The sequence below is a fragment of the Photobacterium sp. Hal280 genome (assembly GCF_037162255.1).
Lineage (GTDB): Bacteria > Pseudomonadota > Gammaproteobacteria > Enterobacterales > Vibrionaceae > Photobacterium.
Genome location: NZ_JARLUO010000005.1, coordinates 805,861 through 863,531, shown reverse-complemented (window position 1 = coordinate 863,531; position 57,671 = coordinate 805,861). Strand labels below are relative to the sequence as shown.

The 57,671-nt window shown below is 52.4% G+C and carries 51 protein-coding genes, 2 tRNA genes and 3 pseudogenes (2 of these 56 only partly in view); 28 read left to right on the top strand and 28 right to left on the bottom strand.

From position 1 onward, the window contains the following. The 5 genes from proB to P4S53_RS13355 all read right to left on the bottom strand — a co-directional run. Positions 1-199, bottom strand: the beginning of a protein-coding gene (gene proB / locus P4S53_RS13375) for a glutamate 5-kinase (protein ID WP_337113031.1). The gene continues 962 nt to the left of window position 1, outside the view; the window shows 199 of its 1,161 coding nt (coding positions 1-199); its start codon is at positions 197-199; its stop codon lies off the left edge, out of view. Between the two features lie 118 nt (positions 200-317). Then, a complete protein-coding gene (gene crl / locus P4S53_RS13370; RefSeq protein ID WP_027253876.1) occupies positions 318-722 on the bottom strand; it encodes a sigma factor-binding protein Crl in 405 nt (134 codons plus the stop codon). A gap of 136 nt (positions 723-858) precedes the next feature. After that, the gene (gene frsA / locus P4S53_RS13365; RefSeq protein ID WP_337113030.1) at positions 859-2,115 is read right to left on the bottom strand and encodes an esterase FrsA; all 1,257 of its coding nucleotides are present in this window, start codon (positions 2,113-2,115) and stop codon (positions 859-861) included. Between the two features lie 167 nt (positions 2,116-2,282). Continuing rightward, positions 2,283-2,741, bottom strand: a complete 459-nt coding sequence (gpt, locus tag P4S53_RS13360) for a xanthine phosphoribosyltransferase (RefSeq protein ID WP_027253874.1) — start codon at positions 2,739-2,741, stop codon at positions 2,283-2,285. Between the two features lie 51 nt (positions 2,742-2,792). Next, on the bottom strand, positions 2,793-4,082 hold the full coding sequence (locus P4S53_RS13355; protein ID WP_337113029.1) for an NCS2 family permease: 1,290 nt from the start codon (positions 4,080-4,082) through the stop codon (positions 2,793-2,795). Positions 4,083-5,113: 1,031 nt separating this feature from the next. On the opposite strand from P4S53_RS13355, the gene P4S53_RS13350 reads away from it, so the two are divergent. Beyond that, the gene (locus P4S53_RS13350; protein WP_337113028.1) at positions 5,114-6,757 is read left to right on the top strand and encodes a methyl-accepting chemotaxis protein; all 1,644 of its coding nucleotides are present in this window, start codon (positions 5,114-5,116) and stop codon (positions 6,755-6,757) included. Between the two features lie 130 nt (positions 6,758-6,887). After that, positions 6,888-8,348 (top strand): aminoacyl-histidine dipeptidase, encoded by a 1,461-nt coding sequence (locus tag P4S53_RS13345; RefSeq protein ID WP_337113027.1) that lies wholly within the window; start codon positions 6,888-6,890, stop codon positions 8,346-8,348. Between the two features lie 68 nt (positions 8,349-8,416). On the opposite strand, the gene dinB is transcribed toward P4S53_RS13345, so the two are convergent. The 10 genes and pseudogenes from dinB to bolA all read right to left on the bottom strand — a co-directional run bounded on the left by dinB (position 8,417) and on the right by bolA (position 17,933). Continuing rightward, a complete protein-coding gene (dinB, locus tag P4S53_RS13340) occupies positions 8,417-9,499 on the bottom strand; it encodes a DNA polymerase IV (RefSeq protein WP_337113026.1) in 1,083 nt (360 codons plus the stop codon). A gap of 145 nt (positions 9,500-9,644) precedes the next feature. Further along, positions 9,645-9,866, bottom strand: coding sequence for a (Na+)-NQR maturation NqrM (gene nqrM / locus P4S53_RS13335; protein WP_027253869.1), 222 nt, complete (start codon positions 9,864-9,866; stop codon positions 9,645-9,647). 14 nt (positions 9,867-9,880) lie between these two features. Next, positions 9,881-10,876 (bottom strand): FAD:protein FMN transferase, encoded by a 996-nt coding sequence (locus P4S53_RS13330; protein ID WP_337114485.1) that lies wholly within the window; start codon positions 10,874-10,876, stop codon positions 9,881-9,883. 170 nt (positions 10,877-11,046) lie between these two features. Continuing rightward, positions 11,047-12,270 (bottom strand): NADH:ubiquinone reductase (Na(+)-transporting) subunit F, encoded by a 1,224-nt coding sequence (gene nqrF / locus P4S53_RS13325; protein ID WP_337113025.1) that lies wholly within the window; start codon positions 12,268-12,270, stop codon positions 11,047-11,049. A 22-nt stretch (positions 12,271-12,292) separates the two neighbouring features. Beyond that, positions 12,293-12,889 carry an NADH:ubiquinone reductase (Na(+)-transporting) subunit E gene (gene nqrE, locus P4S53_RS13320; RefSeq protein WP_027253866.1) on the bottom strand — a complete coding sequence of 199 codons (597 nt, stop codon included), beginning with the start codon at positions 12,887-12,889 and terminating at the stop codon, positions 12,293-12,295. Between the two features lie 7 nt (positions 12,890-12,896). Then, positions 12,897-13,529, bottom strand: a complete 633-nt coding sequence (locus P4S53_RS13315; protein ID WP_337113024.1) for an NADH:ubiquinone reductase (Na(+)-transporting) subunit D — start codon at positions 13,527-13,529, stop codon at positions 12,897-12,899. Continuing rightward, on the bottom strand, positions 13,522-14,313 hold the full coding sequence (locus P4S53_RS13310) for a Na(+)-translocating NADH-quinone reductase subunit C (protein WP_337113023.1): 792 nt from the start codon (positions 14,311-14,313) through the stop codon (positions 13,522-13,524). The genes P4S53_RS13315 and P4S53_RS13310 overlap by 8 nt, the downstream gene beginning before the upstream one ends. Next, entirely contained in the window at positions 14,303-15,547 is a 1,245-nt protein-coding gene (locus tag P4S53_RS13305; protein ID WP_337113022.1) for an NADH:ubiquinone reductase (Na(+)-transporting) subunit B, read from the bottom strand. The genes P4S53_RS13310 and P4S53_RS13305 overlap by 11 nt, the downstream gene beginning before the upstream one ends. A gap of 3 nt (positions 15,548-15,550) precedes the next feature. After that, positions 15,551-16,890, bottom strand: a pseudogene (locus P4S53_RS13300) (Na(+)-translocating NADH-quinone reductase subunit A). Positions 16,891-17,621: 731 nt separating this feature from the next. Continuing rightward, positions 17,622-17,933, bottom strand: a complete 312-nt coding sequence (gene bolA, locus P4S53_RS13295) for a transcriptional regulator BolA (RefSeq protein WP_337113021.1) — start codon at positions 17,931-17,933, stop codon at positions 17,622-17,624. 182 nt (positions 17,934-18,115) lie between these two features. On the opposite strand from bolA, the gene P4S53_RS13290 reads away from it, so the two are divergent. From P4S53_RS13290 to P4S53_RS13245, 10 genes and pseudogenes are all read left to right on the top strand, one after another. Further along, positions 18,116-19,258, top strand: coding sequence for a methyltransferase (locus P4S53_RS13290; protein WP_337113020.1), 1,143 nt, complete (start codon positions 18,116-18,118; stop codon positions 19,256-19,258). Positions 19,259-19,315: 57 nt separating this feature from the next. Then, positions 19,316-19,885, top strand: coding sequence for a YajG family lipoprotein (locus P4S53_RS13285; protein ID WP_161459126.1), 570 nt, complete (start codon positions 19,316-19,318; stop codon positions 19,883-19,885). After that, on the top strand, positions 19,885-20,439 hold the full coding sequence (locus tag P4S53_RS13280) for a peptidylprolyl isomerase (RefSeq protein ID WP_337113019.1): 555 nt from the start codon (positions 19,885-19,887) through the stop codon (positions 20,437-20,439). The genes P4S53_RS13285 and P4S53_RS13280 overlap by 1 nt, the downstream gene beginning before the upstream one ends. Before the next feature lie 42 nt (positions 20,440-20,481). Then, positions 20,482-20,718: a hypothetical protein gene (locus tag P4S53_RS13275; protein WP_337113018.1), complete on the top strand. Its 237-nt coding sequence runs from the start codon at positions 20,482-20,484 to the stop codon at positions 20,716-20,718. Then, positions 20,718-20,843: a hypothetical protein gene (locus P4S53_RS13270; protein ID WP_337113017.1), complete on the top strand. Its 126-nt coding sequence runs from the start codon at positions 20,718-20,720 to the stop codon at positions 20,841-20,843. Before P4S53_RS13275 ends, P4S53_RS13270 begins: the two co-directional genes overlap by 1 nt. A gap of 126 nt (positions 20,844-20,969) precedes the next feature. After that, positions 20,970-22,332 (top strand): annotated as a pseudogene (locus tag P4S53_RS13265) (AmpG family muropeptide MFS transporter). 395 nt (positions 22,333-22,727) lie between these two features. Beyond that, a complete protein-coding gene (locus P4S53_RS13260) occupies positions 22,728-23,516 on the top strand; it encodes a nucleoside-specific channel-forming Tsx family protein (RefSeq protein ID WP_337113015.1) in 789 nt (262 codons plus the stop codon). 308 nt (positions 23,517-23,824) lie between these two features. Beyond that, positions 23,825-24,636: pseudogene (locus P4S53_RS13255) on the top strand (nucleoside-specific channel-forming Tsx family protein). Between the two features lie 105 nt (positions 24,637-24,741). Beyond that, positions 24,742-25,641, top strand: coding sequence for a 2-dehydropantoate 2-reductase (gene panE / locus P4S53_RS13250; protein WP_337113014.1), 900 nt, complete (start codon positions 24,742-24,744; stop codon positions 25,639-25,641). Next, on the top strand, positions 25,634-26,263 hold the full coding sequence (locus P4S53_RS13245) for a DJ-1 family glyoxalase III (protein WP_337113013.1): 630 nt from the start codon (positions 25,634-25,636) through the stop codon (positions 26,261-26,263). Before panE ends, P4S53_RS13245 begins: the two co-directional genes overlap by 8 nt. A 109-nt stretch (positions 26,264-26,372) precedes the next feature. On the opposite strand, the gene thiI is transcribed toward P4S53_RS13245, so the two are convergent. From thiI to pomA, 3 genes are all read right to left on the bottom strand, one after another. Next, on the bottom strand, positions 26,373-27,821 hold the full coding sequence (gene thiI, locus P4S53_RS13240) for a tRNA uracil 4-sulfurtransferase ThiI (protein WP_337113012.1): 1,449 nt from the start codon (positions 27,819-27,821) through the stop codon (positions 26,373-26,375). Positions 27,822-28,025: 204 nt separating this feature from the next. Next, positions 28,026-28,967, bottom strand: coding sequence for a flagellar motor protein MotB (locus P4S53_RS13235; protein ID WP_337113011.1), 942 nt, complete (start codon positions 28,965-28,967; stop codon positions 28,026-28,028). A gap of 11 nt (positions 28,968-28,978) precedes the next feature. Beyond that, entirely contained in the window at positions 28,979-29,740 is a 762-nt protein-coding gene (pomA, locus tag P4S53_RS13230; RefSeq protein ID WP_337113010.1) for a flagellar motor protein PomA, read from the bottom strand. Positions 29,741-30,114: 374 nt separating this feature from the next. Here pomA and xseB point away from each other — a divergent pair, with 374 nt between their 5' ends. The 3 genes from xseB to dxs are packed head-to-tail and all read left to right on the top strand — an operon-like array spanning position 30,115 to position 33,135. Next, complete coding sequence (gene xseB / locus P4S53_RS13225) at positions 30,115-30,357, top strand: exodeoxyribonuclease VII small subunit (RefSeq protein WP_027253848.1); 243 nt, start codon at positions 30,115-30,117, stop codon at positions 30,355-30,357. Next, complete coding sequence (gene ispA / locus P4S53_RS13220; protein WP_337113009.1) at positions 30,350-31,246, top strand: (2E,6E)-farnesyl diphosphate synthase; 897 nt, start codon at positions 30,350-30,352, stop codon at positions 31,244-31,246. Before xseB ends, ispA begins: the two co-directional genes overlap by 8 nt. A 23-nt stretch (positions 31,247-31,269) precedes the next feature. Next, on the top strand, positions 31,270-33,135 hold the full coding sequence (gene dxs / locus P4S53_RS13215; protein WP_337113008.1) for a 1-deoxy-D-xylulose-5-phosphate synthase: 1,866 nt from the start codon (positions 31,270-31,272) through the stop codon (positions 33,133-33,135). A gap of 129 nt (positions 33,136-33,264) precedes the next feature. Here dxs and yfbV read toward each other — a convergent pair whose 3' ends face one another. Next, positions 33,265-33,714 carry a terminus macrodomain insulation protein YfbV gene (gene yfbV / locus P4S53_RS13210; RefSeq protein ID WP_337113007.1) on the bottom strand — a complete coding sequence of 150 codons (450 nt, stop codon included), beginning with the start codon at positions 33,712-33,714 and terminating at the stop codon, positions 33,265-33,267. Positions 33,715-34,033: 319 nt separating this feature from the next. Between yfbV and P4S53_RS13205 the strand changes: the two genes are divergently transcribed. The 5 genes from P4S53_RS13205 to P4S53_RS13185 all read left to right on the top strand — a co-directional run bounded on the left by P4S53_RS13205 (position 34,034) and on the right by P4S53_RS13185 (position 39,756). Further along, entirely contained in the window at positions 34,034-35,233 is a 1,200-nt protein-coding gene (locus P4S53_RS13205) for an acetate kinase (protein ID WP_337113006.1), read from the top strand. Positions 35,234-35,352: 119 nt separating this feature from the next. Further along, positions 35,353-37,506: a phosphate acetyltransferase gene (gene pta / locus P4S53_RS13200; protein ID WP_082095812.1), complete on the top strand. Its 2,154-nt coding sequence runs from the start codon at positions 35,353-35,355 to the stop codon at positions 37,504-37,506. A 136-nt stretch (positions 37,507-37,642) separates the two neighbouring features. Further along, positions 37,643-38,404, top strand: coding sequence for a sulfite exporter TauE/SafE family protein (locus P4S53_RS13195; RefSeq protein ID WP_337113005.1), 762 nt, complete (start codon positions 37,643-37,645; stop codon positions 38,402-38,404). 29 nt (positions 38,405-38,433) lie between these two features. Next, positions 38,434-38,712, top strand: coding sequence for a SelT/SelW/SelH family protein (locus P4S53_RS13190; RefSeq protein ID WP_337114484.1), 279 nt, complete (start codon positions 38,434-38,436; stop codon positions 38,710-38,712). 120 nt (positions 38,713-38,832) lie between these two features. Further along, on the top strand, positions 38,833-39,756 hold the full coding sequence (locus tag P4S53_RS13185) for a TIGR01777 family oxidoreductase (protein ID WP_337113004.1): 924 nt from the start codon (positions 38,833-38,835) through the stop codon (positions 39,754-39,756). 15 nt (positions 39,757-39,771) lie between these two features. On the opposite strand, the gene P4S53_RS13180 is transcribed toward P4S53_RS13185, so the two are convergent. Together P4S53_RS13180 and P4S53_RS13175 are read right to left on the bottom strand one after the other, a co-directional pair. After that, on the bottom strand, positions 39,772-42,249 hold the full coding sequence (locus P4S53_RS13180) for an ABC transporter permease (protein ID WP_337113003.1): 2,478 nt from the start codon (positions 42,247-42,249) through the stop codon (positions 39,772-39,774). Continuing rightward, positions 42,246-42,920, bottom strand: coding sequence for an ABC transporter ATP-binding protein (locus P4S53_RS13175; RefSeq protein ID WP_337113002.1), 675 nt, complete (start codon positions 42,918-42,920; stop codon positions 42,246-42,248). The genes P4S53_RS13180 and P4S53_RS13175 overlap by 4 nt, the downstream gene beginning before the upstream one ends. Here P4S53_RS13175 and tesA point away from each other — a divergent pair. From tesA to P4S53_RS13160, 3 genes are all read left to right on the top strand, one after another. After that, positions 42,919-43,518 (top strand): multifunctional acyl-CoA thioesterase I/protease I/lysophospholipase L1, encoded by a 600-nt coding sequence (tesA, locus tag P4S53_RS13170; protein WP_337113001.1) that lies wholly within the window; start codon positions 42,919-42,921, stop codon positions 43,516-43,518. The two genes, P4S53_RS13175 and tesA, sit on opposite strands and share 2 nt — an antisense overlap. Positions 43,519-43,563: 45 nt before the next feature. Beyond that, a complete protein-coding gene (locus P4S53_RS13165; RefSeq protein ID WP_337113000.1) occupies positions 43,564-44,391 on the top strand; it encodes an SDR family oxidoreductase in 828 nt (275 codons plus the stop codon). Between the two features lie 403 nt (positions 44,392-44,794). Continuing rightward, positions 44,795-45,649 (top strand): co-chaperone YbbN, encoded by an 855-nt coding sequence (locus tag P4S53_RS13160; protein ID WP_337112999.1) that lies wholly within the window; start codon positions 44,795-44,797, stop codon positions 45,647-45,649. Positions 45,650-45,687: 38 nt separating this feature from the next. Here the strand turns inward: P4S53_RS13160 and cueR are convergent, their stop codons facing one another. Then, positions 45,688-46,092 (bottom strand): Cu(I)-responsive transcriptional regulator, encoded by a 405-nt coding sequence (gene cueR, locus P4S53_RS13155; protein WP_337112998.1) that lies wholly within the window; start codon positions 46,090-46,092, stop codon positions 45,688-45,690. A 171-nt stretch (positions 46,093-46,263) separates the two neighbouring features. On the opposite strand from cueR, the gene P4S53_RS13150 reads away from it, so the two are divergent. Then, the gene (locus P4S53_RS13150) at positions 46,264-48,948 is read left to right on the top strand and encodes a copper-translocating P-type ATPase (protein WP_337114483.1); all 2,685 of its coding nucleotides are present in this window, start codon (positions 46,264-46,266) and stop codon (positions 48,946-48,948) included. Between the two features lie 166 nt (positions 48,949-49,114). After that, positions 49,115-50,002, top strand: coding sequence for a TraB/GumN family protein (locus P4S53_RS13145; protein ID WP_337112997.1), 888 nt, complete (start codon positions 49,115-49,117; stop codon positions 50,000-50,002). 171 nt (positions 50,003-50,173) lie between these two features. Here P4S53_RS13145 and P4S53_RS13140 read toward each other — a convergent pair. Next, a tRNA-Pro gene (locus P4S53_RS13140) sits at positions 50,174-50,250 on the bottom strand. Positions 50,251-50,546: 296 nt separating this feature from the next. Continuing rightward, positions 50,547-50,623: transfer RNA gene (locus P4S53_RS13135), tRNA-Pro, on the bottom strand. A 548-nt stretch (positions 50,624-51,171) separates the two neighbouring features. Between P4S53_RS13135 and P4S53_RS13130 the strand changes: the two genes are divergently transcribed. After that, positions 51,172-51,312 (top strand): DUF3149 domain-containing protein, encoded by a 141-nt coding sequence (locus P4S53_RS13130; RefSeq protein ID WP_120510182.1) that lies wholly within the window; start codon positions 51,172-51,174, stop codon positions 51,310-51,312. A gap of 117 nt (positions 51,313-51,429) precedes the next feature. After that, positions 51,430-52,011: a DNA endonuclease SmrA gene (gene smrA, locus P4S53_RS13125; protein WP_027253830.1), complete on the top strand. Its 582-nt coding sequence runs from the start codon at positions 51,430-51,432 to the stop codon at positions 52,009-52,011. Positions 52,012-52,033: 22 nt separating this feature from the next. Here the strand turns inward: smrA and P4S53_RS13120 are convergent, their stop codons facing one another. The 3 genes from P4S53_RS13120 to ushA form a co-directional block, all read right to left on the bottom strand. Further along, positions 52,034-52,648 (bottom strand): LysE family translocator, encoded by a 615-nt coding sequence (locus P4S53_RS13120; protein ID WP_337112996.1) that lies wholly within the window; start codon positions 52,646-52,648, stop codon positions 52,034-52,036. A 71-nt stretch (positions 52,649-52,719) separates the two neighbouring features. Continuing rightward, positions 52,720-53,193 (bottom strand): Cys-tRNA(Pro) deacylase, encoded by a 474-nt coding sequence (ybaK, locus tag P4S53_RS13115; RefSeq protein WP_337112995.1) that lies wholly within the window; start codon positions 53,191-53,193, stop codon positions 52,720-52,722. A 143-nt stretch (positions 53,194-53,336) separates the two neighbouring features. Beyond that, positions 53,337-55,004: a bifunctional UDP-sugar hydrolase/5'-nucleotidase UshA gene (ushA, locus tag P4S53_RS13110; RefSeq protein ID WP_337112994.1), complete on the bottom strand. Its 1,668-nt coding sequence runs from the start codon at positions 55,002-55,004 to the stop codon at positions 53,337-53,339. Positions 55,005-55,607: 603 nt separating this feature from the next. Between ushA and P4S53_RS13105 the strand changes: the two genes are divergently transcribed. Next, positions 55,608-57,491 carry a methyl-accepting chemotaxis protein gene (locus tag P4S53_RS13105; protein WP_337112993.1) on the top strand — a complete coding sequence of 628 codons (1,884 nt, stop codon included), beginning with the start codon at positions 55,608-55,610 and terminating at the stop codon, positions 57,489-57,491. 70 nt (positions 57,492-57,561) lie between these two features. Here the strand turns inward: P4S53_RS13105 and P4S53_RS13100 are convergent, their stop codons facing one another. Continuing rightward, positions 57,562-57,671, bottom strand: partial view of a Na+/H+ antiporter NhaC family protein gene (locus tag P4S53_RS13100; RefSeq protein WP_337112992.1) — the 3' portion only. 1,255 nt of this gene lie beyond the right edge of the window; only the last 110 of its 1,365 coding nucleotides appear in the window; its start codon lies beyond the right edge, outside the window; it ends in the stop codon at positions 57,562-57,564.

Here is a 57,671-nt window from a genome sequence, read left to right as displayed (position 1 = left end):
TCACAATAATGACCTGATGCCCCTGCTGTCGCAAATGCGCACATTGACGAACCAGTTCAACCATATGGGCCCGGTCCAGCTTGAGGGTGCCGCCAGTCAGCACACTGGTCCCCAGTTTCACCACTATGGTCTGTATTGCAGTTTGCTCTGTATGGTGAGCAGTTTGCTCACTGCGATGTTTTTCGTGATTGTCTGCCATGAAGATTCAAAAAGGATGCGGATGAATGGCATTTGTTTTATCAACCCCGACCGTAAAGCACAAGAAAAATGCGCCGGTAACGGCGCATTTTCTGTTTTTTCAGGGTTTAGTACTGAAATCAGGCCGAAACGGATAAAGTCGGTGCTGACAGATCCGATGCCGGGCTTAGCGTGAGCGAGTATTCCTGTTCAAGCAGGGTAATCAGTTTCTGGTAAAAATCATCCAGAGTCTGCTGAACCGGCTCCAGGTGCTTGGCCGGCACTTTATCTTCCAGCCAGTCGCCATTGATGTCATAACGCCCGAAGTAATAGCGGTACTGATAGCCGGCTTCTGTTTCAACCATTTCCAGCCACCAGCCCCAGAACTCACGTTCTTCCGGTGCTTTCTTGGCATTAATACAACTGGCAAGACAATCGAAGAAAAAATGCCCTTCGGATGAGTGCTGCTGGCGAAGATACGGGCCAAGCGCAGTCAGCTTGGTCATCAGGCGGCCATGAGGAGGAAAAATGACTTGTGTTGGCATAGCATGTCCATCCTTAGTCGGAGTTCAAAAAAAGCGCAACTTTCTGAAAATATCCCTTGTTGGAATGACCATTTAACGCACAAGGCCAATAAAATGGCAACATATTATTTACATCCTCGGACCAGACAAAACAACCTTACAGTGTGTCCTTCAACCAGTCGACTACCGTGCTCATCACTCTGTGGTAACCATCGTGCAAAGGTGCGGCAGGCATTGTCACCGCTTTCCCGCCCCGGCTTGATAAGGCAATCAGCTGGTTATCCGTCTCAGGGCAAACAGGATCATCTTTTAAACTGACCCCCAGCATAGGGATCTCCACTTTACGGCGCGCAAGCAACCCCTGCTGCTTGAGCGACCAGGCGCTCATATGCGAAACCAGGCTTGCTTTGGACACCCAGTTTTTCCCCATCCGGGAAGCAAACATGTCCAGATACATTCTGGGCATGCCGTTCAGCAACTTAGGCTGGCTCAGGAATCCATGAATGATGCCACCAATGCTGATGCTGGTTTTCAGCCGGCCAGGTTCCAGGAACCCCAGCCGGATCGCAGCATTACCGCCAAAGCGTATCCCCAGCATCGCGACCCTGTTATGGTCCACCCAGGGCACATCACGCACCTGTTGCAGCAATGCCTGGTGAAGGCGACTGGTGTCTTCGGTTAATGGCCAAGCCGCACTGTGGCCGACCGATGGCATGTCCAGTGTGATCATCGCAAAACCGGCAGGGCCGAGATAATCCTGATACAAAGGCCACAGCTCAGTCTGTAAGGTATCCAGCCCCCCACTGACAATCACGGTCGGCAACAACTTATCGGTACAAGGCAAGTGAATAAAAGCCTGAAACTTTTTGCCCTGATAGGCCACATCAATGGTTTTCACCTGATGCGGCATCAGTTCAGTGGCATCTTTATAGGTCAGAGTCGCCTGTAGTTCTGCCTGCGCGGCCAGCTCATCCCCCTTCAGGTGCGGATAGGCTGCGATTCCGTAATGGGTACTCGCTTTAAGCAACAGCTTAGCGGCCTGTTCTTTGTTGCCTTTATCCAGGCACTCGCGGCTTAAACGCTGGTATTTACTGCCGAGCTGCGACCATTCATAGACCCAGTTGCCAGGTTTGTAGCCGATCACTGTATCCAGCAGATCATCATTGGTACGTTGTGCTTCGGCACTGGCAATTTTGGCAAAAACACTTTCCATTTCAATCGGATCAACGCCTTGCCAAATCCATAGCGGGCGTCGCAGAACCCGGTACCAGCCATTTTCACTGTCCCCATCGAGTGCGTTATGAACTTCTTGGGATGAAGTATGGGCCAGCTTAACCAGACTCGAGGTTTCTTTGGTCGTTTGACGAGGAGCAAACAATTTTTCAGACAAGTTTACCTTAGAAGGCTCAGACACAATTGACTCCTGCATTTGTCGGTTCAGAACCTGCTACCGCCACCCCAGCGATAACATTGAATCTGGCTATATTGTATATGTTTTCTCAGCCATTACCCCAAACGGCAGGCACAAAAAAGGAGCCTGTTCGCTCCTTTTTGAAAAAATTCAGGGGGGACTGTTTTTACTTAGCGCTTGGCAATCGGATCCACAAAGGTCACTGCCATATCCCAGGGTTGCTCAATCCAGGTATCCTGAGCAATATCGACAACATAATCATCAACCAGGTGTTTACCGGCAGGTTTGGCGCATACGGTCACGAATTTTGCTTTCGGGTACATAGCACGGATCATTTCAGCCGTACCGCCGGTATCCACCAGATCGTCCACCACGATAAAGCCGTCACCGTCACCCTCTGCTTTTTTCAGTACTTTCATATCACGCTGATGATCGTGGTCATAGCTTGAAATACAGACTGTATCAACATGACGAATACCCAGTTCACGCGCAAGAATGGCAGCCGGTACCAGACCGCCACGGCTTACCGCGATAATGCCTTTCCACTGCTCAGCCGGCAGCAGCTTCTCAGCTAACTGACGTGTGTAGCTCTGCATGTTGTCCCAGGTGATGACGAACTTATTACTCATATCCGATGAACCTCTAAATCAGCGAATAAAAACCGCTGGTCGATAAACAAATTATAAAAAGATGATTTTAGCTGCAAACAGTGCGGCAATAACCCAAACGCTGATGTTCACCTCGCGTCCTTTTCCACTGAGCAATTTCACTGCAGCATAGGTGATAAAGCCCAGCGCGATACCTTCCGCGATAGAATATGTTAGCGGCATTAGCAGGCAAACCACAACTACAGGTGCTGCTTCTGTTAAGTCACGCCAGTCAATTCCCACCAGACCTGACATCATCAGAATGGCCACGTAAAACAGCGCACCCGCCGTTGCGTACGCAGGCACCATGCCAGCCAGTGGCGAGAAGAACAGCGCCAGCAGGAAAAGAACACCAACAGTCACAGCCGTCAGGCCAGTCCGGCCACCCGCAGCAACCCCCGCCACACTTTCAACGTAAGAGGTGGTGTTGGATGTCCCCAGCAAAGCCCCCACTGAGGTCGCTGTACTGTCTGCCAGCAGCGCACGGTTCAGTCGTGGTAACTTGCCGTCTTTATCCACCATATCGGCTTTGGTTGCTACACCAACCAAAGTGCCGGCAGTGTCAAACAAGTCCACGAACAGGAAGGCAAAAACAATCGACACCAGACCCACATCCAAGGCACCACTAAAGTCCAGTTGCATGAAAGTCGGCGCGATGCTTGGCGGCGCGGAAACAATTCCGCTGTATTGGATGTCGCCAAACAGGATCCCCAGGCCCGTTACGATCAAAATCGCCAGCAGGACGGCGGCTTTCAATCCACGGTGTACCAGAGCAATGGTCAGCACGAAGCCCAATGATGCCATGACGGCAGAAAAGCTTGTCAGATCACCGACATGTACCAGAGTGGCTGGATTATCGACGACAATACCGGCACTTTGCAGTGCGATAAAGGCCAGGAATAATCCGATTCCCGCCGTGATACCAATCCGGAGAGACATAGGAATGGCATTGATCAACCATTCCCGTACTTTGAGCAGGCTCAGGGCAATGAAACACAGGCCAGAGAAGAAGACCGCCGCCAGCGCTACCTGCCAGGTATGCCCCATTCCCAACACAACGGAATAAGTAAAGAACGCATTCAAGCCCATACCTGGCGCCTGAGCAACCGGGTAATTGGCCACCAGGCCCATCACAAAGCAACCTATCATGGCTGCCAGACAGGTCGCCACAAAGACCGCACCTTTATCCATCCCAGTGGCCGACAACATCGACGGATTCACAAAGATAATATAGGCCATCGTCAGGAAGGTCGTCGCACCTGCCAGCACTTCAGTACGAACGTCCGTACCGTTTTCACTCAACTTAAACAGTTTCTCAAGCATTGCTCTCTGGTCCTTGGAGAAAAGTGTTTGCTACCTCTGAAACGCAAAAAGTATTACCGCAAATAGTAAACGATTGCGTCACAGTAATTTTGGGGGGCGATTATAGGCTTATCAGTAGTAAATTACCAGACTGGTCAGAAATATCCGCCAGTGTCAGATATATGGCTGATTTTAGTCCATCTCATTTCCAACACCCAACACAAATAAATAAAAATCAATAACTTAAACAAATGTCATCATGCGTATTATTTAAGCAATTAAATTTTTCACAGCAAAAGCAAACGCTTAATCATAGATAAAGAGTGAAATCTTTACTCTGTTTGGCTGAATGTAATCGAATACATTCCTTTTCGCAGTATTTCCGTCGGAAATGCCGGGGAAAACACATTGAGTGAAGCGGAAGATAAAAAAAACGCCACCCTTTCCCGGGTGGCGGCAAAACTAAGTTATCGGGTCTCGGTCGGCAGCAAACACTGCGGCAGAGCAACCATCTGGTTAGTCTTCAAAGTTAGGGGTGAACATCTGTTCGCAACGCTAAGGTTGCAGGCACATAGGGGGAGATGTGCCGTGAGCAATTCAATTATCAGTAACCAAAAGATCGCGGGTAGCTAAACGCACCACTGAAAACGCCTTGATTGTTCCAAAATTTTGCTGTGGATTCATATACATTCATAACAACGACTTCCTAATTTATTTCTATTGCCTGGAGGCTGCCTGAGAGCAACCTGGCCACCAATCTCGGTTCCCTGGAGTTCATGCACTGACCTTTCCCTGTGCTAACTATCGTTTTTCAACTTGGGAAAATAATAACCAATTGGTAATTTAATTACAATTTAAATTTTAACTGCGTCACACTTTTATGGATTAATCTCTCAAAAACACCCATTGTCGATAATTTATTACACCGTGGTTTATGTTAACCCGGCCGTAAATCTACACAAATGAGACTAAAGTGGCATACCTAATTCCCGAATAAGCAGACAACATCGGTTAAGATCATTTGCCTGAGTGCAAGCAAGGAAGAAAGCGCTATGACAAAACTCCCTCACTTACGTTCACTATCGATCAGCAGCCGTCTGTATCTGCTGGGCTTGATCATTACCATTCTGACCCTGCTCCCGCTGATTACCTTTATATCCGGCTATCAGGATACCCTTCTGGACCAAAAACGAGATAAAGCCAGAAATCTGGTCGAGAGCGCCCATAGTTTGCTGACCTACTACTACCAGCAGGAAACTCAGGGCAAGCTGACCCGTATTGAAGCACAACATCAGGCGAAACAGGCTATCGCCAGCTTGCGCTACGAGAAGAATGATTACTTCTGGATTAACGATAACCATCCCAAGATGGTGATGCACCCGTTCAAACCTGAGCTGGACGGTAAAGATCTCTCCCAGTTCAAAGATCCGCTCGGCCATACACTGTTTGTCAGCATGGCAAATATCGTCAGGCAGCAAAGCCAGGGCTTTGTCGATTATCAATGGGAAAAACCAGGTCACTCAGAGCCGGTTGATAAAATTTCCTATGTCAAAGGATTTGCCCCCTGGGGATGGATTCTGGGATCTGGGATTTATGTCGATGATGTCAAAGCGCTGTTTTACGCAGAATTACAACGCCTCGGGCTCATTCTGGCCGCTTCATTGATCCTGATGCTGGTGCTGGCCAAAGTGATTGGCCGCAGCATTACTGCCCCGTGTGAATCTACCTTGCAGGCCATGCAGGATATTTCCCGCGGTGAAGGTGATTTAACCCGACGCCTGCCGGTTCAGGGGAATGATGAACTGAGCCGTATTGCTGCAGCCTACAATCAGTTTGCCGATAGAATCAGTGACATGCTGCGGGCAGTCGAACCCGTCAGTGAGCATATCAGTTCGGCCGCCAGTCAGCTCAATGCCGTCGCCCATACCACGGCCGAGAGTGCCAGTCAGGCGCATCAGGGGGTAGATTCGGTAGCCTCGGCCATGACAGAGCTGCATTCCAGTAATCAGGAAGTCGCACGTTCAGCCGCGACCGCGGCCGATGCCGCAACCGCAGCACAATCTCACAGTGAACAGGGGCTGAGTGTCGTGTCTCGCTCGGGAGAGGAAATGCGCGCCCTGCTCGCCTTGCTGGATGAAACCAATAAAAGTGCACAAGCATTGGCCGAAGATTCTGAAACCATAGGGGCTGTGCTGGATGTAATCCGCAACATTGCCGAGCAGACCAACCTGCTGGCACTCAATGCTGCCATTGAAGCGGCTCGGGCCGGTGAGCAGGGACGAGGTTTCGCCGTGGTCGCCGATGAGGTGCGCACCCTGGCGACCCGCACTCAGTCCAGCACCAATGAGATAGAAACCATTATCACCCGGCTGCAGAATCGCTCCAGCAACGTCAGTAACGCCCTGATCCAGACCAGTGAGCAATCAGCCAGTACGGTGAAACATGCCCAGGATGTCGCCAATGCACTGGAAGCAATCAGTCAGCAAATTCACACGATTCGAGACCTCAATCAACATATTGCGGACGCCAGCCAGCAGCAGTCCGATGCGACAGAAGCCATTAACATCAGCCTGTCGCAGCTGAGTGAACACAGCCACAGCCATGTTTCGCAAGGACAGCAGATTGCGGCAGCCAGTGAGCAACTGCTCACTAGTGGTCGTCACCTGAATGTACAGATCTCTCAATTTAAGATTTAGCGAAAAGAAAAGTGGATTAATAGCAAGCTCTCTGTGGCTGAGGTAAGATATTCGTCTGCCTGTTCCGGAAAATCACCCTATGATAGTCCGGTTCAGGCAGCATGAATGACAGTTTATTAGGGAGAGTTCTGTGTCTGAAATCAGCCATCTTTCGCCACAAATCGTGTGGCAATTCTTTGATCAAATTTGCGCGATACCACACCCGTCCAAACATGAAGAGGCGTTGGCACAGCACATCATTCGTTTTGCTGAAAGCGAAGGGCTGGCCGTGCGCCGGGATACCACTGGCAACTTATTGATTAAGAAACCAGCCACGGCGGGAATGGAAAACCGCAAAGGCGTGGTGCTTCAGGCCCACATTGATATGGTTCCGCAAAAGAATGAAGACACAGAGCACGACTTTGCAGTTGACCCGATTCAGCCTTATATCGACGGTGAGTGGGTCACCGCCCGAGGCACAACGTTAGGTGCGGATAACGGTATCGGTATGGCGACCTGTCTGGCTGTGCTGGCCTCGAAAGACATTGAGCACGGCCCTCTGGAAGTGCTGCTGACCGTGGATGAAGAAGCCGGGATGACAGGCGCCTTTGGTCTGCAGGAAGGCTGGCTGGAAGGCGATATTCTGCTCAACACCGATTCAGAGCAGGAAGGCGAAATCTACATGGGCTGCGCCGGTGGCGTTGATGCCGAGCTTTCCCTGACGATTGAGCGTGAGGCGGTACCGGCTGATCACACAGCTGTCAAACTGACGATCAAAGGCCTGAAAGGCGGACACTCAGGCTGTGATATTCACACCGGCCGGGCCAACGCCAATAAACTGCTGGGACGTTTTCTGTTTGCCCATGCTGCAGCGCTGGGGCTGCGTGTCCACAGCCTCAAAGGCGGCACACTGCGTAACGCAATTCCCCGCGAAGCCTTTGCCATCGTCACCCTGCCAGCCAATCAAGCTGATGCGCTGCAATCGCATTTCAACCAATTCCAAAGCATACTGAATGCCGAGCTGGGTAACATAGAAACCGGCATCAAACTGTCGCTTGAAAACAGCGAATTGCCTGGTGATGTCTTGTCTGCTGACAGCCAGCAGCGTCTGCTGGCGATGATCAATGCCTGTCCGAACGGTGTGGTACGCATGAGCGATGACATTCCCGGTGTCGTCGAAACCTCACTGAATCTGGGTGTGATCACCACAGAAACTGACCGCGTGATCCTGCTGTGCCTGATCCGCTCACTGATCGACTCCGGACGCAGCAGTGTTGAACACGTACTGAGCGCCCTGGCCCAGCTGGCCGGCGCACAGTGTGAATTCTCCGGCGCCTATCCGGGCTGGAAACCCGACCAGGACTCCGAAGTCATGCATCTGTTCCGCGAAACTTATAAAGATATTTACGGTAACAGCCCGGATATCATGGTGATCCATGCAGGCCTGGAATGTGGCTTGTTTAAAGAGCCGTACCCGAATATGGATATGATTTCTTTCGGTCCGACCATTAAATTCCCGCATTCCCCCGACGAAAAGGTGAACATTAAAACCGTTGGCCTGTTCTGGGAACAAATGGTCGCCATCCTGAAACAGATCCCGGTGAAAGCCTGATAAACGCAGCGGGGAGCTTATCGCTCCCCTCTGTCTGTTCCGAAGAAGCTGAGTTTTCTGAAACACACCTACCAATCAAACGACAATTGCTGGGCTTTGACGCCCGATTCCAGCCCGACACTGATGCCGACTAAGCGAATTTCCCGCCCTTTTTGTCTGGTCAGGGCTTCGGCCAGTAAAGCGGCGAACTGCTGCTTCTGCAATACCGATTGAATATGCTCGACCGTGGTTTGCTGAAAATCGGCAAATTTTATTTTCACTCCCTGACGGGCAATGCGCAGATCCGGACGCACCTTTCTGAGCCGTGCTTCTAATTCGGGATACAGCTGCTCTATGATTTGCCAGCATTCGGCGTAGTCTGCAATGTTACGGGCGAAGGTTCTCTCGACACCAACGGATTTTCGCTCACGCGAGACCACCACCTCACGCTCATCAATACCGTGCGCCCGCGACCACAGCGATTGGCCAAATTTGCCAAACTGTTTTAACAACTCCCGCCTGTCATAAGCTTGCACATCCTTGCCGAGATACAGGCCGATATCGTGCAGCTTTTGAATGGTGACTTTGCCCACACCCGGTATTTTCTCCAATGGCAAGTCGGCCACAAAAGCAGGCACCTCGGCGGGCGTCACCACATACTGACCATCCGGCTTATTCATGTCGGAGGCGATTTTGGCAATGAATTTTACCGGTGCCACACCGGCAGAAGCTGTGAGATGCAACTCTTCACGAATAGACTGGCGGATATCCTGAGCAATCAAAGTCGCTGAGCCGCGGTGCAGAGTGCTGTCTGTAACATCCAGATAGGCTTCATCGAGTGAAAGGGGTTCAATCAGCGCAGTATAACGTTGGAAAATCGCCCTGATTTGTTGGGAGACCTCTTTATAGACGGCCATTCTGCCGGGTACCAGTACCAGATCCGGGCAAAGCTGCATTGCCTGAGCCGTCGGCATCGCAGAACGTACGCCGAATTGCCGGGCCAGATAATTACAGGTACTGAGCACTCCCCGCTGTTCAGAGCGGCCACCGATAGCAATAGGGACATGTTGCAGTTCAGGGTTGTCGCGCATCTCAACCGCAGCAAAAAAGCAGTCCATATCAACATGGATAATTTTTCGTTGATGGCTGTCGGTCACGGTTTTATCTGGCATAACATCGGGCTTTCAGCCTGTGGCTGGACAATAAGTACTGTTTTTATACACAGCATTATATGTGCTCGCCAGGCAGATAGCGAGCAACAAAAAGCCCGCGGTAGTATCCACGGGCTTTTGATTCTGCGAGAACGTCAGACTTCGATCAGATAATCTGATTTTTCTTCCACTCTTCCTGCTTAGCGGCGCGAGCTTCACGCTTCAAACGCTTATCACAGGGCTCAGGGCAGTCACATTCTTTTTCAATGCCGACCGCGCCCAGGCCACCACAGCTACCAGCGACTGTTTTGCGCTGGAAAATGTAGCCGACAGCCATTGCGACTATCACTAACAGAAAAACGCCAAAGGTTGTTACATATACCAACATAGGATGCTCTCAACTTATTTCTTCTGCATGTAAGTCGTGAAGGCATCAGAGGCATATTCCTTAAAACCTTCATCCGTACTTACAATCAACAGAACTGGCCAATTTTCTTGGTTTGCCAGTGCGATTGCTTTCTCTTCCCCCATGACAGAAAATGCCGTTGCCAGGGCGTCTGCTGTCATACATTTAGGATGCATCACAGTGACTGAAACCACACGGTTCGTAATCGGCTTGCCTGTGATGGGATTGATCAGATGTGAGTAGCGTACACCATTTTCTTCAAAATAGTTACGATAATCACCCGAAGTGGCTACCGCCATTTCACCCGGCTCAACCACTTCCTGGATAGAGCGACTGCCGTCTTCCGTTGGCTTTTCAATGGCTATCCGCCATGGCACACCTTCCAGATTTTTGCCTTTCAGGCGAATTTCACCACCGATTTCAACCAGATAGTCATTCACCCCCAAAGAGGCAATATAGTCAGCCACAACATCGACGCCGTAGCCCTTTGCAATGGATGACAGATCGACATACAGTCCGGGCAAATCTTTCACCAAAGCGTTACCTTCAACCTTCAGATGCTCTATACCGACTTCCTGACGACGGGCATCCAGCTCTTCATCTGTTGGTACCACATCCGGGCGGGCTTCCGGTCCGAAACTCCATAAGTTGACCAAAGGACCAACCGTCACATCCAATGCCCCATCAGTCAGTTTAGCCAAGCGAACCGCCTCTTGTACCACTGTCGCCGTATCGGCCGACACTTCAAACGGCTCGCTGCTTCGATGCTGATTAAATTGGCTGAGCTCGGAGTCCTCACGATAGGTCGACATCTGATCGTTAACCAGTTCAAGGCGGCGATCAATTTCTTTCTGAAGTGCCACTTCGCTCGGTAAGCCTTCCTGCTCAATCAACTTGATCGAATAATAGGTCCCCATTGTTGAGCCGGTCAGGTGAATTAACTGACGCTGCTCACTACAGCCACTGACAACCAGTGCCATCACCAGCAGCATGGCTGCCCGGGTGAATCGTTTCATCATGCGGGGATCTCCCAAATACTGACAATGTCGCTCAGCTGCCGTTCACACGGCAGTGATACGCTCTAAGGAAAATTAATACGAGGCTTGACGAAAAATGGCTGATCCAAAGGATCAGCCATTTTAGAGGAAGACCTCAGGCAGGGTTAGCCACCAAAGTCATCCAGCAGGATGTTTTCGTCTTCAACACCCAGATCTTTCAGCATACTGATAACAGCTGCGTTCATCATCGGTGGACCGCACATGTAGTATTCGCAGTCTTCCGGCGCTTCATGATCTTTCAGGTAATTTTCATAAAGCACATTGTGGATGAAACCTGTGTAACCGTCCCAGTTGTCCTCTGGCAGAGGATCCGACAGGGCACAGTACCACTTAAAGTTATCATTCTCGTTCTGCAGCATATCGAAATCTTCCACATAGAACATTTCACGCTTAGAACGTGCACCGTACCAGAAGGTCATCTTACGCTTAGACTGCAAACGCTTCAGCTGGTCAAAGATGTGTGAACGCATCGGTGCCATACCTGCACCACCGCCGATAAACACCATCTCAGCATCGGTATCTTTCGCGAAGAACTCACCAAACGGACCAGAGATCGTCACCTTGTCACCCGCTTTCAGTGACCAGATGTACGAAGACATGATACCTGGTGGCACATCCGGATTACGAGGTGGCGGCGTAGCGATACGCACGTTCAGCATGATAATGCCTTCCTCTTCCGGATAGTTCGCCATTGAGTAAGCACGAATTGTTTCTTCGTTAACCTTTGACTCGTAACGGAACAGGTTGAACTTGTCCCAGTCTTCACGGAATTTCTCAGGTACGTCGTAATCGGCATACTTCACATGGTGCGGTGGCGCTTCAATCTGAATATAACCACCAGCACGGAAAGGTACTGATTCGCCGTCCGGGATGCCCAGCTTCAGCTCTTTGATGAAGGTCGCTTTGTTATCGTTAGAGATAACAGAACATTCCCACTTTTTCACACCAAAGATTTCTTCCGGCAGTTCGATGTCCATGTCGGCTTTCACGTTCACCTGGCAAGACAGACGCTCACCTTCACGTGCTTCACCTTTAGTGATGTGATCCAGTTCCGTTGGCAGAATATCACCGCCACCAGATTTGATTTTCACGCGGCACTGACCGCATGAACCACCACCACCACAAGCAGAAGAGACAAAGATGCCGCTGCCTGCCAGTGCGCCCAGAAGTTTACCACCCGCAGGGGTTGTGATTGCTTTTTCCGGGTCGTTATTGATTGAGATAGTAATGTCACCTGATGGTACCAGCTTGGATTTAGCGAACAGAATCACTAATACCAGAGCCAGGATAATCAAGGTGAACATAACTACGCCAAGAATAATATCCATGAATTATTCCTTATTATCCTGATTACAGCTGTACACCGGAGAAGGACATGAAGCCCAACGCCATGAGACCTACAGAGATGAAAGTAATACCCAGGCCACGCAGACCGGCAGGTACGTCAGAATACTTCATCTTCTCGCGAATACCCGCCAGGGCAACGATAGCCAGCATCCAGCCCACACCTGAGCCAAAGCCGTATACCACAGACTCCGCGAAGTTGTAGTCACGCTGTACCATGAAAGATACGCCACCGAAGATTGCACAGTTCACAGTGATCAACGGCAGGAAAATACCCAGCGCGTTGTACAGCGGCGGGAAGAAACGGTCCAGAATCATTTCCAGAATCTGTACCAGCGCCGCGATAACACCGATAAAAGTGATAAAGTTCAGAAACGTCAGATCAACGCCTTCAACAATGGCGCCGTCTTTCAGCAACAGGTTATAAACCAGGTTGTTTACCGGTACTGAGATAGTCAGTACAACAGTAACTGCGACACCCAGACCAAAAGAGGTTTTGACTTTCTTCGATACCGCCAGGAACGTACACATCCCCAGGAAGAAAGACAGTGCCATGTTCTCGATGAAGATCGAACGAACCAGTAAGCTAATATAATGTTCCATGTTTCCCTTACTCCTTCGCTTCTACTTGTTCTGGACGGAATGTACGGATAGTCCAGATCATGAAGCCAATCAGGAAGAAGGCAGACGGTGCCAACAACATGATACCGTTCGGCTGATACCAGCCACCTTCAGAGATCAGCGGCAGCACTTGCATACCAAACAGTTTGCCTGAACCCAGCAGCTCACGGAAGAAACCGACTGTCAGCAATACGAAACCGTAACCCAGACCGTTACCGATACCATCCAGCAAAGATGGCAGGGGAGCAGATTTCATTGCATAAGCTTCTGCACGACCCATAACGATACAGTTAGTGATGATCAGGCCTACAAATACAGACAGCTGCTTAGAGATGTCGTAAACGAACGCTTTCAGCACCTGGTCAACCACGATAACCAGCGAGGCAATAATCGCCATCTGAGCGATAATACGCACGCTGTTCGGGATTTGGTTACGCACCAGAGAAACAAAGAAGTTGGAAAATGCAGTAACAAAGGTTACCGCCAGCGCCATAACGAACGCAGTTTCCAGCTTAGTGGTTACAGCCAGCGCTGAACACACACCCAGTACCTGCAAGGCGATCGGGTTGTTGCTTAAGATCGGCCCAAACAGGACTTTTTTCATTTCTTTCGTATCAGCCATTGTTCAGGCCTCCGTTACGCACTTTAGTCAGGAACGGACCGAAGCCGTTTTCACCTAACCAGAAGTTGAAGGTGTTCTGTACGCCGTTACTTGTCAGGGTTGCACCAGACAGGCCGTCAATACCATGAACATCACCTTCAGGCGCACCACCTTTCACGACACGGATTGCAGGGGCAAAACTATCATCAAACAGTTTCTTACCTTCCCACTGTGCACGCCATTTCGGGTTCTCAACTTCACCACCCAGTCCAGGGGTTTCACCCTGTTCATAGTAAGTGATGCCAGACACTGTGTTGCCGTCAGTTTCAACTGCAACAAATGCGTACATCATGGACCAAAGCCCTTTGCCGTTGACTGGCAGAATCAGTTTCTCAACTTGGTTGTTTGCATCTTTTACCAGATAGACTTTGGCAACATTCGCACGGCGGATCAGTTTCGCCGGATCGCTGGCCGGGTCCAGCTTAACGGACAGATCATTCGTTTTCGCTGCGTCACGCTGGTCGTACTCTGCAGGTGATTGACCATCAACAGAATCGACAAAGTTACCGGTAGCCAGATCAACCAGCTTAGGTTCGATGAACTGATTGTAAGTATCTGTAACGTTGATACCGTCTTGCAGCAGGCCCGCTACAGACAGAATGTTACGCTGAACATCCAGTTTGGCGTTGTGTTGCTGCATTGGACGCAACATGACCGCTGCCGTTGATACCACGATAGAGCACACCAGGCTCAGGACAACAACAACAATCAGCGTTTTTTTAATGCTATCGTTCTTATTTGACATGACGAGCCTGTCTCCGTTTGATGTTGGCTTGAGTAACTACATGGTCAATCAGTGGCGCGAACAGGTTCGCGAACAGAATCGCCAGCATCATGCCTTCCGGATACGCCGGGTTAACCACACGAACCAGAACAGCCATCACACCAATCAGGGCACCGTACCACCACTTACCTTTGTTGGTGAACGAAGCAGAAACCGGATCGGTCGCCATGAACATCATACCAAACGCAAAACCACCCAGTACCAGGTGCCAGTGCCAAGGCATCGCGAACATTGCGTTGGTATCAGAACCAATAATGTTGAACAGGGTTGCAGTTGCAACCATACCAATCAGGGTACCGGCAATGATGCGCCAGGACGCAATGCCCAGGTACACGATGAACGCGCCGCCAAGCAGAATGAACAGGGTTGAGACTTCACCGATTGAACCCGGAATGCGACCAATGAATGCATCCATCCAGGTCACCGCTTCGCCGGTAACCGTGTTAATCAGCGCCGACTGGCCACCGTTCGCCCATTGGCTCAGCGCAGTAGCACCGGAAAAACCATCCGCTGCTGTCCAAACCAGATCACCAGAGATCTGCGCAGGGTAAGCAAAGAACAGGAAGGCACGTCCAGCCAGTGCAGGGTTCAGGAAGTTACGACCCGTACCACCGAAAACTTCTTTCGCGACGACAACACCAAAGGTAATCCCCAGTGCGGCCTGCCACAAAGGCAATGTCGGCGGAACGATCAGCGCAAACAGAATCGAAGTGACGAAGAAACCTTCATTCACTTCATGCTTACGAACCATACAGAACAGCACTTCCCAGAAGCCACCCACGATAAATACCGTGGCATAGATAGGCAGGAAGTAAGTCGCACCCAGCAGCATTTTACTGCCCCAGCCTGCGTCAGCACCTAAGGTGCCGCCCAGAGACTCGGTCAGCCAGTAATGCCAGTCACCGCCAATAATGGCAGCCAGCTGATCACCCGCATACAGGTGGTTCAGGGCAACAACAGCCTGATGGCCGACGTTATACATGCCCCAGAACATGGCAGGGAAGACAGCAAGCCAAACCATGATCATGATGCGTTTCAGGTCGATACTGTCACGCACGTGAGAGCCTGTACGTGTCACCATACCCGGGGTGTAAAGCACGGTTGCAACTGCTTCATACAGTGCAAACCACTTCTCATGCTTACCACCTGGCTCAAAGTGGTGTTCGATCTGCTCGAGGTAATTCTTGAGGCTCATGAATTATCCTTCCTTCTCAATCTTGTCCAGGCATGCACGCAGCATTGGACCGTACTCATACTTACCTGGGCACACGAAGGTACACAGTGCCAGATCTTCTTCATCCAGCTCCAACGCACCCAACTGCTGGGCACTGTCAGTATCGCCAGCGCACAGATCACGCAATAGCAGTGTCGGTTCGATGTCCAGCGGCATGACACGCTCATAGTTACCGATTGGCACCATAGAACGCTCACTACCATTGGTCGTGGTTGTCATGTTGTACAGTTGGCCTGGGAAAAACTGGCTAAAGAAAGCACGTGTTACAGAGAATTTATTCTTACCAGGTACGATCCAGCCCATGAACTCTTTCTCACGGCCTTCACGCAGCGCAGAAACCTGCAGGTGATAACGACCAAGATAAGCATGAGGACCAATCGCCGGAATGCCATTCAGGACAGAGCCTGACAGCACACGCAGTTCACCGGTTAGCAATTCTGATTCAGTCAGCTGATCAATAGACGCACCGATCACAGTACGAACCAGACGAGGGTTGTTGACGGCAGGTCCTGCCAGAGAAACAACACGCTGAGTGTACAGCTCACCAGTCAGGAATAACTGACCGAAAGCAATCACATCCTGATAGTTCAGGTGCCAAGCAACGTTATGCGCGTCAGCACCGAACAAAGTATGGATGTGCGTACCGACCAGACCAGCAGGGTGCGGTCCGTTAAATACGTGCTCTTCCACATTGGCTTCGCTGCTGCGTGGCAGGCTTGCACCTGACTTGGACACATACACCTTACCACCAGTCAGACGAGACAGAAGCGTCAGACCAGCGACAAAGGCTTCGCCTTGCTCGTTGATGATCACTTCTGGGTTCGCTGCCAATGGATTGGTATCCATTGCATTGACAAAAATCGCCTGTGTTTCAGAATCGATCGCTGGGACCTTACTGAATGGACGGGTACGTAACGCTGTCCACATACCGGACTCAACCAGCTGCTCGACAATCACAGCACGATCCAGTTGAGCCAGCTCAGCTTTGTCATAGCGGTTAAAGGTGATTTGCTCATCGCCCTCAACATCAATGACAACAGACTGAAGCACACGCTTCGCTCCACGGTTGACTTCCAACACCTTGCCGCTGGCCGGAGCAGTAAATTTCACGCCTGGGTTCTTCTTATCTTCGAAGAGCACCTGACCTTTTTTACTACATCCCCAACGCGGACATGCATGGTTGGACGCATACCCACGTATTCTTCGCCAAGCAAGGCGACTCGAGAGATGGATTTACCATCATTTATCGCCTGGGTAGGAGTCCCTGCAATTGGGATATCCAGCCCCTTCTTTATTGTAATCATACGCACTTGCACTACATTAACGGGAAAAAGAACTTGTTATTGCGCAACTTAGACACGACTTTCCTTGGTCCGAGGCCGGCTTTCCAGCAACCAGCACCGCAACATCCTATTAACTCTTTCATCACACATTTAAGATGACGAGTTTTTTCGAGGGCCGGATTTTAGCATTAATCAACAGGTTTTTACTATGGCAAACCTCGCTAATCGAACCGAAATTCAGCGATAGCTGATGTGCTAATAATCACGAGAACAGATAAATTTGACTCAACGCACACTTGCGCTGAATCTTCTGCTTGTTGCCTCGAAAATTATATTTTTGTGCTATTTACAAATTGGTATCAAAACGTCAACACCAAAGGACAGTCGGTAAAACTAACGCATTCAATGGTCATAAAACAGTAAAATTCGACGCAAAACTGCATCGAATTTGCAACATATGTTTTCATCCGCTGGCTCAGGCATTACCGAACATTTCACCACATTCGGGACTCATTATAGTCGCCAGAGATGAGAAAAGGCTTGCTAACTCAGCGGCGCCGCCAGCACCGCAAGGCCAGTAGCAGGGCTATCACAGGCACTCTGTGACTTCACGGTGCGTATACTACGCCATCACTCAGTTATTGATGACTATCAACTTCAAACTTCGGACTGTAAAAAACCGCAACAAGATGCGGTTTTTGCTCCGAGGTGTCATTCACTACGGTTCAGTCGCTGGATGTATTCATCATATCTTAACCAAACTTACTGCCACCCAAACAAGCGGGAGAAGCCGGAGCAGACTGCTGCGCCTGCCATTCATCCGGGGTGTAAGTGTGAATCGCCAGCGCATGAATGTGATTGGCCAGCTCATCGGCCAGTACCGTATTAATGACTCTATGGCGACCAATCAGGCGCTGACCTTCAAATTCATGACTGACCACTATCACTTTAAAATGACTTTCTGCGCCTTCTGGCACATTGTGCATATAGCTTTCATTGCGCACTTCCAGATAAGTCGGTGCCAATGCGGCTTGCAGTTTCTGTTCAATACGTTCCTGGATCATAAGGCCTCCTGACGCCAGCATGTTGGGGTCTGAGCAAGAATAGCGAATAAAAATGCGGCGATATTCTGAAAATCGCGGTGTGATGCTTATCATAACAACACACTTCTCACGGATAGACTTTGCAGCTAGGTCAGCATCTGCGAAAATATTCAACCCGACAACATACCCTAAAGATAGCCTGAATGAAACCTGAGCTCACCCTGCACGGCCAGACCCTGCAACTGAACCGATACCCGATTCGTCAACATGAAACCTTGCAAGCCTGGGATGCCGCAGATGAATACCTGATCAACCAGGTTGAAGACATGAAACAGAAGCAGGCGCTCACGCTTGACGCAGATCGCCCTGTGCTGATCATGAACGACAGTTTTGGTGCCTTGGCATGCTGGTTCGCCGGTCAGGGACAAACGGTATCTGTGGGTGACTCATACATTGCAAGAACGGCCAGCCAGCACAATTTGGCCGCAAATGCGCTGCCGGACATCAGATTTGCAGACTGTCTGGCCCCGGTGCCCCCGCAGACCCAGCTGGTACTGCTGAAGCTGCCTAAAAATAACCGGCTGCTTGTCTGGCAGCTCACCCAGCTTTGTGCCGCTTTACCTGAAGACTGTGTGGTGATTGCTGCCGCTAAAGCCAGAGACATACATTCCTCGACACTCAAACTGTTCGAGAAACATCTGGGCCCGACCAGTACGTCACTGGCAGTGAAAAAAGCACGTCTGATTTTCTGTCAGCCGGATAAAAATCTGGCAGCACCGCTGCCGGAAGCCCAGCGCTGGGAGGTGCCTGAGTACAAGCTCACCTTGACCAACCATGCCAATGTGTTTTCCGGTGACAGCCTCGATATCGGTGCCAGGTTATTGCTGGAGCATATCCCTCAGGATCCGGCACTGAAGCACATTATCGACTTAGGGTGCGGAAACGGGGTCATTGGTGTGCAGGCAGCCAGACTCAACCCACAAGCGAAAGTGACCTGTGTCGATGAAAGCTACATGGCCGTGGCGTCTTGCCGGGAAAATGCTGACCTGAATCTGACTCATCCGGCTCAACTCGAGGCTAAAGTAGATAACTGTCTGGAAAGTATGGCAAATAGCGACGCAGACCTGGTGTTATGCAACCCGCCTTTCCACCAGCAAAATACCATTACCGATCATATTGCCTGGCAAATGTTCTGTGATGCAAAGCAAAGCCTAAAGCAGCACGGACGTTTGATAGTGATCGGTAACCGTCATCTTGGCTATGATGGAAAACTTAAGCGCCTGTTTGCTAAAGTGCATAAAATTGCTCAGAACCCTAAATTTGTGGTTTATCAAGCTGAAAAATAAGCCCATAATTTTGCTCATTGCGGCTGGCGACAGCCTGTTAAATAAGGAACAAACCGGATGAAACCTTTCATTTTCGCCGTCTCTCTGCTGGCGCTGACGGCCTGTACGGCACCGACTGACTCCCAGCTTTCTATCCAGCCCTCTCCTTCACTGGCCAAACAGCCAGACCTGGAAGGGCAAAGCCTGACCCTTGAAAGCCGCGACCTGCGCACCGCCCAGTTTGTTGCTGTGGTTGATAACGGCGATCAGAACGTCCATCCCTTGCACGCGAAAGAAAACCTGCGCCTGACATTACAAGACGCACTTTCTCGTCAGCTGAGCTCTCAGGGCGTACAAATCGGCCACGAAAGCCAGAACACCATGCGACTGGATATTCTGGAAGCTATCGTCAATGTCAAACAAAGCGCCTTCAGCCACACCCTGAACAGCAAGCTGCAGCTGCAGCTGGTTCTGACAACTCCTAACGGAAAATTCATCAAACGTTATGCGGGTAAATCATCCCGCGAGGGCGCGATGACAGCGTCCACAGAGTCAATGGAAGTGGCAATGACCGGCCTGATGGATGCCGTCCTGCGTGACATCCAGTCTGATACGGAACTGAACAGCTACATGGAGGAAAACCTGTAATGCGACATTTTATCACCGCCACCCTGCTGGCACTTTCGTTTTCAGCCTCGGCCGCCACTCAGGTTGCCATTGAAACCAGTCTGGGCGAATTTGTGGTTGAGCTGAATGAAGCGCAAGCGCCCGTCACCACCAAGAACTTCCTGCGCTATGTCGAAGACGGCAGCTATGTGGGCACCATTTTCCACCGGGTGATTCCGGGATTCATGGCGCAAGGCGGCGGGTTTGATGCCGATTTGCAGCAGCGCCCGAGTTACGAGCCTATCAAAAATGAGTCAGATAACGGCCTGAGCAACCAAAGAGCCACTATCGCCATGGCGCGGACACAAGTGGCCGATTCAGCCACGCGTCAGTTCTACATCAATTACCAGAACAATACCTTTCTTGACGGCAACCCGGGCAAGCCGGGTTATGCGGTGTTCGGAAAAGTTGTGAAAGGGTTCTCAGTTATTGAAAAAATGGCCGCGATTCCTACCACAACAGTCCGCTCAATAGGTATGAAAGATGTGCCTCAGCAGCCTATAGTTATTAAAGCTATTAACCTAATCAACAAGTAGATTGACGCCCCTGGCCGTTAATCTTCGGCCAGGGTGGTGCCTATGCTCAAACTTGTTTCCTCAATACCGGATGTGCCGACAGAGCAAATTGCCAATCACATTACTGATTACGCACCCGCTCTGGCGATCTCGATGCTGGGCACCATCAACGGTGATACCAGCTACGACTCCTTAAAAAAACCTGCACTGAGCATCTGCATGACTGGTGGCTGCTGTCGATCCCCAGCGGTACGCCTGACAATGCCTATGAGTCCGTGTACTGGTATCTGCTGCATTTGATGGAATCACTGGAAGAGCACCAGTTGCTGGGTAACTGCTTTATCCAGTTTCGCGTCACAGCCGGCGCTAAATTCCTGCTGGGCATCGGTGAAGCCCCCGAAAAAATGCAGGGCATTCGCCCCTAAAGCAGTACTTTGCCCCCAAACTCACCACACTTTGACTTTCCGATGGTTTTTCTTACCCGCGCTTGCTGTTACCTTATAGCGCTAAATCTGGAACCAGATAGTAATAAGTAGCAGAGGCCACTCCACATGGAGCACACCGTCGACGAACGCCCGAACACCGGGTGGCGCGTATATCTCGAAAAAAGTTCTCATCATGCTGGCACTCGGATTTTCGTCCGGTCTGCCCATTTTGCTGGTCTTTGGCACCCTGTCCTTCTGGCTGCGTGAAGCCGAAGTCAGCCGCACTGATATTGGCTATTTCAGCTGGGTCGCGCTCGCGTACGGCTTTAAATGGATCTGGTCACCGCTGATAGACCGCTTCCCCGTCCCTGTCCTGTCAAGCCTGTTGGGCCGGCGCCGTGGCTGGATGGTGTTCTCGCAGTTGCTGATCATTGCTTCACTGTGCGGTATGGCGTTAAGTAATCCGCAGATTGATTTATACCAGTTAGCGGTATTTGCGGTGATAGTGGCGTTTTCTTCTGCGTCGCAGGACATCGTGATTGATGCCTACCGGATAGAGCTGGCAACGGAACGCCTGCAAGCCGCGCTGGCTGCCGCTTATATGACAGGCTACCGGCTGGCCATGATCATGGCTGGCGCTGGCGCGCTGGCCTTTGCCGCTTTATTTGGTTCAGACACCGGCTATGATCCGATTGGCTGGAAGACGGCCTATTTCATCATGGCCGGCTTTATGGCCGTCGGCCTGATCACCGCGCTTTGCATTCATGAACCCGCACGTAACGGCAAAGAAATGGATGCGCTGGAAGCGGAGATCCGCCAAAGGCTGGCAGCCGGAAACATGCCGCACTGGCTGGCCCGGATGTGTGCCTGGTTTTACACCTCTGCGATCATGCCTTTTATCGATTTCTTCTCGCGTTATGGGAAAGCCGGCCTGCTGCTGCTGGCGCTGATCGGCTGCTACCGTATCTCAGACGTCGTCATGGGCGTGATGGCCAACGCTTTCTATGTCGACATGGGATTCAGCAAAACCGAGGTGGCTTCTGTCTCGAAAATATACGGGGTGATTATGACACTGGCCGGGGCGGGCCTGGGCGGTATATTAATTTACCGCTATAACACGCTACGGATTCTGGCCTTAGGCGCTGTGCTGGCTGCTTTCACGAACCTGCTGTTTATGGCCTTCACCTATATTGGCAACAGCCTGCCGATGCTGACTTTGGTGATCTCGATTGATAACCTGAGTGCCGGCATTGCCACCGCCGCCTTTATTGCTTTTATGTCCGGCCTGACCAACGTGGCGTTTTCTGCCACCCAATATGCCCTTTTCAGTTCCATCATGTTGCTGTTCCCGAAATTTCTCGCCGGTTTTTCAGGCCTGTTTGTGGATCACTGGGGCTATAACATCTTCTTTCTGAGTACCGCACTGATCGGCTTACCTGTGCTGATCCTCATCAAAGCGGTGGCGAAATACGCCCCGCATCAGAACTAAAATAGCCTTGTCCGGGAACTTTATCTGACCTGAGCGTTCCAATATGCCAGGTCAGATAGCTTGCCCCGCTCCCCTCTGTTTCTATATCTGTTGATAATTCTGACTCTCAAGTTGACTTTATTTGATCTCAGTTAACTTTCCCGCATACCAGACATGCGCAATAACTGACCCATTACTCATTTAGATCAGAAAAATTACATCCAATAGCGAACAAAAAGAGATCAAAATCACTTTTGATTTTTTTGCAATCCATTACACAAGATCAAACTCACAATCAAAAAACAACTGGTCATTTGTTACATTCACATTAGTGACATCAAACAATACACTTCCCGCCATTGATACGGACTGGTCAAAAAAGTCCGGTGTTTTAATTCAATTAGCGAGAGTTGACGATGCGTAAATCCCTTGTTGCACTGAGTGTACTGGCAGCTTCCCTGTCTGCTGCGACCAATGCTGCTGATTACACCGACGGTAATATCCACAAGAACGACTACAAATGGTCTCAGTTCAACCTGATGTACGCATTTGACGAGCTGCCAGGCGAATCCAGCCACGACTACCTGGAAATGGAATTCGGCGGTCGTTCAGGTATCTTCGACCTGTACGGTTATGTCGACATCTTCAATCTAACCAGCGATCCAGACAGCGATAAAGCTGGCAGACCGAAGATGTTCATGAAGTTTGCACCACGCGTTTCTCTGGATGCGCTGACCCAGACCGACCTGTCTTTTGGTCCAGTCCAAGAGCTTTATGTAGCAACTCTGTTCAACTGGGATGGCAGTGCTGATGGCGTAAACAACTCTTTCGTTGGTCTGGGCTCTGATGTGAACGTACCTTGGCTGGGTAAAGTGGGTCTGAACGTCTACGGTCTGTATGACACGAACAAAAAAGACTGGAACGGTTATCAGATTTCGACCAACTGGTTCAAGCCTTTCTATACTCTGGATAACGGCAGCTTTGTGTCTTACCAGGGTTACATTGATTACCAGTTTGGCATGAAAGAAGAGTACGCTTCTGCCAGCAACGGCGGCGCCATGTTCAATGGTATCTACTGGCACTCTGAGCGTTATGCGGTGGGTTACGGCCTGAAAGCCTACAAAGATGTGTACGGTATCAAAGACTCAGATGGCTTCAAATCGACCGGTATCAGCCACTATGTCAGCCTGACTTACAAGTTCTAAGTCTTGCCTTGAGCAACACGCTGAACTCTGCAAAGGCGCCTTCTCGGCGCCTTTGTTTTTGGTTCTAACTCCTGAGACAATTTTATTCTCCTGCCAACCCCTTTCATCTGCCTGATTTGCTGACTGATTTCTAAAGTTACGATCTGTGTCACTCTCCAGAGCACGGATTATTTTCTTACTTCTAAGGCATCCCATCTGCAATCCACTAATCTTTTAAGTTAGACACTGTCTTTCTGTTAAGAAACAAGCCTCTTGACAGAGGTGTGACTAAGCAATGGCAACGATAAACGATAAGTGAGAACGCCAACATGAAACAGACTCGTTTAGCTTTGGCTCTTGGAGCAGCACTGGTATGTCCCGGAGCCGCTTTTGCCGCTGATTATACTGACGGCGATATCCATAAGAATGACTATAAATGGTTTCAGTTCAACCTGATGTACGCACTGGAAGAGTATCCCCGTGCGCCCAGCGATCCATCCGGTCATGACTATCTGGAAATGGAGTTTGGGGGCCGCTCCGGTATTTTTGATCTATACGGTTATGTGGATTTCTTCGATCTGACAGAAAATGACGCCAGTGACAAGAAAGACAGACCCAAAATGTTCATGAAGTTTGCGCCGCGGGTTTCGCTCGATGCGTTAACTAAAACCGATCTCTCATTCGGCCCGGTGCAGGAGCTCTATTTTGCTACCCTGTTCAACTGGGAGGCGGTGCGCAGGACGTCAATAACTCCTTCTGGGGTATAGGCTCCGATATCATGGTGCCCTGGTTTGGTAAAGTCGGCCTGAATCTGTATGGTTTGTACGATGTAAATGCCAAAGACTGGAACGGCTACCAGATCTCCACCAACTGGTTTAAACCCTTTTATACCTTTGCGAATGGCTCATACATTTCCTATCAGGGCTATATTGATTACCAGTTCGGTGCCGATGATGAATTTAACGGCAATTCCCAGGCCACCCATGGCGGGAACTGGTTTAACGGGCTGTACTGGCACTCTGACCGTTTCTCGGTCGGCTACGGCCTGAAACTCTTCTATGATGTCTACCTGATTGAAGATTCTGACAGCTTTGAATCAACCGGCCCATCCCATTATTTCTCTGTCACCTATAAATTCTGAACCACATCCGGTCCGGGTACTCTGGTATCCGGACTTTTACTTTACCCCTTGATTTCCCAGCCGCTACAATAGGCCTCAGTGATTCCTTTCCCAACAGGCAATTCCGTGAAGATTACCTTAGTCGGCGCTGGCGCCATAGGCAGCCTCTGGGCCGGCGCTCTGGCCAGACAAGGCCACACCATCCACCTTTGGCGCCGCCAGACTGACAGCACCTGTACACTGAACTGGCAGGGCCTGGATGCGCCGGATGCAGACACTTTCACCTTTCGCTGTAATCAGCCCGACCAGCTTAGCCGCAGCGATATCGTTCTGATCACAGTCAAAGCCTTTCAGGTCGCTGAGGCAATCAAGAACATCGCGCCCTGGCTGCGCACCGCAACGCCTGTGATTGTGATGCACAACGGCATGGGCACTGAAAAAGAGGTGCTGCAATTGCTGCCGGATAACCCGGTACTGTATGCAACCACCTCTCAGGCGGCTTTACGACTTAGGGCCAATAGCGTACGCCACACGGGCATTGGACCGACCTGGCTGGGCGCAGTCAATAGGGCCGGCAATCAATGGCAGGCATTGGCCAGCGTGCTGAACACGGCTCTGGCTCCCTGCCAGTGGCATGACGATATACACGCTCCGCAATGGCAGAAACTGGCAGTCAATTGCGCCATCAATCCGCTGACGGCCATCCACCAATGCCGCAATGGCAATCTGGCTTTACCGGATTTCGCCGCTGAGCTGACGGACATCTGTCGCGAAGTGGCGGCTGTCATGACAGCCGTCGGCTACACCACCCGCACCGAAACGCTATTGCAACATACTCTGACGGTTATCAAGGCCACGGCGGCCAACTTTTCATCCATGCAGCAGGATGTTGCCAATCAGCGACCAACAGAAATCGACGCCATTACCGGCTTTCTGCTTGAGCAGGCACACCATTTTCAGCTTGCCGCCCCGGCGAATACCGCCGTGTGGCAACAGATCAAACACTTGGAGCAAAATTATGACTAATCCATCGACATCCTCAGTCCTGCCACTAAAAGTGGCTGTCTGTATCGCCCCCGGCAGCGAGGAAATGGAGGTCATCAACACGGTTGATATTCTGATCAGAGCCGGCATGCAAGTCACCATTGCCAGCGTAGCTGAGGATGGCGCACTGGCGGTGAAAGGCTCGCGGGGTATCACACTGACCGCAGACTGCCCGCTGGTTGAGATTGCCGATGAACCGTTCGACTGTGTGGTCCTGCCCGGCGGGCTGCCTGGCGCAGAATATCTCAGAGACAGCACGCTGACGGTTGAATTCGTCAAGCAGCATAAATACGACGGTAAGCTTGTGGCGGCGATCTGCGCCGCGCCTGCTGTGGTGCTGGAACACCACCAGCTGTATCCGGACGCGCTGATGACGGCGCACCCAGCCTTTGTTGATCGGATTCCTGAGCACCGCCGCCGTGAAGGTCGCCGCGTGATGTTTGATGTGAACAATAATCTGCTGACCAGCCAGGCGCCGGGTACATCGCAAGAGTTTGCACTGGAAATCATCACCCTGCTGCTGGGGAAAGCAACAACCGCCAAAGTGGCAGAACCTATGGTGATGTGGCCGAGTATGAGTTATGACGTGGTGGGGAAAAGCTGATATTCCTTCCCCTTCGTAAAGGGGAGGGAATCATCGTGGTTGCAGTCATCGCTGCACGATCCCTCCCCCTTTTCAAGGGGGAGGGAACGAAAAGCAAAGCAATTGAGGGTTATGGACGATAAACCTTCACATTATCGAAGCCATTTTCTTTCAGGTACAGCGCCTGTAAGCGGCTCATCACCCCGCGAGCACAATACAGCAGGTAGGTTTTATCCTGAGGTAAATCACCGAACTGAGTTGCCAGTTTGTAGAAAGGCAGATGCTTGATTTCCACCCCTTCAATGTGCAGCGGGCTTTCATCTTCTTCGTCCGGGCTGCGGATATCCAGCACTGTGCTGTTGCCGTCAATCTGATCCACCAGCTCAATCTCTGGTGCCTGCGCCTGACTTTCTTTTTCGATGTCGCGGATATCGAGGATACGGGCTTCACTCACCACACGATCCAGCACAGCAAAATCAAACTTGGCTTCTTCAGTTTCCAGTTTTTCTTTCACCGCTTTCACGGTCGGGCTTTTCGAGATCACGCCACAGAATTCAGGCATGGTCTTGGCAAAATCTTCGGTGCCGATATCACGGGCAACATTGATAATATCTTCTTTGTCCCAGTTGATCAGCGGACGAAGGATCAGGGTCTCTGTCACATTGTCGATATGACGCAGATTGGTCAGCGTCTGGCTTGACACCTGACCCAGCGCTTCGCCGGTCACCAGCGCCTGAATGCCAAAACGTTCAGCAACCTGGCCTGCCGCGCGCATAAACATACGCTTGAGCACCACGCCCATCTGGCCGTCATCCACATTTTCCAGGATTTCTGCCACAACAGGTTCAAAATCGATGGCAATGAACTTCACTTTGGCCGAAGAGCCGAATTTCTTCCACAGATAGTGAGATACCTGCTTCACGCCAATTTCGTGTGCCGGACCACCCAGATTGAAGAAACAGTAATGCACTTTACTGCCGCGCTTGATGTGCAGATAGCTGGACACACCGGAATCGAAACCACCTGAGATCAGGCTCAGTACGTCTTCCTGGGTCCCCAGCGGGAAGCCACCCAGCCCTTTATGACGGGCAAGCACCTGATTGAGTTTCTCGCCGTCCACTTCAATATTGACCGTCACCTGCGGATTTTTCAGTTGCACTTTGGCACTGTCAAAGGCCTGATTCAGACCACCGCCGACGTAACGTTCCAGCTCTATTGAGGTAAAGTCGTGTTTACCAACCCGCTTGGCGCGCACACAGAAGGTTTTGCCGTCAAGCTGGTTGCCGACATGGGCCAGAGTCTGCTCGAAGATATCGTGCATGTCGGTAAAATCAGTTTGTTTGACTTCCAGCACATGGTGAATCCCAGGTGTCTGGGTCAGTACGGTCAGAACCTGATCACGGAGGCTGTCGTCCTTCACTGTGACATCAATGTAGCTGCGTCGGTTGTACACAGCCACTTGATCAGACAGGCGCTGAAGGATAATGCGGATATTGCACTCCAGGATTTTGGTAAAGCGCTTCCGCACTGATTCACTCTTTACAAAAATCTCTGGATGGGGCTTTACAATAAATTTCATAACATGCTTCGCTTCACAGGGCCTAACTAAAGGCGCGGATTATACAGCAAGCAAGCGGTCGCTGAAATACAAAGGATTATCAGAAAAAACGGCGAGCGCAGAGTTTCACAAACCCGCGGTCTGTCATGGCTCCTGCCCTCGCCGCCTGATGCGTGCTCGTCCTCTCTGGCGAACACGCATCAGGTCCTTACTCAGATTGTAGGCTTAATTTGACGGGACGGCAGATTCCCCTGCCGGGTCGCTGGTCAGTTCATTGGTAAAATGCGGTTTCCCCTGCATGATGGCAATTTCGACCCGGCGGTTACGCTTCCGTCCGTCCAGGGTGTCATTGCTGTCCAGCGGCGAGGTGTCAGCCAGTCCCAGCACGCGCATCCGGTTATGATCAAAGCCCTGCACTTTTTCCATTTCCTGCGCGACAGAAACAGCACGCTGTGCCGACAAGTCCCAGTTGGAACGGTATAGCTCAGAGTCCAGCCGCTGATTATCCGTATGACCAGAAACGGTGATCACGCCAGGCACGTCTTTGACCAGTTCGGCCACCTGGCGCACCAGCGGACGAAATTTGGGTTGCAGAAAGGCCGACCCTTCCGGAAAGGCACCCTTTTCACGAATCCGGATGACCACCTGCTGACCCAGGTTTTCCACCTCGATCAGATTTTCCTGGATTTCTCGCTCAAGGGCCGTTTGCAAGACATCGGCCAGCTGCTGCTGGGCTTGCGTCATTTCCGACTGCGTATTCTGGTTCATCTGGGTGGCGGTATGCTCAGAACGCCCACCGGTCAGCTTACCGGCTTCGCGTTTTGTACCACCGGCTTTCTCTGATTCACCTTCATGAAAATCCAGCGTCCGCTGGGTCATGTCGATCGTTTGCTGCATGATGACTTCAATCGGGGTAGGTTCAGGCCGCCCCGGACGAAATTCCTGTGCAATGACACTGGTGCCTTTCGGAATATCTTTCACTTCCACCATGTTCTGCACACCAAAGGCAAATTTCAGCGAGCCTGCAATTTGCTTGAACTTCAACACGTCCATCTCAGAAAATGACAGCAGCAGCACGAAGAAACACATCAGCAGAGTCGCCAGATCGGCGAACGTTGCCATCCAGGCCGGTGCGCCTTTCTTACAGTTGCATTCGGTCTCGTCCATCACCTGCCTCCTTATTCGTCAACGTCGGTACGGCGTTGTTTTTCATGGAGGTAATTTTTCAGAAAACCATCAATCACACGCGGGTTCTGACCATCCTGAATGGCCAGTACCCCATCAAGGATCAGGCGGCGATTCAGGCGTTCTTCGTTTTTACGTAATGACAGTTTATCGGCAATAGGGATCGCGACCATGTTGGCCAGGATCGAACCGTATAAAGTGGTTAACAGCGCCACAGCCATGGCCGGGCCGATAGATTTGGGATCGTCCATATTGGTCAGCATGGCGACCAGCCCCACCAAGGTGCCTATCATGCCCATTGCAGGTGACACTTCACCCAAAGAGGTGAAAATACTGATCCCCCTTTCATGACGCTCGTTGGTCAGACCGATATCTTTTTGTAAGGTCGAACGCACCACGTCAGCGTCATGTCCGTCGACGAGTAAATCAATCCCTTTGCGCAGGAAGCTGTTATTGACTTCCATTTCTTCCAGTGCCAGAAAGCCGCCTTTGCGTGCCGCATCCGCCATCTCAACGATCTTGGCAATCAAATCTTCCGGGTCGTCCGTTCTGAACATAAACGCTTTCGCCGCAATTTTGGCGGCGCCAAAAAATTGCGACAGACTGTATTTCATCAGTACAACAAATAATGTCCCGCCCAATACAATCAAAATAGAGGGCACATTGAAAAATATATCAAGGCTGCCGCCCAGCAGCATCGCCATAATGACAAAAGCAAAGGCACCAACTAAGCCTATGAGGGTTGCCAAATCCACGGATCACTCCTCTGTAATTTTTTCTTTTCAACCCAAGTGGCATCAGAATGCTTGGGTTGCTCTGGCCAGCTCAAACTGGCGCTATACTAACTTACTCACCCTGTATCGGCACCTTTGGATTTTGGTTTAGCACTGATTAAGCCTCGGTTTTGTGCTCTGCTGGGAAAAATCGAACTTCGCTTCTGATCTGTGGTTGCCAATCCCCTTGTTATGGGCGAGGCAAAAGTGCTACAGGGTATAAAAACCATAAAAATAACACTGTAATGCGCACACTTCCCTGTGCCATAATTTGACCCGGCATAGCCTGTGCGCTATTTTCCCCTCATTTTCGGGCGCACCTCCAAACGCGCTCACAACCCATCAATGGACCGGATATGGCGACTAAAAAACCAGAAAAGATGGCCTTCGAAGAAGCCATGAATGAACTCGATGTGATAGTCAACGAGCTGGAATCCGGTGATATCCCTTTAGAAGACGCGCTGAAAAAATTTGAGCGTGGCATTGCCCTGGCCCGCAACAGCCAGCAGAAACTGACTCAGGCGGAGCAACGGGTTGAGATACTGCTGCAAGCTGATGACAATGCGCCACTAACGGACTTTGAACCGAGCGATGACTAACAGCCTTTCTCAACAACTGGCCGAGTACGCGGCCCGTAATAATGATCAGCTGGAACAATGGCTGACTCAGTTGCCTTTTCCCGAACAGCCTCTGGTGCAGGCCATGAGGCACGGCACCCTGCTGGGCGGAAAGCGTGCCCGTCCTTTCCTGACTTATGTCACGGGAAGTATGCTGGGCGCTGAGATGGATGATCTGGATGCCCCGGCAGCAGCCGTCGAATGTATTCATGCCTATTCGCTGATCCATGATGATCTCCCTGCGATGGACGACGACGAGCTGCGGCGCGGTAAACCGACCTGCCACATCGCCTTTGATGAAGCCACCGCCATTCTGGCCGGTGATGCCTTGCAGACACTCGCTTTCGAAATACTGGCTGCTGGCCGCCTGAGTGCCGAGGGCAACAGCCAGCGCATCGCCATGGTTCGCGAATTGGCTCAGGCTGCCGGTGCGGCCGGTATGTGTGCCGGGCAGGCGCTGGATTTAGCCGCAGAGCACAAGCGCGTCGGTCTGGCGCAGCTGGAAACCATTCACAGACATAAAACCGGGGCACTGATCCGCTGTGCGGTGCGTCTTGGCGCGCTGGCGGCCGGTGAAAAAGGGGTCGCCATCCTGCCGCAGCTGGATAGATTCGCAGAGGCGATTGGCCTGGCCTTTCAGGTTCAGGACGACATTCTGGATGTGATCAGCGATACTCAGACATTGGGCAAACCTCAGGGTTCGGATGTCGCTCTGGAAAAAAGCACCTACCCGGCCCTGCTCGGATTAGCAGGCGCCCAGGAGAAAGCTCGCCAGCTATACCAGGAAGCCCTACACGCCCTGGAAGCTATACCCTACAATACAGATTCATTAGAAGTTTTCGCCCGATACGTTATCGAGCGCAACAACTAAAACAGTATAAGCGCCGACTTGTTATGACATTGGATATTTCTAAATACCCACATTTGGCCTTAGCCAATACACCGGACGAACTTCGTTTACTGCCGGTAGACAGTTTACCTGCGCTCTGCGATGAGCTGCGGACGTATCTGCTCAACTCTGTGAGTCAGTCCAGCGGGCATTTTGCCTCTGGCCTCGGTGCCGTAGAACTGACGGTTGCCCTGCATTATGTGTACAACACACCGTTCGATCATCTGATTTGGGATGTTGGTCATCAGGCCTACCCGCATAAAATCCTGACCGGACGTCGCGACCGTTTAAATACCATCCGCCAGAAAGACGGCTTGCACCCTTTTCCCTGGCGGGAAGAAAGTGAGTACGACGTTTTATCTGTCGGCCACTCCTCAACCTCGATCAGTGCCGGCCTGGGCATGGCGATTGCCGCCGAGCGTGAAGGCGCCGGCCGCAAGGTCGTCAGCGTGATCGGTGACGGGGCTATTACCGCGGGCATGGCGTTCGAAGCCATGAACCATGCCGGTGATGTCCACAGCGACATGCTGGTGATCCTCAACGACAATGAAATGTCGATCTCCGAGAACGTGGGCGCACTGAATAATCATCTGGCACGCCTGCTGTCCGGTAATTTCTATGCCAGCATCCGCGAAGGTGGCAAGAAGGTGCTCTCCGGCGCGCCACCGATTAAAGAGCTGGTCCGCCGGGCCGAGGAACACCTCAAAGGCATGGTGGTACCCGGCACCATGTTTGAGGAGCTGGGCTTCAATTACATCGGTCCGATCGACGGGCATGATGTGCAGGAGCTGGTGCGCACCATTAAAAATATGCGCAATCTCAAAGGCCCGCAATTTCTTCATATCATGACGAAAAAGGGCAAAGGCTATGCGCCGGCGGAAGCCGATCCGATCAATTATCACGCGGTGCCCAAGTTTGATCTGAGCCAGAACCCGCTGCCGAAAGCCAAAGACAGCAAGCCGACTTTCTCGAAAATCTTCGGCGACTGGCTGTGTGATATGGCGGAGCAGGACAGCAAACTGATGGCCATCACACCGGCAATGCGTGAAGGTTCCGGCCTGGTCCGGTTTTCCAAAGAATTCCCGGACCAGTATTTTGATGTCGCCATTGCTGAGCAGCACGCGGTGACCCTGGCAACCGGCATGGCCATTGGCGGCTATCACCCGGTTGTGGCGATCTACTCGACTTTCCTGCAGCGCGGCTATGATCAACTGATCCACGATGTCGCCATTATGGATTTACCCGTGATGTTCGCCATCGATCGTGGCGGGCTGGTCGGGGCTGACGGCCAGACACACCAGGGTGCCTTCGATCTGAGCTTCCTGCGCTGTATTCCCAACATGGTGATCATGACCCCGAGTGATGAAAACGAATGCCGCCAGATGCTCTATACCGGCCATCAGCACCAGGGGCCCAGCGCGGTGCGCTACCCGCGTGGCAGCGGCACCGGCGTGACACCTGAGGCCACCATGACAGCGCTGGAACTGGGCAAAGGTAAACTCCGCCGCCAGGGTGAAAAAGTGGCGATCCTGAACTTCGGCACCACGCTGAGCTATGCGCTGGAAGCTGCAGAAGCCCTGAATGCCTCGGTTGCCGACATGCGCTTTGTCAAACCACTGGATGAAGCCTTAATTCGCCAGCTGGCTGACAGCCATGATCTGCTGGTGACGGTGGAAGAAAATGCCATCGCCGGCGGCGCCGGTTCCGGTGTGATCGAGTTTTTGATGAAAGACAAACGCCTCAAGCCGGTGCTGCAAATCGGCCTGCCGGACAAGTTCATCCATCAGGGCACTCAGGCCGAACTGCATGCGGAGCTGGAAATCGATGGTCCGGGGATCGAGGCACAAATCCGCCGCTATCTGGCCAGCTAATCTTCCGATGTAATCACAAATAAAAAAACGGACAAGGTCACGACCTTGTCCGTTTTTTTTGTTTTGATCATCAGGGCTCTGCCTCCGTCAACCAGAGAAGGGAGAAGCCTGACAGCAGAAAAAAGGCGCTTAAAACCAGCGCTCCAGCGAAGCCTTATCCAACTGCTTAAACGCCCGGTCCAGCACCTGTGCCAGCTCCAGATAACGCGGGCGATCTTTCAGCGGCTGCATGGAATAGCCTTCACTTAAAATTTTGCCGTGTATTTCCCGGCACCAGCTCGCCAGTGAGGGCGGCAAGGTTGTCCGGCTGCGTTTCCCCAGCCACAACAGGCCCTGCAAGGGCATACTGAGCGCAAACAAGGCCACAGCCATTGCCAGTGGCAAACCAGAGGTATTATGAAAAGCCATCTGGCTCAGCACGCTCATCACAGCCACAGCCGGCATCACCCGCACTGCAAACCGGGTGGCTCTGATATAGCGCTGTTCAGGAAACAATACAGCCAGCTCTTTGCGCATGGGCCATACCGACATGTAGTGCTGGCCGTGTTGGACCTGCTTCCAGATTTTTGTCTGATTCATATCGCACCAGCCTCAACAAATTCTGTAAATTTTCAAAACAAACAACAATCAATCTACCGTGAATTAATTTTTAAAAATTTTTTTGTTATCTCGACCAACAAGGGCTATCCTATGCACGCCTTAGGTAATTGTTGGCCGATAACCCTGTTATCGCAATAAATTAAGGATAAGTTAACTCCTCAGGTTTGCATTTCACTTCTACGGACAGAAGCAAAAATACCTGGTTTAGTCTCGCCATACACTGGGTCGACTATTCTATGGTTAACGCTTATTCAATTGAATATCAACTTTCAGACAGATTATATAGGTAGTCACTCACATGTCTAAGCTGGTTTTAGTTCTTAACTGCGGTAGTTCTTCTCTGAAGTTTGCTGTCGTCGACGCAGTATCAGGTGATGAGCACCTGACAGGTCTTGCAGAATGTCTGCACCTACCCGAAGCCCGTATCAAGTGGAAACTTGATGGTGCCAAACACGAAGCTCAACTGGGTAATGGTGCAGCACACGAAGAAGCACTGGCTTTCATGGTAGAAACTATTCTGGCTTCCAAGCCTGAGCTGGCTGAAAACCTGAAAGCGATTGGTCACCGTGTGGTTCACGGTGGCGAGAAGTTCACACAATCAGCTCTGATTGATGAAGCCGTGCTGAAAGGCATTGAAGAGTGCGCTACCTTGGCACCGCTGCATAATCCGGCACATATCATTGGTATTAAAGCCGCTCAGAAAGCCTTCCCGGCGCTGCAGAACGTGGCCGTATTCGATACTGCATTCCACCAGACGATGCCAGAAGAAGCGTACCTGTACGCGCTGCCATACAAGCTGTACAAAGACCACAGCATCCGTCGTTATGGCATGCACGGTACTTCGCACCTGTTCATCACCCGTGAAGCGGCGAACCGCATGGGTAAACCAGAAAGCGAGCTGAACATCATCAACTGCCACCTGGGTAACGGTGCGTCTGTCTGTGCCATCAAAAACGGCCAGTCTGTTGATACCTCTATGGGGCTGACACCGCTGGAAGGCCTGGTGATGGGTACCCGTTGTGGTGACATCGATCCGGCTATCATCTTCCACCTGCACGACTCTCTGGGCTACTCTGTTGACGAAATCAACACCATGCTGACCAAAGAATCCGGTCTGGCTGGTCTGACAGAAGTGACCTCTGACTGCCGTTTCGTTGAAGACAACTACGGTCAGAAAGAAGAAGCGACCCGTGCGATGGACGTCTTCTGCCACCGTCTGGCGAAATACGTCGCCAGCTACACAGCGACGCTGGACGGCCAGCTGGATGCGATCACATTCACTGGCGGCATTGGCGAGAACTCTGCCCCAATCCGTGAAATGGTGCTGAACCGCCTGAAGATCTTCGGTATCGAAGTCGACAGCGAGAAGAACCTGAAAGCCCGTTTCGGTGGCGAAGGTGTGATCACCACAGACAACAGCCGCGTACCGGCCATGGTTATCTCGACCAATGAAGAGCTGGTGATTGCTGAAGATACAGCACGCCTGACCAACATTTAAGCAACACCAATTGGCCGACTTCGTCGGCCTTTTTCTATCAGAATGATGATTATCGGGAGTCACTGTCCGACAGCCTGACCTCCCTTTCTACCGTTTGCTAACAGTTTGAGGAATTGACTGTGTCACGTACCATAATGCTCATTCCGGTCGGTGCCGGAGTCGGCCTGACCAGCGTCAGCCTGGGTGTACTTCGCGCTATGGAGCGCAAAGGCGTCCGTGTTTCCTTTTTCAAACCTATCGCCCAGCCTCGTCATGGCGGCGATCAGCCGGATCTGACAACGTCGATTATCCGTGCTAACAGCGATATGCAAATTGCCCAGCCGGTCTCCATGGCTGAAGCTGATGAGCTGATCCGCAGCGACCAGAGCGACGTGCTGCTGGAAGATATCGTGGCACGCTTTAAAGAAGCCACTGAAGGCGCTGAAGTGGCCCTGATTGAAGGTCTGGTGCCAACCCGTAAACACCCGTTTGCGAACCAGATCAACTACGAAATTGCCAAAACACTGGATGCGGAAATCGTGTTCGTGGTGGCACCGGGAACAGATAACCCGGCCCAGCTGAAAGAGCGCATTGAAATTGCCTGCTCTAACTTTGGCGGCATCAAGAACAAACACATCGCAGGTGTGATTGTCAACAAACTCAATGCCCCTGTAGATGCTGAAGGCCGTACCCGTCCGGATCTGTCTGAGATTTTCGACGGTTCTGACTCTGTGATGCCAACTCACGTTGAAGTGATGCAAGTGTTCAACTCCAGCCCGATCCGTGTGCTGGGCTGTGCGCCGTTCAATGCAGAACTGATCGCGACCCGTGCAACAGACATCGCCAAGCACCTCAATGCTGACATTATCAACCCGGGTGAAATCGACAGCCGTCGCATCAAGAGCATCACTTTCTGTGCCCGCTCTATCCCGAACATGGTTGAGCACTTCCGTCCGGGTTCACTGCTGGTGACTTCTGCCGACCGTCCTGACGTGGTGGTTGCAGCCTGTCTGGCGGCGATGAACGGTGTGGAAATTGGTGCGCTGCTGCTGACCGGCGGTTATGAACTGCCAGCGACGGTTGAAAAACTGTGTAAGCGCGCATTCGAAACCGGCCTGCCAGTGATGATTGCCAAAGGCAACACCTGGCAAACCTCTCTGAACCTGCAAAGCTTCAGCCTGGAAGTACCGGCTGACGATAAAGAGCGGGTCGAGATGGTCAACGAATACATGGCCAGCCACATTGATGGTCAGTGGATTGAGTCGCTGAGCGAAGGGTCTGCCCGTGAACGCCGCCTGAGCCCGCCAGCTTTCCGTTACCAGCTGACAGAATATGCCCGCCGCGCGGCGAAACGCATCGTGCTGCCTGAAGGTGACGAGCCACGGACCGTGAAAGCGGCTGCAATCTGTGCCGAACGCGGTATTGCGGAATGTGTGCTGCTGGGTAACCCGGCGGAAATCAAACGCGTTGCCGAACAGCAAGGTGTGGTTCTGGGTGCCGGTGTGGACATTATCGATCCGGCCTCTGTGCGCGAGCAGTATGTGGCCCGCCTGGTTGAGCTGCGTAAAAACAAAGGCATGACCGAAGTGGTTGCCCGTGAACAGCTGGAAGATACCGTTGTCCTGGGCACCATGATGCTGGAACAAGACGAAGTGGACGGTCTGGTCTCGGGTGCGGTACATACCACAGCCAACACCATTCGCCCGCCGCTGCAGCTGATCAAAACCGCGCCAAGTGCGTCGCTGGTCTCTTCTGTCTTCTTCATGCTGCTGCCTGATCAGGTGCTGGTGTATGGCGACTGTGCCATCAACCCGGATCCGAACGCTGAGCAACTGGCTGAAATCGCCATTCAGTCGGCGGACTCTGCCAAAGCCTTCGGCATTGAGCCACGCGTGGCGATGATCTCTTACTCAACCGGTAACTCCGGTCAGGGTGCAGACGTGGATAAAGTCCGCGAAGCGACCCGTATCGCGCAGGAAAAACGTCCTGATCTGATCATCGACGGTCCGCTGCAGTACGACGCTGCGATCATGGAAAACGTGGCGAAGTCGAAAGCGCCGGACTCACCGGTTGCCGGTAAAGCCACTGTGTTCGTCTTCCCAGATCTGAACACAGGGAACACCACCTATAAAGCGGTACAGCGTTCTGCCGAGCTGGTGTCTATCGGTCCAATGCTTCAGGGCATGCGCAAGCCGGTCAACGACCTGTCTCGTGGCGCACTGGTTGACGACATCGTCTACACCATCGCACTGACCGCGATTCAGGCCAAGCAGGCTGAAGAGCAAAACGCTTAAGTCTTCACTGAATCGAACGAAAAAATACCTCGGCATCGCCGGGGTATTTTTATATTGAGCCTCCTATTCTCATTGCCAGACAATCCATAATCCGTATGCTGTGAAGTCTGAATCATTAAGGATTGCAGCAAGATACATGGATGGGTTGAATTCTCTCGGACTTTTTATTGGCTCCCTGTTTGCCAACACACTGGCTTCTCTGTCCGGCGGCGGTGCCGGATTAATCCAGTTTCCCCTGCTGATTTTTCTGGGCCTGCCCTTTTCCGTGGCGCTGGCGACCCATAAAATCGCCAGCGTCGCGCTGGGTCTGGGCGCGGCGGTCAAACACATTCGTTCCGGTAAGCTGAACTGGTTGATGACGGGCTATGTCATTGCATCCGGAACCTTAGGCGTTATTCTGGGTGCCAATGCCATTCTCTTTGTACCGGGCCGAATAGCCGAGTCCGCCCTTGGCATGCTCATCATTGGCCTTGGCGTATACTCCCTGTATCAACCCAGCCTGGGTCAGCGTGAAAGTGCTCGTCGGCGGGATACCAGCGGGATGATTGCCGGCAGCCTGGGCCTGGCCGGGATCGGGGTGATCAATGGCTCACTGACCGCAGGCAGCGGACTGTTTGTGACCTTATTTCTGATCCGCTGGTTTGGCTATGACTATAAACAGGCGGTCGCCCTGACCATGATCAGTGTCGGCCTGTTCTGGAACGGCACAGGCGCGGTCGCCATGTACGCGGCCGGTGCGGACATCTTCTGGCCCTGGCTGCCGATTCTGATTGCCGGTTCATTGCTGGGGGGCTACCTCGGAGCGCATCTGGCGATCAGGCAAAGCAACAAGCTGATCAAACGCTGTTTCGAAGCCCTGACATTTCTGATCGGGGCCAAACTGTTATTCGGAATGTGAGGATTCTTATGTCTGACAATACACCGCAAATGGCTGGCAAAGCCGTGATTGATATTTACTACTGCCGCCAGTGTAACTGGATGCTCCGGGCCAGCTGGATGTGCCAGGAGCTCTTGCATACCTTCAGTGAAGATCTGGACGCCGTCAGCCTGCACCCGGACACAGGCGGCCGGTTTGAAGTCTTCTGCAATAATGTCCGCATCTGGGAGCGCAAAACCGATGGCGGTTTTCCTGATGCCAAACAACTCAAACAAAGGGTCAGGGATATTCTGGATCCCGCGCGCGATCTCGGCCATGTCGACCGCTGATCGTCGCTTTTTTGACTGACGTCAACACCGAAAGCACTGGAAAAACAGTGAACAGCTCGCCGGTTGGTTATAATTTAGACAAAACAAGGATAACTTATCAGTCAGACAGGCGGACGAGACATGGATATTCTGATCACCGGCGGAACCGGGTTTATTGGCAAAGCGCTGCTTCCTCATCTGAATCATGATCAGGTGACGGTTCTCAGCCGTAACCCCAACCGCGCTTATCAGCGTCTGGGCCATCACATTAAAGTCATCACCAGTCTGGATTCACTGGAGAATCTGGATGAATATGATGTGGTGATCAATCTGGCCGGTGAGCCGATTGCTGATAAGCGCTGGACAGAAAAACAGAAAGAGGAGATCTGCCGCAGCCGCTGGCAGCTCACCCGGGATCTGGTGGTCAAAATACAGGCCGGTGAGAACCCGCCGCATACCTTCCTCAGCGGCTCTGCGGTGGGCTACTACGGCGATCAGCAGCAGAACGACTTTGACGAGTCGCTCGATGTTCAGCGTGACGATTTTGCCCATACGGTGTGCCGCACCTGGGAAGAGCGGGCACTGGCGGCACAGTCAGACAAAACCCGCGTCTGTGTGCTGCGGACCGGTATTGTACTGGGCAAAGGCGGCGGGGCGCTGGCCAAGCTGGTGCCACTGTACAAAATGGGACTGGGTGGCCCGATTGGCAATGGCCAGCAGTATTTCCCGTGGATTCATCTGCAGGATATGGTCAAAGGCATCCTGTTTCTGCTCAAGCAGACGGACGCCCGAGGCCCCTATAACCTCACGGCGCCTCAACCCGTGACCAATAAAGAATTCAGCCAGACACTGGCCAGAGTGCTGCGCCGTCCGCATGTGATGAGCACACCGGAATGGCTGTTGCGCCTGGGTATGGGAGAATCGGCCCAGATGCTGCTCGACAGCCAGCGTGCCCTGCCGGCCAAGCTGGAAGCCCATGGTTTCCATTTTTGCTATCCGGAACTGGAAGGTGCCCTGAAAAGTGCCCTGAGCGATCAGGAAAGCCGGGTGACCCGTGTCGAGTAACCCGGCACGATAGCGCTACCGGCCCAGAGGACGCAGCAGTTGCTTCATCATGGTACTGATGATCAGTAAAATCAGCACGATTGACAACAACGGCAATACCAGCCATAACCCCGGATGCCAGCTCACTGGCAGCTCGAAGCCCCATTTGATCAAAGAAGCCACCAGCGCTTCAGCCCCGAGTACGGCGATCACCCCTGCCAGTACCGCCATCAGGCCATATTCACTCCAGATGGTGGCACGGATCCGGCTTCGGCTGGCGCCTAAAGTGCGGTAGAGCTTAATTTCCTGCTGCCGCTGTGACAGGCTCAGACGTAACAAAGTCAGCACCAGTAACAAGCCACTGCACACCCCCAGAAAAGCCAGCACAGACAATGACAATGACACCTGCTGTAAGATGGCCTGAATCCGGGTAGCCATGGTTCTCAGATCCAGCAAGGTGACCGTCGGATAGTCTCTGCCGAGCTTGTTCACCAGCTCACTCTGATCAGCAGCCACTCTGAAACTGACCAGCCAAGTGGCCGGCAAATCGGCCATCACATCCGGTGTGAAGATGAAGTAGAAATTGGGCCGCATATTGCGCCATTCCACTTCCCGTAAGCTGGTCACTGTGGCACTGAACATCTGGCTGTTCACGTTAAAACCCAGTGTATCGCCCAGCTTGATCCCCAGTCGGTCCGCCACCCCGGTTTCCACCGACACGCCGCCGGGTGCATTGCGCCACTCACCAGCGACCAAGGTGTTATGCACTGGCATGCTATCTCGCCAGGTAAAATTCAGTTCGCGGCGCAGGGATTCATCCCCTTCCTGACGATCATCATTCTCACTGCCGTTTTCCGCCTCTTCAGCCCTTGGGTTCAGGCCGTTGATCGTCACCAGGCGACCGCGCACAATGGGATAACTGTCGGAACGCATTAAACCGTTCTCATCCAGCACATTGAGATAAGCCTGATGCTGAACCGGGCTGATATTCAGCGCAAACACATTGGGGGCATCCGGCGGCAATGTCTGCTGCCAGTCCGCCAGCAAATCGGTCCGCAGCAGCCAGATCACCGCCAGCAGCATCAATGAGCTGGTCAGGGCGGCCAACTGGGCACCGCTTGCCAGCGGGCTGCGGCCGATACGGCTCAGTGCCAGTGTCATGGCCGGTCCCCACCGACGACGACGCAGCCCAGCCACCAGCATTAAACCCAGTCCTGCCAGCAGTACCATCAGCACAAACAAACCGGCCAGGGTCAGCCACATCATGGGGTTATCCCCCACCCAGAGCAACAGCGCGACGACAGGGAACAGAATCAGCAGGTAGCGTTTCTTTGAACTGGTGTCCGCGCTCTGGCGCTGCATGACCGCCAGAGCCGGGGCATCCAGCAAACGCCAAAGTGCGATCCCGATGCCCGGCACCGATACCAGGATCGCCACCAGCAGACTCACCAGCCAGGGCATGGCCCCCATCTCGGGCAGCGGCTGAGGCAACACATCGGTGAGCGGCAGGCGCAGTAACCACTCCAGAAGCAGCCCAAGCGCCAGGCCCGCGGTCGCCGCAATAGCAAACAAGAGTCCCAGCTGTCTCGCCAGCCATCGCCACAGAAAAGCTTTCCCGGCGCCGAGACTTTTCATCATGGCGACGGTTTCCGTCCGGCTGGCGGTGTAGTGCATACAGGTCAGCACCAGTGTGGCTGTGGCCATCATGATCACCAGGATCAGGGTCAGCGACAGATACTGCTGCACCCGCTCGATCATCTCGCCGGTCCGGCCCTGTGTGGTTTCGCTGATCCAGCGCTGGTCCGGTGTCAGTGATGTCCTATCCTGCAGTTGCTTTAACTGGGCCTCTGTGCCATTAAAATAGGCCCGGTAACGTACCCGGCTGCCGGGCTGAATGGCCTCGGTGGCGGCCAGATCGGCTTCATGCATCAGCACGGCCGGCATCTGGCTGAAAGGGTTAAACGACAGTTCCGGCTCCTGCACTATGGTGCCGGCCACGGTCAGCTCGGCATTCCCTATGGCCACCTGATCGCTGATTTTCACATTCAGCAAAGAGAATAACCGCTCAGACAGCCATAGCTCACCCGGATTGACCTGCTGCTGAGTCCGGTTGCTACCCTGCAGCACCAGCTCACCCCGCAATGGAAAGTCGCTGGAGACAGATTTCACGCTGACCAGCTGCATGGCATTGTCACTGAACGCCATGGTGCCAAATCGCGTTTGCGCTGTGACCGTCAGCCCCAGCCGCTTCGCTTCCCGGATCAGGGGATCTGGCACAGGATTGGCCGATCTCAATACCAGATCAGCGGCTATCATGCTGCGCCCCTGATTAATCATGATCTTCTCAACCCGCACCACCAGCGAGGCCAGCGCAAACACACAGGCAATGATCAAGGTCAGTGCCACTGCAACGGGCCACAGCTGCCCCTGCCACAGTTCACGCCAGCTCCATTTCAGCAGCAGAGAATGGCCCTTTGGCCTGACCGGGCTCTGGCTTTCACTCATCTCTGTCATGCCGCCTCCACCCGTCCGCCATGAATACGTACCACCCGATCACAACGTTCAGCCAGCTGCGGGTCGTGCGTCACCAATACCAGAGTCGTACCGTGATCCCGGTTGAGCGCAAACAGCAGATCGATGATGGTGGCGGCGGTTTGCTGATCCAGATTGCCGGTCGGTTCATCGGCAAACAGCACCTGCGGGGCCGTCATAAATGCCCTGGCCAGTGCCACACGCTGCTGCTCACCACCCGATAGCTGGGAAGGTAGATGCGCTTCACGTCCCTGCAATCCGACCTGGCGCAATAACGCTGCAGCCCGCTCGCTATCGCCGGTTTCCCCTTTGATAATGGCCGGTAAGGTCACGTTCTCCAGCGCCGTCAGCGACGGGATTAACAAAAAACTCTGGAACACAAACCCGACAGCCTGACTGCGCAGCGCGGCACGGGACTCATCGTCCATGTGAGACAAGACTTGCCCCAGCAATTCAATTTCGCCGCTGCTGGGCACGTCCAGTCCGGCCAGCAAGGTCATCAGTGTTGATTTACCCGCTCCGGAAACCCCAACCAAAGCAATGCTTTCGCCCTGCTCGACCTCGAGCGAAACATCCTGCAGAATGGTGAGAGTCGTGGTGGCCGTTGTCACCTGTTTTGATACTGATTGCGCTTTTATCACGGATGTAGACATGATGCGGATCCTTGCACTGTTATTACTTGTTATGGCCCCACTCAGTAGTGTTGCCGCCACCCTGATGGTGCTTGGCGACAGCCTGAGTGCAGGTTATCAGATGCGTGCCGAACAAAGCTGGCCCCGTCTGATGGAACCCATGCTGAACGGCAACGGGCTGAAAATTGATGTGATTAATGCCAGTATCTCTGGCGACACCACAGGAAATGGCCTTGCCCGTCTGCCTAAGCTATTGAAACAGCATGCTCCAGATTACGTCATAATTGAACTGGGTGCGAATGATGGTCTGCGCGGATTTCCACCGGCGACCATAGAGAATAACCTCAAAGCCATCATTAGCCTTATTAAGGATAGCGGCGGTGAACCAATGTTGATGCAAATCCGCATCCCGCCCAATTACGGCAAGCGCTATACCAGCCAGTTTGAAGCGATCTATCCCAGACTCAGCAAAGACTACGCTTTGCCTCTGCTGCCCTTCTTTCTCGAGCAGGTCATTCTGCGTGATGGCTGGATGATGGATGATGGCCTGCACCCCAAAGCCGACGCGCAGCCCTGGATCGCTGCATTCATGACGGACACGATCACCCCTTTTTTGTAACCAGATTTTACAGGGCGTGATAAAGCCCGGATTTAAGGACAATTCATGAGTACTGCCATTCTGATTACCGGCTGCAGCAGCGGCATCGGTTACCACTGCGCCAGATCCCTTCATCAGGCCGGCTATCTGGTAGTGGCCAGCTGCCGGCACGATGCCGATGTCGCGCGCCTGCGAGACGAAGGCCTCCACTGTGTGAAGCTCGATCTCGCCGACAGCCAGTCGATTGAACAGGGACTGGCAGACGCGCTGCGTATTACCCAAGGACAACTTGATGTGCTGTTTAACAACGGCGCCTACGGCCAGCCCGGCGCGCTTGAAGATCTGCCCACCGATGCCCTTCGCGAGCAGTTCGAGACCAATCTGTTTGGCTGGCACTCGCTCACGAAAGCCGTGATTCCTGTGATGCTGGCTCAGGGAAGCGGCAAAATCGTGCAAAACAGCTCTGTGCTCGGTCTGGTGGCCATGAAGTACCGCGGCGCCTACAATGCCAGTAAATTTGCGCTGGAAGGCTATACCGACACCCTGCGACTGGAGCTGGCAAACACCCCGATTCAAGTCAGCCTGATAGAGCCAGGGCCGATTGAAAGTCAGTTCCGGGCCAATGCCAAGCGTCAGTTTGAAGCCCATATTGAGATGACGGCATCGCGGCACAAAGACAGTTATCAGAACACTCTGGACCGGCTGGGCAAACCCTCCCCGTCCAATCAATTCACACTGACGCCGGAAGCTGTCCTCAAGCCACTGATGCGCATTATCAGCAGTGATCGGCCATCCCCCCGGTACTATGTCACCCAGCCGACCTATATCTTTGGCTTCCTGCGCAGAGTGCTGCCCGTTCGCTGGCTCGATCATCTGCTGGGAAAAAGCGATTAACTGACACTCACAATGCACAAAGTTTGATCTTTATCCGAGAGTCAGAAACTCAGCGAAAAAATGCGTTTTTTTAGCCAGCTGTCATGATTGTGTCATCTGCGCATTCTAGGCTTCTGGGTAAGTTGGTCCTTACCTGCTGAAGGGGTAAACCAGCGATCCCCCTAAACAAACGTGCTACATTTTTCGGAGAGATCGGCATGACATTACGCCAGATAAATGCGCTCTGTCTTTGTGTCGCTATTGCTCTGCTTCTGACCTTCCATCTGTAACGGAGAGCCCTGCTCTCCGTTTTTTTCTCTGAGACCTGTTACCAACCGCGTTTTTCTGTCTTTTCCCTTGATTTTCCAGCCAATCAGCCCAACATCTTGAACATCACTCTTAAACGATCACGGAAACGCCCGGTATGAATGACAAATTAGCAATTGAACTGAATGAAACCAATCTGCATCAGGTGATAGAGCAGTCAATGCAACAGCTGGTCGTGATCAGCTTCTGGGCTCCATCCATGCCAGAAACAGCAGAAGTCAACACCCTGCTTGAGCGTCTGGCGGCCCAGTACGCTGGCCAGTTTGTGGTGGCAACGCTCAATTGCGAAGAACAACAAATGGTGGCGGCCCAGTTTGGTGTGCGTAGTCTGCCGACCGTCGCCATTTTCAGCAATGGTCAGCCGGTTGACGGTGCGGCAGGCCCGCAAACCGAAGACAGCCTGCGTCAGATGCTGAGTAAGCATTTACCCAGCCAGGAAGAAATGCAGCTGGAACAGGCCATTCAGTTAGTCAGCCAGCAAGCCTTCAACGAAGCACTGCCCATTCTGCGCGAACTGGCAGCCAGCCTGCCGGGCAACAGCCAGGTCTTGCTTGCCACCGCCGAATGCCTGCTGGAAACCGCACAGTTTGACGAAGCAGAAACCCTGCTGGGACAGATTCCGATGCAGGATCAGGACGGTTATTACAAAGGACTGGTTGCCAAGCTGGAGCTCCACCGCCAGGCCAGCGATTCTCCGGAGATCCGTCAGTTAGAAGAAAAACTGGCCACCGATCCGGGTAACGGACAGCTCGCTTACGATCTTGCGGTGCAGTACAGTCAGGTCAATCGTCATCAGGAATCGCTGGATATCCTGCTGAATCTGCTGCGTAAAGATCTGAACTTTGCCGACGGTAATGCCAAGAAAACCATGATGGATATTCTGGCCTCACTCGGTCAGGGTAATGCCCTTGCCAGCCAGTATCGTCGCCAGCTTTATTCCCTGCTGTACTGATCTCACCCACGCCGCAGGCAATCTCACTTTGCCTGCGGTTATGTTTCCACGGTTTCCCCTTTCGTCAAGGCATCAATGATCGGGCAACCCGGCTGGTTGTTCCCCGGACACTGGCTGATCAGGCTCTGCAGGCTTTGTTTCATGGCCAGTAATTCCTCGATCTGATGGTCAATCTCAGCCAGTTTGTGCTCGGCTTTTTCTTTTACGTCAGCACTTTTTCTGTCCGGATCCCGCGACAAGGCCAGCAGCTCACGACTTTCATCCAGGCTGAATCCGACCAGACGTGATCGTTTGATCATCAACAACTCATTGACCTGCTTCTGGCTGTAACGGCGATAGCCATTCTCGCCCCGTTGCGGCTCGCTGATCATGCCCTTGCTTTCATAAAATCGTATGGTTTTGTTGGTCAGGCCCGTCTGTTTTGCCACTTCGCTGATATTCATCACTGCCCCACTTAAAAATACCGCTTGACCTTCCATTAACTGGAAGCTTTAAAGTGAGCATATCTCATAACTGTGGTGTAGAGGAAGCCCATGGATCATTCAAATCACGCCCCAGCCAGCCATTCCGCTGCCAACATGGATATCAGGCTGCCACTTCGCAAGGTTCGCTGCATGAAGTGCGTCGGAAAAATTAAACAGGCGCTGAGCAAGCTCGATGGCATCGAATCGCTGGATATAGATACGCAACAAGCCCACATCACAGGGCAGATCGATCTGAACGAAGTGATCAACACCATTGAAAATCTTGGCTATCAAGCAGGCTATCAGCATGACTTGCCGCTATCGGGACTGTCGTGTGGCAAGTGTGTCAGTAAGCTGGAAACGATCTTCAGCAATGAACCGGCAATCAGTCAGTTTGAAGTCAGCAAAACCCGGGCCAAGGTCACGGGCGCACTGACTGAAACCGCGCTGATAGCCCTGATTAAATCTGCAGGCTATCAGGTACCGGCTGAAGCGAGTGCAGTTGAAACGGTTTTACCCGACGCGGCCGCGCCCAAACAGGCAGCTCAAAAGCCGGCAGGCCCTGACGCACCACCCACATCCGACAACAGCCACTACTTTTTGCTGTCAGGCATGACCTGCGCCAGTTGTGTGTCCTCGGTTGAAAAAGCCATTCAGGGCGTGGCAGCGGTTACGGCTGTCAGTGTCAATCTGGCCGAACGAACAGCCTTGGTTCAGGGGGATATCAATCCTGATTCGGTGATCCAAGCGGTGTCTGATGCCGGTTATGGTGCTGAGCTCAGTGAAGATGAAGCGACACGACGTGAACGCCAGCAAGCCCAGAATACAGCGACCTACAAACAGCATCTGCTCAATGCCGGGCTGGCATTAGCTCTGGGTGTGCCCCTCATGGCCTGGGGCGTTTTCGGTGGCAGCATGATGATCGAGTCGGCCACCAGCCAATGGGCTTGGGGCATCATCGGTGTGCTGACACTGGCGCTGCTCATTTACTGTGGCGGCCACTTTTTCCGCGATGCCTGGAAAGCTTTTTTACATCACAGAGCCAGTATGGATACCCTGGTGGCACTGGGGACAGGTGCGGCCTGGTTTTATTCCATGTTTGTGGTGCTCAAACCTGACTGGTTTCCGGTACAGGCGAGGCATGTCTACTTTGAAGCATCCGCCATGATTCTGGGGCTGATCACCCTGGGTCATGCGCTTGAAGCCAAAGCGCGAGGGCGCACTTCACGGGCACTGGAAAAACTGATCGACCTGCAGCCGCAGACCGCCATTCTGGTCGATCAGCAAGGCGAGCGTGAAGTCCCTCTGGCTGACGTTCAGCCGGGTATGGTGCTGCGTTTGCGTCCGGGTGCCAAAGTGCCGGTCGATGGACTGATTGAGCAAGGTGAGAGCTATCTTGATGAATCCATGCTGACCGGTGAACCCGTCCCGGCCCATAAGCAACCGGGAGACAAACTCCATGCCGGTACCATCAACCAAAGCGGCAGTCTGCTGTTTAAAGCGGTGCAGGTCGGTAATCAAACCCTGCTGGCCCGGATCATCGGTCTGGTTCGTCAGGCACAGAGCAGTAAGCCTGAGCTGGCGAAAATGGCGGATACCATTTCGGCCATCTTCGTTCCGGCCGTGATGATCATCGCCATTGTTACCGCCACCCTCTGGTACTACTTCGGCCCGGATCCCGTCTCAATATACATGCTGATCACCGCAACCACTGTGCTCATTATTGCCTGCCCCTGTGCACTTGGACTGGCGACCCCGATGTCGGTGACTGTTGGTCTTGGTCGTGCCGCGGAATACGGCATCCTGATCCGCCATGCCGATGCCATGCAACTGGCCGCCAACATTGATACCGTGGTGCTGGACAAAACCGGGACGCTGACCGAAGGCAAACCTGTGCTCACACACAGCCATTATTACGGCGACCACACGGAGCACACTGTGCTGACTTTGGCAGCCAGCCTCGAACAGGGTGCTGAGCACCCGCTGGCAAAAGCTATCGTCTCGGCGGCAGAAGAGAAAGGGCTGTCTTTGCAATCCGCCCGGGATTTTAACGCTCAGGCTGGCTATGGCGTCAGCGGCGAGGTCAACGGACAGCGTGTTCTGCTGGGCAACCGTGCGCTGATGGAAAAAGAAAATATCGACATTTCTGACCATCAAAACGATGCCCATTCGCTGGCCGATGCTGGGGCAACGGCTATTTTCATTGCCGTCGACGGCGAACTGGTCGCGCTGTTAGGCATCAGTGATCCGCTGCGATCAGATTCGAAAGCCGCGGTGGGGCGACTGCAGGCGAAAGGGATCGAGGTGATCATGCTGACCGGTGATACCGAACGGACTGCCAAAGCGATCGCCCGCCAGGCGGGGATTGACCGCGTCATTGCCGGGGTCCTGCCCGACGGAAAATCCAAGCAGGTGGCAAAACTGCAACACTCCGGAAAACACGTAGCCATGGTCGGGGACGGCATTAATGATGCACCCGCACTGGCTAAGGCAGAAATCGGTATTGCCATGGGCAGCGGCAGCGATGTTGCCATTGAAAGCGCGCAACTCACGCTGGTGCGCCATTCTCTGCACGGCGTCGCCGATGCACTGGAACTGTCATCGGCAACTTTACGAAATATGAAGCAAAACCTGTTTGGCGCCTTTGTGTATAACACCTTGGGGATTCCGCTGGCCGCCGGGATTCTGTTCCCCTTCACAGGCAGCCTGCTCAGCCCTGTGATTGCCGGAGCGGCGATGGCGCTCTCGTCCATCACTGTGGTCAGCAATGCCAACAGACTGCGACTTTTCCGCCCGGGCAGTCATAACAACACTCAATTGAAAAAGGAGGTCTGAGATGATGGCTTTACTTGCTGCGCTGGCCATTGGCTTTATTGTCTGGTGGTTCTGGCTGCATCCCAACAAGTAATCACTGCTGAGCGGCTGCCTGTCAGCCGCTTTTTCTTGCCAGTCCGCACCAGATTCCATAGGCTGTATGCATCCTACCGCCAATGGAAACAGCATGTTCAAATCCTTGCTCACCAAAGCCGGTATCCTGCTGACAATCTTCAGTTCAGGTGCCTGCGCAGAACCCCAGGTCTGGCTGGCCAAAGACAACCAGCGACAGTTTGTGCTGATGGGATCGATCCATGTCGGCAGCGATGCACTCTACCCGCTGCCTGACGCCTTTAACCGTTACTGGTCTCAAGCGAACGGCCTGATATTAGAGGCCAATATTCAAAAGCAATTCAGTATGCCGGCCATCGACGAGGCTCACTTTACCCGTAAACTGCTGCCGCCTGCTGATATCCGAACCCTCAGAGATCTTGCCGCTCAACTCAAACTGTCTCCTTTCAGCCTGCTCGAAAGCCCGCCCTGGCTCACCGCCATGCACCTGCAGATGGCACAATCGCTCAAGTTTGGCCTCACTCCGGACAAAGGTATTGATCAGATGGTGTTTAACCGGGCGCAAAAAGAGAATTTGCCCATTTTTGAGCTGGAGGGGATAGAAGCGCAGTTCCGCCTGCTGTCTTCACTGCCTGACCACGGATTAAACCTGCTGCAAACAACGCTCAACGAATGGCCACTGCTGGAAGAAGAAATGACCTGCCTGCTCACCGCCTGGCAACAGGGTAATAACGCCGTACTGACAGAGCTCAGCCAGCAAGTCGCCCTTTCAGAAGAAACTGAACAACACTTGCTGATCCAGCGCAATTATAACTGGGTGAAACAGCTCGCCACCTCGCCTCAGTACCAGAAAGGGACTTTCCTGGTGGTGGTCGGCGCCTACCACATGATGGGCGAAGAAGGGCTTCCGGCATTGCTGAAAAAGCAGGGATTCTCAGTTCAGCAAATCAACAGCGCGCAACCTGCCGCCTGCCAGTCCGGTATCGCCCAAACCCCGTCATAAATCGCCTGGCCTCACCTTCTCCTTTTCAAAGGGAGTGAATCGCCGGGTTTCAATAAGCTCTGTGCAATCCCTCCCCCTTTTCAAGGGGGAGGCTAGGTGGGGGTTACTGGGCACAAGAGCCAAATTCTGTACATACAAAAAAGCCCGCTCATTGAGCGGGCTTCTATAATGTGGTCGGTGAAGAGGGATTCGAACCCCCGACCCTCTGGTCCCAAACCAGATGCGCTACCAAACTGCGCTATTCACCGATAAGTTTTGTTGCTACTTTGAGTTTCGTTCCAGAGGGTCCCTCTGGTCCGCTATTCTCAAAAGCCGGATATGCGCGACCAAACTGCGCTATTCACCGAAATTCAATCAGACTGACTACAGTCTTAAAAACGAGATTTGCTTCTTTTGAAAGTATAACTCTTGTTACCTGAGTTACTCAAACCGCGTTTTGAAATAGTGGTCGGTGAAGAGGGATTGAACGCGGCGGGCTTCCGCACCCGACCCGTGTCGCCGTCTTACCAACCTAAAAGCCCGACGTATCAGACTTTGGAAATAGTGGTCGGTGAAGAGGGATTCGAACCCCCGACCCTCTGGTCCCAAACCAGATGCGCTACCAAACTGCGCTATTCACCGACAAGTTTTGTTGCTGCTTTGAGTTTCGTTCCAGAGGGTCCCTCTGGTCCGCTATTCTCAAAAGCCGGAGATACGCGACAAACTGCGCTATTCACCGACAAGTTTTGTTGCTGCTTTGAGTTTCGTTTCAGAGGATCCCTCTGGTCCGCTATTCTCAAAAGCCGGAGATACGCGACCAAACTGCGCGATTCACCGACAAGTTTTGTTGCTGCTTTGAGTTTCGTTCCAGAGGGTCCCTCTGGTCCGCTATGCTCAAAAGCCGGAGATGCGCGACCAAACTGCGCTATTCACCGACAAAAACGAAACGCTGATGCGATTCGAGGTGGCCTATAATACTGGCTAATTTACTGAACGCAAGGGGGCGAGCAGAAAATTTCCTTTCCTCGCTGCTACTTGCTTAGGAATGCACCAGTTAACACAGAATTTTGCTGAGAGCGGCAAAAAAACACACCAATTGTGAAGATTCGAGTATGAATTGATCCAGATCATCAGCCCATTCGCCAAGGCCCATTAAGCTTGAATTCAGTTTCCCAGGCAGAGGACATCACATGGAATTTTGGCTAGATTTACTCTTTGGTAATCCGGTTGGCCTATCATCAATGATAGTGATTTTCGGTGCATTGGGGCTCATGCTCTTCTATGGTGGTTATTTTGTCTATAAAGCGATGAATGCAAAGCCACAAGATTAGCCGTTCCGTTATCTCCAATCTTCTTTGAATCCTGAGGACTCTGACAGGCCCGGGATTCTTTTTTTCTTGCCAAGCCACGTATAATCTTCCCTACCGTCCGCAGTAGAAAAACACACCATGTCCGATCAAGATGAACTGGACCTGTTCCGAGAAATGATGGCCGATGTGGCCCCGCTGGAGCAGGATAAAGTAACCCCGGAAAAGAAGCATCAGATTACTGACGCCCAACTCGCCCGGCAAGCCGCAGCGCAGAGCCTGGCTGACAGTGATCCTGAATATTTATCACTCGATTATGCCACTATGGTCAAGCCGGATGACATGCTGGATTACAAGCGTGACGGGGTTCAGGACGGTGTCATCCGCAAGTTAAGACTGGGCAAGTACGATATTCAGGCCAGGCTTGACCTGCACCGTAAAACGCTCAGGGAAGCCAGAGATGAAGTCTTGCACTTTCTCAGGCAATGTCAGCGCATGGACATTCGTACCGTGCTGATCGTGCACGGTAAAGGTGAACGTTCCACGCCTCCGGCATTGATGAAGAGCTATGTCGCGACCTGGCTGACTCAAATCAGTGATGTGATGGGCTATCATTCCGCGTTACGACAGCATGGCGGAAACGGTGCCCTTTACGTCATGCTCAAAAAAAGCCCTGAACGTAAGCTGGAAAACCGGGAACGGCATCAGAAACGCCAGAGCTGAAGCTGTCAGAGTGGCAGTATGTTTATCCCTGCCACACGACCCTGAGGGCCAGCATAATCAGCACCACACCGGACAAACGATCGATCAGCTGGGCGCGCGTTTTCAGTGTTTCTAACACCGCTGGCCGGGACAATACCAGCGCGATCAGTGTGTACCAGAGGCCATCCACCAATAATGGTGTAGCGACAATAATCACTCGGTCGCTCATGGCACTTCCGACGGCCACAAACTGACTGAACAGGGCGAGAAAAAACAGCGCCAGTTTGGGATTGAGCACAGAGATCATCAGCCCGTCCCGGGCTGCACTGCCCATACTTGCCGGTTCGCCAGCCGCCAGTTTTGCCGCCACTCCCCCTTTTGAACGCAGGGCATTGATCCCCAGATACGCCAGGTAAGCGGCGCCTGAATAGGTAATCACCTGAAAAAGTGTTGGCGACTGTTTGAGCACAACAGCCAGCCCGAGCAAAGTCAGTAACGCATAGACACCCACGCCAAACGCATGGGCCCAGGAAGTCACAATGCCATGTAGGCGCCCGCCCGCCAGACTGTGTTTCGCCACCACAGCTAAACTCGGCCCGGGCGACATTGCCCCTAACATACAAATCATCAGTAATGAAAGCCAGATACTGAACGTCATCCTTGTCTCCTGCGGCCAATACTCAGCCTGTCGTCAATTAAATCGGTGGTTGGAATAAGTGGCTGGAATAATTAGCGGGCTAATGCCGCCAGTTGACCACAGGTCAGTTGCAACAGATCATCGGGTGACAACTCGATTTCCAGTCCCCGTCGACCCGCACTGACACAAATCGTGTCATAGTCCCTGGCTGAATCATCAAGAAAAGTGGGCAAGCGTTTTTTCTGACCTAAAGGACTGATCCCGCCAACAATATAGCCCGTCGTTTTTTCGGCGATGGCCGGATCGGCCATTTCGGCTTTTTTAGCCCCTGCGGCTTTTGCCGCCGATTTCAGATCCAGCATGCCCGCCACAGGGACGATGGCCACCGCCAGTTGCCTGGGATCGCCGTTACAGGAAAACAGCAGGGTTTTGAATACCCGGGCCGGATCCTGCCCCAGCACCTCAGCCGCTTCCAGGCCGAAATTGGTATTGTTCGGATCATGCAGATACTGATGGACTTTATGAGCAATTTTATGCTTTTTTGCGAGATTTATAGCGGGTGTCATCCTGTCCTCCGGCATCATTATCGTTACCCACTATAGCGAACAGGTATCTTCCCGCCAAGCCAGTTTCGGCCCTGACAGCCATAAAAAAGCTCACCTGCCAGAACAAGTGAGCTTTAGCCTGCAGCACAGAATCTCAATACCGATTAACGGTACACAATCTCGCCGTTAGGCTCGAACGCATGAACATTGATCGGGCTGTTGGCTTCCAGATAATCTTTCAGCACTTCCGCATCGACAAATCCGGTATTCACGTAACCGGCATGGTCAGCCAGTTTCGGGTAACCGTCGCCACCGGCGGCATTAAAACTCGGTACGGTAAAGCGATAGGTCTGGCTTGGCACCAGAGCTTTACCGCCTATTTTCACATTGCTGACTTTACCGTCCCGGATATCCATCGTCACACCATAGAACTGCGCATATGCCCCTGAATCAACAGGTTTCGTCGCAACCGCACCCAGGTAGTCCAGCACCTCGGCTCCGGTCATATCGGTATAGGTCACCATATTGCCAAATGGCTGTACTTTCAGCACATCTTTGTAGGTAATATCTCCGGCAGGAATCGAGTCACGGACGCCGCCTGAGTTCATCACCGCAAAATCCGCTTTGGCACGCTGCATGTGAGAAGCGGCAATTAAACGCCCCAGGTTGGTCTGCTGGAAGCGCACAACATGACGGTCGCCTTCCAGCTTGCCGTTCGACTGGGCAATTTTAATATTCAGCTTCGCCTGGCCGCGTTCCTGATACGGTGTTAAGAAGGCTTTCACTGTGGGATCCTGAGGGATCTCCTGCTCAATAAAGACTTTCTCTGACTGGCCGTCAGCCAGCTTGATTTTCTTCTTCAGATTCACCGGGATCAGATCGTAGCTGACCATATTCAGCTCACCGTTTCTGAACTCAAAATCCGCCCGGCCCACATACTTGCCCCACTCGTGTGCCTGCACAATCCAGGTGCCATTCTGCTGATCCGGTTTGCAATCATCCCCCGGGTTAAATGACGGGTTGGCCATGTTCGGCCCTTCCATGCAGACGGGTTCCTGAGAATGACCACCAACGATCATATCCAGATCGCCCGGCTCAAGATATCGCGCCAGGGCAACATCACCTGGTGCATTCACACCATGCTTACCATTGGCATAATGACCCATGTGGGTCGCGGCAATAATCAGATCCGGCTTTTCCGTGGCTTTCAACTCGGCGATGACAGCTTTGGCTTCGGCTTTCGGATCGCGAAATTCAATGCCGCCAATGTATTCTGGGTTACCAATTTTCGCAGTATCTTCTGTCGTCAGACCGATCACAGCAATTTTGATCCCCTGCCGCTCGAAAATCTGGTAAGGCTGAAACAAACGCTTGCCCGTCGCCTTGTCATAAATATTGGCTGACAGCATTGGGAAGTTCGCCCATCCTTCCTGTTTACGCAGCACTTCCAGCGGATTATCAAATTCATGGTTACCCAGAGCCATGGCATCGTAGCCCAGCATGTTCATGCCTTTAAAATCAGGCTCCGCATCCTGCAGATCCGACTCAGGCACACCTGTGTTGATATCGCCGCCAGACAACAGCAGACTGGTGCCCCCTTCTTCGGCCACCGCTTCTCTCAGGTCATCGAGCAAGCTTTTACGGGCAGCCATACCATACTCGCCGTCACGGTTATGCCAGAAACGTCCATGATGATCATTGGTATGAAGAATTGTCAGCTTATAGGTTTGGTCTGGTTGCCAGGTGTCGGCTTGTTCCTGGCTCGCACAGCCAGCCAGTACCATTAGCAATCCCGCAGACAAGGCAGTGCGGGTAAACATTTTATTTTTCATTTCATCACCTTACACAGTCAATTCTCATGGCTCACCTCCTTTCCTTGGCGGTGGTAGTGGCCAAAAACAGCGCTCAGTGTAAAGTAATCAAATGCGAGGTGGCAGGCGATTTCACCATAGTGTTAGTTGGATCACTATGCAATCGATATCATTTTTATATTTGAAGGAGATACATCAAGTTCATATCAGAAATCGTGGCTTTCAGGAGATGGTCCAACAGGATGCAGAACCCGGCATCACGACGTGCCGGAATTGTTGATAAAAAACCTCATCTCTGAGGAAACACGGCACCTTCCAAAATACGCCTTTCCAGACATCCCTTCCCCTGAATCACTCGAAAATGCTTGAACCGTTTTTTATTCACCAAACAGACCACCAGCCAAAATAATTCATTGAATCTTTGGCATTCAAACCTTCTCCGCAAATTTTTAACCCAAAAACGATAATATTAGTCGCACCTAATATTTTTTTAGTTTATAGAACAGGCCGTCGTTTAAAGATATTGAATTCAAGTGTTGTTTTCCCTGCCGAAACTTTCACATTTGTATGCAATATGATGAAAAAACTGACAATCAGATTCCGTTCCTTCCACTGAGACCACTGATGAAACTAACCCTAAAACAAAAACTCATAGCCGCCAGCTTATCTGCCGTCGTGGTTATGGCTACCGCTCTGACCTGGCTGGCAGCCAGCCAACTTCATGAACAAACCCAAAACAGCATTTTTGACCGGGCTGACAGCCTGAGCAAAACAGCCACCAAAGGGATCAGTGACTGGATTAATATCCGACGTGATATTACCCGTGCCGTCAAACCTTATGTCAACGCCGCAGAACCGGTTCCTTACCTGCAACAGGCACGGGATGCCGGCAACTTTGATTTAACCTACTTCGGCACACCCGCCGGAGACATGGTTCGTTCCAATCCGGAGCGCAACCGCGCTGGCTATGATCCCCGCGTCCGCCCTTGGTATATTGATGCTCAAAAAGCAGATCAACCGATCATTACCACTGCCTATCTGGATGCGATTACCCATGCACCTATGGTGACACTGGCTGAACCTGTGAAGCAAAATGGGCAGTTGGTTGCTGTCATCGGCTCTGATGTCCTGATTGATCAGATGATTTCGGATGTCATCAGCCTGGATGCCGGTGATAATGCTTATGCGATGCTGCTCAATACTCAGGACAACACATTTTTAGCACACCCAAACAAAGCGTTACTGCTTCAATCCATCAGTAAATACGACTCGGCATTGAACATGAGCATCATTCATCAGGCGGTCAGCACCCGGACCCTTGTGAATGAAACCATCAAAGGGAAAGAGAAGCTGCTCTACTTTACCGAAGTCCCTGGTACACCGTGGATTTTAGGTCTTGAACTGGACAAAGCGACAGAAGAAGCCAGCCAGAGCGAGCTGCTGACCCGGCTGATCCTTGCTTCAATCGTGATTACGCTGGCTGTGCTGGCGGCTGTAGCCTGGCTGGTCGGTTACCTGTTTCGTGATCTGGGCCGGGTGTCTGAAGCACTGGCTGAAATTGCGACGGGTGAAGGCGATCTGACCCAGCGACTGGAGCCGCGCAGCGATGACGAAGTCGGCCAGCTGGCCCATAATTTCAACCGCTTTGTCGGCAACATGCACGGCATGGTGATGCGCCTGCGGGATGTCTCTCAGTCACTGAACTCTCAGGCACATCAGACGGCTTCTCAAGCAGAAGAGCGCAGCACCCGCATTCGCCACCAGCAGGATGAAATCAACATGGTTGCGACCGCCATAAACGAAATGGCTGCAGCCACACAGGAAATCGCCGGCAATGCTGATAATACGGCCAAAACATCGACAGAGACTGTTGAGGCTGCACAGCATGGTGCCGAGCAAGTCGATCAGAGTCAGAGTTCAACCACCAGCCTGGCCCGCGAAGTTGAAACGGCAACAGAGGTCATTAGTGAGCTGAATCATCACTCACAGAGCATCACCACGATTCTGTCGACCATTCAAAACATCGCTGAACAGACCAACCTGCTGGCACTGAATGCCGCGATTGAAGCCGCCCGGGCCGGCGAACAAGGTCGTGGTTTTGCTGTGGTTGCCGATGAAGTGCGCGTGCTGAGCCAGCGTACACACGCCTCGACACAGGAAATTCAGCAAATGATTGAAACCCTGCAAAAAACAACAGGCAGTGCCGTCGGTATTATGAGTGACAGTCGCCGTCTGGCGGAAACCAGTGTGGATGACGCTAATTCCGCTTCAGCCAGCCTGGCACAGATCATTTCTGCGATTACCAATATCAGTGATATGGCCACACAGATTGCATCGGCTGCGGAAGAACAATCCTCTGTGACGTCAGAAATCACCCGAAATACTGAGAGTATCCGGGACGTTTCTAACGATCTGGCTCAGGAAGCGAGTGTCGCAGCACAACAGGCCGCGCAGTTGTCCGAACTGTCGCATGAGCTGCAACAGGAAATCAGCCGCTTTAAGCTGTAATCTGTGACTCAGTTGCTTTCAAAAAAACACCCCGAACCGGGGTGTTTTTTTCTTGGGGATACGCCTGCGTTTAGGCGGTTACGGCCAGGCGCTGCTGATGTTTCACAAACACAGCGATCAGCGCACTGGCAGCCAGAAAGAAACAATAATAGGAATGGCTGACAACCGCTAATGGCGACA

Excerpts from the sequence above, each read along its gene's own strand:
- tesA (WP_337113001.1), top strand. The coding sequence starts at position 42,919 with ATGATGCGGATCCTTGCACTGTTATTACTTGTTATGGCCCCACTCAGT.
- gpt (WP_027253874.1), bottom strand. The coding sequence starts at position 2,741 with ATGAGTAATAAGTTCGTCATCACCTGGGACAACATGCAGAGCTACACA.
- P4S53_RS13245 (WP_337113013.1), top strand. The coding sequence starts at position 25,634 with ATGACTAATCCATCGACATCCTCAGTCCTGCCACTAAAAGTGGCTGTC.
- nqrF (WP_337113025.1), bottom strand. The coding sequence starts at position 12,270 with ATGGATATTATTCTTGGCGTAGTTATGTTCACCTTGATTATCCTGGCT.
- P4S53_RS13175 (WP_337113002.1), bottom strand. The coding sequence starts at position 42,920 with ATGTCTACATCCGTGATAAAAGCGCAATCAGTATCAAAACAGGTGACA.
- nqrM (WP_027253869.1), bottom strand. The coding sequence starts at position 9,866 with ATGTTGGTATATGTAACAACCTTTGGCGTTTTTCTGTTAGTGATAGTC.
- P4S53_RS13275 (WP_337113018.1), top strand. The coding sequence starts at position 20,482 with ATGCTCAAACTTGTTTCCTCAATACCGGATGTGCCGACAGAGCAAATT.
- P4S53_RS13190 (WP_337114484.1), top strand. The coding sequence starts at position 38,434 with ATGGCTGGCAAAGCCGTGATTGATATTTACTACTGCCGCCAGTGTAAC.
- P4S53_RS13160 (WP_337112999.1), top strand. The coding sequence starts at position 44,795 with ATGAATGACAAATTAGCAATTGAACTGAATGAAACCAATCTGCATCAG.
- ushA (WP_337112994.1), bottom strand. The coding sequence starts at position 55,004 with ATGAAAAATAAAATGTTTACCCGCACTGCCTTGTCTGCGGGATTGCTA.
- P4S53_RS13105 (WP_337112993.1), top strand. The coding sequence starts at position 55,608 with ATGAAACTAACCCTAAAACAAAAACTCATAGCCGCCAGCTTATCTGCC.
- smrA (WP_027253830.1), top strand. The coding sequence starts at position 51,430 with ATGTCCGATCAAGATGAACTGGACCTGTTCCGAGAAATGATGGCCGAT.
- P4S53_RS13260 (WP_337113015.1), top strand. The coding sequence starts at position 22,728 with ATGCGTAAATCCCTTGTTGCACTGAGTGTACTGGCAGCTTCCCTGTCT.
- P4S53_RS13180 (WP_337113003.1), bottom strand. The coding sequence starts at position 42,249 with ATGACAGAGATGAGTGAAAGCCAGAGCCCGGTCAGGCCAAAGGGCCAT.
- P4S53_RS13205 (WP_337113006.1), top strand. The coding sequence starts at position 34,034 with ATGTCTAAGCTGGTTTTAGTTCTTAACTGCGGTAGTTCTTCTCTGAAG.
- ybaK (WP_337112995.1), bottom strand. The coding sequence starts at position 53,193 with ATGACACCCGCTATAAATCTCGCAAAAAAGCATAAAATTGCTCATAAA.
- nqrE (WP_027253866.1), bottom strand. The coding sequence starts at position 12,889 with ATGGAACATTATATTAGCTTACTGGTTCGTTCGATCTTCATCGAGAAC.
- bolA (WP_337113021.1), bottom strand. The coding sequence starts at position 17,933 with ATGATCCAGGAACGTATTGAACAGAAACTGCAAGCCGCATTGGCACCG.
- P4S53_RS13150 (WP_337114483.1), top strand. The coding sequence starts at position 46,264 with ATGAAGTGCGTCGGAAAAATTAAACAGGCGCTGAGCAAGCTCGATGGC.
- crl (WP_027253876.1), bottom strand. The coding sequence starts at position 722 with ATGCCAACACAAGTCATTTTTCCTCCTCATGGCCGCCTGATGACCAAG.
- P4S53_RS13145 (WP_337112997.1), top strand. The coding sequence starts at position 49,115 with ATGTTCAAATCCTTGCTCACCAAAGCCGGTATCCTGCTGACAATCTTC.
- dinB (WP_337113026.1), bottom strand. The coding sequence starts at position 9,499 with ATGCCAGATAAAACCGTGACCGACAGCCATCAACGAAAAATTATCCAT.
- P4S53_RS13290 (WP_337113020.1), top strand. The coding sequence starts at position 18,116 with ATGAAACCTGAGCTCACCCTGCACGGCCAGACCCTGCAACTGAACCGA.
- P4S53_RS13315 (WP_337113024.1), bottom strand. The coding sequence starts at position 13,529 with ATGGCTGATACGAAAGAAATGAAAAAAGTCCTGTTTGGGCCGATCTTA.
- P4S53_RS13330 (WP_337114485.1), bottom strand. The coding sequence starts at position 10,876 with ATGCTGCTGGTGATGGCACTGGTTGTCAGTGGCTGTAGTGAGCAGCGT.
- thiI (WP_337113012.1), bottom strand. The coding sequence starts at position 27,821 with ATGAAATTTATTGTAAAGCCCCATCCAGAGATTTTTGTAAAGAGTGAA.
- cueR (WP_337112998.1), bottom strand. The coding sequence starts at position 46,092 with ATGAATATCAGCGAAGTGGCAAAACAGACGGGCCTGACCAACAAAACC.
- P4S53_RS13130 (WP_120510182.1), top strand. The coding sequence starts at position 51,172 with ATGGAATTTTGGCTAGATTTACTCTTTGGTAATCCGGTTGGCCTATCA.
- P4S53_RS13285 (WP_161459126.1), top strand. The coding sequence starts at position 19,316 with ATGAAACCTTTCATTTTCGCCGTCTCTCTGCTGGCGCTGACGGCCTGT.
- P4S53_RS13165 (WP_337113000.1), top strand. The coding sequence starts at position 43,564 with ATGAGTACTGCCATTCTGATTACCGGCTGCAGCAGCGGCATCGGTTAC.
- ispA (WP_337113009.1), top strand. The coding sequence starts at position 30,350 with ATGACTAACAGCCTTTCTCAACAACTGGCCGAGTACGCGGCCCGTAAT.
- P4S53_RS13270 (WP_337113017.1), top strand. The coding sequence starts at position 20,718 with ATGGAATCACTGGAAGAGCACCAGTTGCTGGGTAACTGCTTTATCCAG.
- P4S53_RS13305 (WP_337113022.1), bottom strand. The coding sequence starts at position 15,547 with ATGAGCCTCAAGAATTACCTCGAGCAGATCGAACACCACTTTGAGCCA.
- P4S53_RS13235 (WP_337113011.1), bottom strand. The coding sequence starts at position 28,967 with ATGGACGAGACCGAATGCAACTGTAAGAAAGGCGCACCGGCCTGGATG.
- dxs (WP_337113008.1), top strand. The coding sequence starts at position 31,270 with ATGACATTGGATATTTCTAAATACCCACATTTGGCCTTAGCCAATACA.
- P4S53_RS13185 (WP_337113004.1), top strand. The coding sequence starts at position 38,833 with ATGGATATTCTGATCACCGGCGGAACCGGGTTTATTGGCAAAGCGCTG.
- P4S53_RS13120 (WP_337112996.1), bottom strand. The coding sequence starts at position 52,648 with ATGACGTTCAGTATCTGGCTTTCATTACTGATGATTTGTATGTTAGGG.
- P4S53_RS13355 (WP_337113029.1), bottom strand. The coding sequence starts at position 4,082 with ATGCTTGAGAAACTGTTTAAGTTGAGTGAAAACGGTACGGACGTTCGT.
- P4S53_RS13195 (WP_337113005.1), top strand. The coding sequence starts at position 37,643 with ATGGATGGGTTGAATTCTCTCGGACTTTTTATTGGCTCCCTGTTTGCC.
- P4S53_RS13280 (WP_337113019.1), top strand. The coding sequence starts at position 19,885 with ATGCGACATTTTATCACCGCCACCCTGCTGGCACTTTCGTTTTCAGCC.
- xseB (WP_027253848.1), top strand. The coding sequence starts at position 30,115 with ATGGCGACTAAAAAACCAGAAAAGATGGCCTTCGAAGAAGCCATGAAT.
- P4S53_RS13350 (WP_337113028.1), top strand. The coding sequence starts at position 5,114 with ATGACAAAACTCCCTCACTTACGTTCACTATCGATCAGCAGCCGTCTG.
- P4S53_RS13310 (WP_337113023.1), bottom strand. The coding sequence starts at position 14,313 with ATGTCAAATAAGAACGATAGCATTAAAAAAACGCTGATTGTTGTTGTT.
- yfbV (WP_337113007.1), bottom strand. The coding sequence starts at position 33,714 with ATGAATCAGACAAAAATCTGGAAGCAGGTCCAACACGGCCAGCACTAC.